At 37.8% G+C, this 57671-nt stretch carries 45 protein-coding genes, 2 rRNA genes and 3 riboswitches (2 of these 50 running past the window's edge); of the genes, 10 read left to right on the forward strand and 37 right to left on the reverse strand.

What is annotated here, in order from left to right:
- The 5 genes from QN089_RS13020 to apf form a co-directional block, all read right to left on the reverse strand.
- Positions 1 to 2167 (reverse strand): 23S ribosomal RNA (locus QN089_RS13020) (it extends 762 nt beyond the left edge of the window).
- Positions 2168 to 2527: 360 nt separating this feature from the next.
- Positions 2528 to 4074 (reverse strand): 16S ribosomal RNA (locus QN089_RS13025).
- Together the 16S and 23S rRNA genes form the textbook arrangement of a ribosomal RNA operon.
- A 430-nt stretch (positions 4075 to 4504) precedes the next feature.
- Positions 4505 to 5812: an NCS2 family permease gene (locus QN089_RS13030; RefSeq protein ID WP_285215474.1), complete on the reverse strand. Its 1308-nt coding sequence runs from the start codon at positions 5810 to 5812 to the stop codon at positions 4505 to 4507.
- Positions 5813 to 5900: 88 nt separating this feature from the next.
- Positions 5901 to 6002, reverse strand: a riboswitch (purine riboswitch).
- A gap of 141 nt (positions 6003 to 6143) precedes the next feature.
- Positions 6144 to 6770 carry a pentapeptide repeat-containing protein gene (locus QN089_RS13035; RefSeq protein WP_087680576.1) on the reverse strand — a complete coding sequence of 209 codons (627 nt, stop codon included), beginning with the start codon at positions 6768 to 6770 and terminating at the stop codon, positions 6144 to 6146.
- 88 nt (positions 6771 to 6858) lie between these two features.
- Positions 6859 to 7548, reverse strand: coding sequence for an aggregation-promoting factor (gene apf / locus QN089_RS13040; RefSeq protein WP_285215475.1), 690 nt, complete (start codon positions 7546 to 7548; stop codon positions 6859 to 6861).
- 390 nt (positions 7549 to 7938) lie between these two features.
- Between apf and QN089_RS13045 the strand changes: the two genes are divergently transcribed.
- Entirely contained in the window at positions 7939 to 9336 is a 1398-nt protein-coding gene (locus QN089_RS13045) for an aminotransferase class I/II-fold pyridoxal phosphate-dependent enzyme (protein ID WP_285215476.1), read from the forward strand.
- A 162-nt stretch (positions 9337 to 9498) separates the two neighbouring features.
- On the opposite strand, the gene QN089_RS13050 is transcribed toward QN089_RS13045, so the two are convergent.
- The 3 genes from QN089_RS13050 to QN089_RS13060 all read right to left on the reverse strand — a co-directional run bounded on the left by QN089_RS13050 (position 9499) and on the right by QN089_RS13060 (position 12314).
- On the reverse strand, positions 9499 to 10836 hold the full coding sequence (locus tag QN089_RS13050) for a radical SAM/SPASM domain-containing protein (RefSeq protein ID WP_068450716.1): 1338 nt from the start codon (positions 10834 to 10836) through the stop codon (positions 9499 to 9501).
- 273 nt (positions 10837 to 11109) lie between these two features.
- Complete coding sequence (locus QN089_RS13055; protein ID WP_165442702.1) at positions 11110 to 11247, reverse strand: hypothetical protein; 138 nt, start codon at positions 11245 to 11247, stop codon at positions 11110 to 11112.
- Between the two features lie 119 nt (positions 11248 to 11366).
- Positions 11367 to 12314 (reverse strand): arsenic resistance protein, encoded by a 948-nt coding sequence (locus tag QN089_RS13060; protein WP_285215477.1) that lies wholly within the window; start codon positions 12312 to 12314, stop codon positions 11367 to 11369.
- 174 nt (positions 12315 to 12488) lie between these two features.
- Between QN089_RS13060 and QN089_RS13065 the strand changes: the two genes are divergently transcribed.
- Entirely contained in the window at positions 12489 to 13232 is a 744-nt protein-coding gene (locus tag QN089_RS13065) for a DUF3800 domain-containing protein (RefSeq protein WP_087680581.1), read from the forward strand.
- 216 nt (positions 13233 to 13448) lie between these two features.
- Here QN089_RS13065 and QN089_RS13070 read toward each other — a convergent pair whose 3' ends face one another.
- The 13 genes from QN089_RS13070 to QN089_RS13130 all read right to left on the reverse strand — a co-directional run bounded on the left by QN089_RS13070 (position 13449) and on the right by QN089_RS13130 (position 29143).
- Positions 13449 to 14051, reverse strand: coding sequence for a DUF4166 domain-containing protein (locus QN089_RS13070; protein WP_285215478.1), 603 nt, complete (start codon positions 14049 to 14051; stop codon positions 13449 to 13451).
- A 235-nt stretch (positions 14052 to 14286) separates the two neighbouring features.
- A complete protein-coding gene (locus QN089_RS13075) occupies positions 14287 to 15405 on the reverse strand; it encodes a restriction endonuclease (RefSeq protein WP_285215479.1) in 1119 nt (372 codons plus the stop codon).
- Between the two features lie 899 nt (positions 15406 to 16304).
- Complete coding sequence (gene guaA / locus QN089_RS13080; RefSeq protein ID WP_121178177.1) at positions 16305 to 17837, reverse strand: glutamine-hydrolyzing GMP synthase; 1533 nt, start codon at positions 17835 to 17837, stop codon at positions 16305 to 16307.
- 180 nt (positions 17838 to 18017) lie between these two features.
- Positions 18018 to 18119, reverse strand: a riboswitch (purine riboswitch).
- Positions 18120 to 18153: 34 nt separating this feature from the next.
- A complete protein-coding gene (locus QN089_RS13085; RefSeq protein WP_285215480.1) occupies positions 18154 to 20361 on the reverse strand; it encodes a DUF4129 domain-containing transglutaminase family protein in 2208 nt (735 codons plus the stop codon).
- Entirely contained in the window at positions 20351 to 21568 is a 1218-nt protein-coding gene (locus QN089_RS13090) for a DUF58 domain-containing protein (RefSeq protein ID WP_285215481.1), read from the reverse strand. Before QN089_RS13090 ends, QN089_RS13085 begins: the two co-directional genes overlap by 11 nt.
- A complete protein-coding gene (locus QN089_RS13095; protein WP_068450683.1) occupies positions 21565 to 22515 on the reverse strand; it encodes an AAA family ATPase in 951 nt (316 codons plus the stop codon). Before QN089_RS13095 ends, QN089_RS13090 begins: the two co-directional genes overlap by 4 nt.
- Positions 22516 to 22703: 188 nt before the next feature.
- Complete coding sequence (locus tag QN089_RS13100) at positions 22704 to 23405, reverse strand: ABC transporter ATP-binding protein (protein WP_068450681.1); 702 nt, start codon at positions 23403 to 23405, stop codon at positions 22704 to 22706.
- The gene (locus QN089_RS13105; protein WP_068450679.1) at positions 23402 to 24211 is read right to left on the reverse strand and encodes an ABC transporter permease; all 810 of its coding nucleotides are present in this window, start codon (positions 24209 to 24211) and stop codon (positions 23402 to 23404) included. The genes QN089_RS13100 and QN089_RS13105 overlap by 4 nt, the downstream gene beginning before the upstream one ends.
- A 6-nt stretch (positions 24212 to 24217) precedes the next feature.
- The gene (locus tag QN089_RS13110) at positions 24218 to 24667 is read right to left on the reverse strand and encodes a nitrous oxide reductase accessory protein NosL (protein WP_068450678.1); all 450 of its coding nucleotides are present in this window, start codon (positions 24665 to 24667) and stop codon (positions 24218 to 24220) included.
- On the reverse strand, positions 24664 to 25941 hold the full coding sequence (locus tag QN089_RS13115; protein WP_285215482.1) for a right-handed parallel beta-helix repeat-containing protein: 1278 nt from the start codon (positions 25939 to 25941) through the stop codon (positions 24664 to 24666). Before QN089_RS13115 ends, QN089_RS13110 begins: the two co-directional genes overlap by 4 nt.
- A 68-nt stretch (positions 25942 to 26009) precedes the next feature.
- On the reverse strand, positions 26010 to 26648 hold the full coding sequence (locus QN089_RS13120) for a nitrous oxide reductase accessory protein NosL (RefSeq protein ID WP_082701339.1): 639 nt from the start codon (positions 26646 to 26648) through the stop codon (positions 26010 to 26012).
- A 186-nt stretch (positions 26649 to 26834) separates the two neighbouring features.
- Positions 26835 to 27659 (reverse strand): ammonia-dependent NAD(+) synthetase, encoded by an 825-nt coding sequence (gene nadE, locus QN089_RS13125; RefSeq protein WP_087680602.1) that lies wholly within the window; start codon positions 27657 to 27659, stop codon positions 26835 to 26837.
- Positions 27656 to 29143, reverse strand: coding sequence for a nicotinate phosphoribosyltransferase (locus QN089_RS13130; protein WP_068450674.1), 1488 nt, complete (start codon positions 29141 to 29143; stop codon positions 27656 to 27658). The genes nadE and QN089_RS13130 overlap by 4 nt, the downstream gene beginning before the upstream one ends.
- A gap of 363 nt (positions 29144 to 29506) precedes the next feature.
- Between QN089_RS13130 and QN089_RS13135 the strand changes: the two genes are divergently transcribed.
- The gene (locus QN089_RS13135; protein ID WP_068450672.1) at positions 29507 to 30070 is read left to right on the forward strand and encodes a phosphoribosyltransferase family protein; all 564 of its coding nucleotides are present in this window, start codon (positions 29507 to 29509) and stop codon (positions 30068 to 30070) included.
- 48 nt (positions 30071 to 30118) lie between these two features.
- Here QN089_RS13135 and QN089_RS13140 read toward each other — a convergent pair whose 3' ends face one another.
- On the reverse strand, positions 30119 to 30592 hold the full coding sequence (locus tag QN089_RS13140) for a methylated-DNA--[protein]-cysteine S-methyltransferase (RefSeq protein WP_285215483.1): 474 nt from the start codon (positions 30590 to 30592) through the stop codon (positions 30119 to 30121).
- A 10-nt stretch (positions 30593 to 30602) separates the two neighbouring features.
- Positions 30603 to 31160: an Ada metal-binding domain-containing protein gene (locus tag QN089_RS13145; protein ID WP_068450667.1), complete on the reverse strand. Its 558-nt coding sequence runs from the start codon at positions 31158 to 31160 to the stop codon at positions 30603 to 30605.
- 77 nt (positions 31161 to 31237) lie between these two features.
- Here QN089_RS13145 and QN089_RS13150 point away from each other — a divergent pair, with 77 nt between their 5' ends.
- The 3 genes from QN089_RS13150 (at position 31238) to QN089_RS13160 (ending at position 34066) form a co-directional block, all read left to right on the forward strand.
- Positions 31238 to 31969 (forward strand): ABC transporter ATP-binding protein, encoded by a 732-nt coding sequence (locus QN089_RS13150; protein WP_068450665.1) that lies wholly within the window; start codon positions 31238 to 31240, stop codon positions 31967 to 31969.
- Positions 31966 to 32730, forward strand: coding sequence for an ABC transporter permease (locus tag QN089_RS13155; protein ID WP_068450663.1), 765 nt, complete (start codon positions 31966 to 31968; stop codon positions 32728 to 32730). The genes QN089_RS13150 and QN089_RS13155 overlap by 4 nt, the downstream gene beginning before the upstream one ends.
- A gap of 364 nt (positions 32731 to 33094) precedes the next feature.
- Positions 33095 to 34066, forward strand: coding sequence for a proline dehydrogenase family protein (locus tag QN089_RS13160; RefSeq protein WP_068450661.1), 972 nt, complete (start codon positions 33095 to 33097; stop codon positions 34064 to 34066).
- 47 nt (positions 34067 to 34113) lie between these two features.
- Here QN089_RS13160 and QN089_RS13165 read toward each other — a convergent pair whose 3' ends face one another.
- The 6 genes from QN089_RS13165 to hemG all read right to left on the reverse strand — a co-directional run bounded on the left by QN089_RS13165 (position 34114) and on the right by hemG (position 43744).
- Positions 34114 to 34716, reverse strand: a complete 603-nt coding sequence (locus tag QN089_RS13165; RefSeq protein WP_141274086.1) for a response regulator transcription factor — start codon at positions 34714 to 34716, stop codon at positions 34114 to 34116.
- 79 nt (positions 34717 to 34795) lie between these two features.
- Positions 34796 to 35836 (reverse strand): Delta(5) desaturase DesA, encoded by a 1041-nt coding sequence (gene desA / locus QN089_RS13170; RefSeq protein ID WP_285215484.1) that lies wholly within the window; start codon positions 35834 to 35836, stop codon positions 34796 to 34798.
- 148 nt (positions 35837 to 35984) lie between these two features.
- Complete coding sequence (gene metH / locus QN089_RS13175; RefSeq protein ID WP_156422322.1) at positions 35985 to 39419, reverse strand: methionine synthase; 3435 nt, start codon at positions 39417 to 39419, stop codon at positions 35985 to 35987.
- Positions 39400 to 41256 (reverse strand): bifunctional homocysteine S-methyltransferase/methylenetetrahydrofolate reductase, encoded by a 1857-nt coding sequence (locus QN089_RS13180; protein ID WP_285215485.1) that lies wholly within the window; start codon positions 41254 to 41256, stop codon positions 39400 to 39402. The genes metH and QN089_RS13180 overlap by 20 nt, the downstream gene beginning before the upstream one ends.
- 92 nt (positions 41257 to 41348) lie before the next feature.
- Positions 41349 to 41457, reverse strand: a riboswitch (SAM riboswitch).
- 186 nt (positions 41458 to 41643) lie between these two features.
- Entirely contained in the window at positions 41644 to 42309 is a 666-nt protein-coding gene (locus tag QN089_RS13185; protein ID WP_068450654.1) for a class A sortase, read from the reverse strand.
- 22 nt (positions 42310 to 42331) lie between these two features.
- Positions 42332 to 43744 (reverse strand): protoporphyrinogen oxidase, encoded by a 1413-nt coding sequence (gene hemG / locus QN089_RS13190; RefSeq protein WP_350310896.1) that lies wholly within the window; start codon positions 43742 to 43744, stop codon positions 42332 to 42334.
- 172 nt (positions 43745 to 43916) lie between these two features.
- Here hemG and QN089_RS13195 point away from each other — a divergent pair, with 172 nt between their 5' ends.
- Positions 43917 to 45941 carry a Na+/H+ antiporter gene (locus QN089_RS13195; RefSeq protein WP_285215486.1) on the forward strand — a complete coding sequence of 675 codons (2025 nt, stop codon included), beginning with the start codon at positions 43917 to 43919 and terminating at the stop codon, positions 45939 to 45941.
- Positions 45942 to 46018: 77 nt separating this feature from the next.
- On the opposite strand, the gene QN089_RS13200 is transcribed toward QN089_RS13195, so the two are convergent.
- Positions 46019 to 47953 carry an acyltransferase family protein gene (locus QN089_RS13200; RefSeq protein ID WP_285215487.1) on the reverse strand — a complete coding sequence of 645 codons (1935 nt, stop codon included), beginning with the start codon at positions 47951 to 47953 and terminating at the stop codon, positions 46019 to 46021.
- Between the two features lie 305 nt (positions 47954 to 48258).
- Here QN089_RS13200 and QN089_RS13205 point away from each other — a divergent pair, with 305 nt between their 5' ends.
- The gene (locus tag QN089_RS13205; protein ID WP_285215488.1) at positions 48259 to 49356 is read left to right on the forward strand and encodes an N-acetylmuramoyl-L-alanine amidase family protein; all 1098 of its coding nucleotides are present in this window, start codon (positions 48259 to 48261) and stop codon (positions 49354 to 49356) included.
- Between the two features lie 96 nt (positions 49357 to 49452).
- Here the strand turns inward: QN089_RS13205 and groL are convergent, their stop codons facing one another.
- Positions 49453 to 51081, reverse strand: coding sequence for a chaperonin GroEL (groL, locus tag QN089_RS13210; RefSeq protein WP_068450641.1), 1629 nt, complete (start codon positions 51079 to 51081; stop codon positions 49453 to 49455).
- Positions 51082 to 51134: 53 nt separating this feature from the next.
- A complete protein-coding gene (gene groES / locus QN089_RS13215; RefSeq protein WP_068450638.1) occupies positions 51135 to 51419 on the reverse strand; it encodes a co-chaperone GroES in 285 nt (94 codons plus the stop codon).
- Between the two features lie 215 nt (positions 51420 to 51634).
- On the opposite strand from groES, the gene QN089_RS13220 reads away from it, so the two are divergent.
- Entirely contained in the window at positions 51635 to 52366 is a 732-nt protein-coding gene (locus QN089_RS13220) for a CPBP family intramembrane glutamic endopeptidase (RefSeq protein WP_068450636.1), read from the forward strand.
- Positions 52367 to 52442: 76 nt separating this feature from the next.
- Here QN089_RS13220 and tatC read toward each other — a convergent pair whose 3' ends face one another.
- The 3 genes from tatC to QN089_RS13235 all read right to left on the reverse strand — a co-directional run bounded on the left by tatC (position 52443) and on the right by QN089_RS13235 (position 54164).
- A complete protein-coding gene (gene tatC / locus QN089_RS13225; protein ID WP_068450634.1) occupies positions 52443 to 53195 on the reverse strand; it encodes a twin-arginine translocase subunit TatC in 753 nt (250 codons plus the stop codon).
- Between the two features lie 12 nt (positions 53196 to 53207).
- Positions 53208 to 53435, reverse strand: coding sequence for a twin-arginine translocase TatA/TatE family subunit (locus QN089_RS13230; RefSeq protein ID WP_068450632.1), 228 nt, complete (start codon positions 53433 to 53435; stop codon positions 53208 to 53210).
- Between the two features lie 93 nt (positions 53436 to 53528).
- Complete coding sequence (locus tag QN089_RS13235) at positions 53529 to 54164, reverse strand: redox-sensing transcriptional repressor Rex (RefSeq protein WP_068450630.1); 636 nt, start codon at positions 54162 to 54164, stop codon at positions 53529 to 53531.
- A 101-nt stretch (positions 54165 to 54265) separates the two neighbouring features.
- Here QN089_RS13235 and QN089_RS13240 point away from each other — a divergent pair, with 101 nt between their 5' ends.
- Positions 54266 to 56209 (forward strand): ABC-F family ATP-binding cassette domain-containing protein, encoded by a 1944-nt coding sequence (locus QN089_RS13240; RefSeq protein WP_285216437.1) that lies wholly within the window; start codon positions 54266 to 54268, stop codon positions 56207 to 56209.
- 375 nt (positions 56210 to 56584) lie between these two features.
- Here QN089_RS13240 and tsaD read toward each other — a convergent pair whose 3' ends face one another.
- Together tsaD and rimI are read right to left on the reverse strand one after the other, a co-directional pair.
- Positions 56585 to 57610: a tRNA (adenosine(37)-N6)-threonylcarbamoyltransferase complex transferase subunit TsaD gene (tsaD, locus tag QN089_RS13245; protein WP_285215489.1), complete on the reverse strand. Its 1026-nt coding sequence runs from the start codon at positions 57608 to 57610 to the stop codon at positions 56585 to 56587.
- On the reverse strand, positions 57610 to 57671 hold the 3' end of the coding sequence (rimI, locus tag QN089_RS13250; protein WP_068450623.1) for a ribosomal protein S18-alanine N-acetyltransferase. It continues 382 nt past the right edge of the window; the window shows 62 of its 444 coding nt (coding positions 383-444); its start codon lies off the right edge, out of view; the stop codon is at positions 57610 to 57612. The genes tsaD and rimI overlap by 1 nt, the downstream gene beginning before the upstream one ends.

Here is a 57671-nt window from a genome sequence, read left to right on the forward strand (position 1 = left end):
TCTCTCTGGCTCCTACCTATCCTGTACAAAATGTACCAAAATTCAATATCAAGTTACAGTAAAGCTCCACGGGGTCTTTCCGTCCTGTCGCGGGTAACCTGCATCTTCACAGGTACTATAATTTCACCGAGTCTCTCGTTGAGACAGTGCCCAGATCGTTACGCCTTTCGTGCGGGTCGGAACTTACCCGACAAGGAATTTCGCTACCTTAGGACCGTTATAGTTACGGCCGCCGTTTACTGGGGCTTCAATTCTCAGCTTCGCTTGCGCTAACCAATCCTCTTAACCTTCCAGCACCGGGCAGGCGTCAGCCCCTATACGTCATCTTACGATTTTGCAGAGACCTGTGTTTTTGCTAAACAGTCGCCTGGGCCTATTCACTGCGGCTCTCTCGGGCTTGCACCCTACTAGAGCACCCCTTCTCCCGAAGTTACGGGGTCATTTTGCCGAGTTCCTTAACGAGAGTTCTCTCGCTCACCTTAGGATTCTCTCCTCGACTACCTGTGTCGGTTTGCGGTACGGGCACCTATCTACCTCGCTAGAGGCTTTTCTTGGCAGTGTGAAATCAGGAACTTCGTCATAATTGACTCGCCATCACAGCTCAATGTTACAGGAAGCGGATTTGCCTACTTCCACACCTTACTGCTTGGACGTGCATAACCAACAGCACGCTTACCCTATCCTACTGCGTCCCCCCATCACTCAAATGGTAGATTGGTGGTACAGGAATATCAACCTGTTATCCATCGCCTACGCCTATCGGCCTCGGCTTAGGTCCCGACTAACCCTGAGCGGACGAGCCTTCCTCAGGAAACCTTAGTCATTCGGTGGACAGGATTCTCACCTGTCTTTCGCTACTCATACCGGCATTCTCACTTCTAAGCGCTCCACCAGTCCTTACGATCTGACTTCACAGCACTTAGAACGCTCTCCTACCACGGACATCTAAGATGTCCATCCACAGCTTCGGTGAATCGTTTAGCCCCGATACATTTTCGGCGCAGCGTCACTCGACCAGTGAGCTATTACGCACTCTTTAAATGGTGGCTGCTTCTAAGCCAACATCCTGGTTGTCTAAGCAACGTCACATCCTTTTCCACTTAACGATTACTTTGGGACCTTAGCTGGTGGTCTGGGCTGTTTCCCTTTTGACTACGGATCTTATCACTCGCAGTCTGACTCCCGTGTATAAATCATTGGCATTCGGAGTTTGTCTGAATTCGGTAATCCGGGATGGACCCCTAGTCCAAACAGTGCTCTACCTCCAAGATTCTTAAACACGAGGCTAGCCCTAAAGCTATTTCGGAGAGAACCAGCTATCTCCAGGTTCGATTGGAATTTCTCCGCTACCCACACCTCATCCCCGCACTTTTCAACGTACGTGGGTTCGGTCCTCCAGTAAGTGTTACCTTACCTTCAACCTGGACATGGGTAGATCACCTGGTTTCGGGTCTACAACCACATACTCATTCGCCCTATTCAGACTCGCTTTCGCTACGGCTCCGTCTTTTCAACTTAACCTTGCATGTAATCGTAACTCGCCGGTTCATTCTACAAAAGGCACGCTATCACCCATTAACAGGCTCTAACTACTTGTAGGCACATGGTTTCAGGATCTCTTTCACTCCCCTCCCGGGGTGCTTTTCACCTTTCCCTCACGGTACTGGTTCACTATCGGTCACTAGAGAGTATTTAGCCTTGGGAGATGGTCCTCCCAGATTCCGACGGAATTTCACGTGTTCCGCCGTACTCAGGATCCACTCTGGAGGGAATGAACTTTCAACTACGGGACTGTTACCCTCTATGGTAGGCCTTTCCAAGCCGCTTCATTTAACTCATTCCTTTGTAACTCCGTGTAGAGTGTCCTACAACCCCAAGAAGCAAGCTTCTTGGTTTGGGCTCTTCCCGTTTCGCTCGCCGCTACTAAGGGAATCGAATTTTCTTTCTCTTCCTTCAGGTACTTAGATGTTTCAGTTCCCTGAGTCTGCCATCAAAACGCTATGAATTCACGTTAGGATACTGTTCGATTAAAAACAGTGGGTTCCCCCATTCGGAAATCTCCGGATCAAAGCTTACTTACAGCTCCCCGAAGCATATCGGTGTTAGTGCCGTCCTTCATCGGCTTCTAGTGCCAAGGCATTCGCCATGCGCCCTTAATAACTTAACCTAATTAATTCCAATCTGCTGCGTAATACTTTGTCAGCTACACTTGTTCGAATGCTCATGTACGTATGTACACTCCGCTTCTCACTACGTTTGCTTTCGCGTCTTACTTGCATCTTGAAATAATTTTCACATAAGTTATTAAGCCTAAAAAATTAAAACTTAATAATTCAAAATCTATAAAAGAAATTTGTGTTTGTGTTACTTTCAATGTCGTTTTATCCAGTTTTCAAAGAACAAGTTTTACTCTGCGACGAGTAATCGCAGGAGCAAGTTTGAAGATCATTTGCATGAGCCTTCAAAACTAAACAGCAAGTAAGATAATCTGTAGAAGACCAAAGGTCTTTTCCGTTATATTCCTTAGAAAGGAGGTGATCCAGCCGCACCTTCCGATACGGCTACCTTGTTACGACTTCACCCCAATCATCTATCCCACCTTAGGCGGCTGGCTCCTTACGGTTACCCCACCGACTTCGGGTGTTACAAACTCTCGTGGTGTGACGGGCGGTGTGTACAAGGCCCGGGAACGTATTCACCGCGGCATGCTGATCCGCGATTACTAGCGATTCCGGCTTCATGCAGGCGAGTTGCAGCCTACAATCCGAACTGAGAACGATTTTATGAGATTAGCTTACCCTCGCGAGTTTGCGACTCTTTGTATCGTCCATTGTAGCACGTGTGTAGCCCAGGTCATAAGGGGCATGATGATTTGACGTCATCCCCACCTTCCTCCGGTTTGTCACCGGCAGTCTCCTTAGAGTGCCCAACTAAATGATGGCAACTAAGAATAAGGGTTGCGCTCGTTGCGGGACTTAACCCAACATCTCACGACACGAGCTGACGACAACCATGCACCACCTGTCACCAATGTCCCCGAAGGGAAAATCCTATCTCTAGAACGGTCATTGGGATGTCAAGACCTGGTAAGGTTCTTCGCGTTGCTTCGAATTAAACCACATGCTCCACCGCTTGTGCGGGCCCCCGTCAATTCCTTTGAGTTTCAACCTTGCGGTCGTACTCCCCAGGCGGAGTGCTTAATGCGTTAGCTGCAGCACTAAGGGGCGGAAACCCCTAACACTTAGCACTCATCGTTTACGGCGTGGACTACCAGGGTATCTAATCCTGTTTGCTCCCCACGCTTTCGCGCCTCAGTGTCAGTTACAGACCAGACAGTCGCCTTCGCCACTGGTGTTCCTCCAAATCTCTACGCATTTCACCGCTACACTTGGAATTCCACTATCCTCTTCTGCACTCAAGTTCCCCAGTTTCCAATGACCCTCCACGGTTGAGCCGTGGGCTTTCACATCAGACTTAAGAAACCACCTGCGCGCGCTTTACGCCCAATAAATCCGGACAACGCTTGCCACCTACGTATTACCGCGGCTGCTGGCACGTAGTTAGCCGTGGCTTTCTAATAAGGTACCGTCAAGGTACGTTCATTTCCTAACGTACTTGTTCTTCCCTTACAACAGAGTTTTACGATCCGAAAACCTTCATCACTCACGCGGCGTTGCTCCATCAGACTTTCGTCCATTGTGGAAGATTCCCTACTGCTGCCTCCCGTAGGAGTTTGGGCCGTGTCTCAGTCCCAATGTGGCCGATCACCCTCTCAGGTCGGCTATGCATCGTTGCCTTGGTAGGCCGTTACCCCACCAACTAGCTAATGCACCGCGGGCCCATCCTACAGTGACGCCGAAGCGCCTTTCAACTTCAAAACATGTGATTCGAAGGATTATCCGGTATTAGCCCAGGTTTCCCTGAGTTATCCCGATCTGTAGGGCAGGTTGCCCACGTGTTACTCACCCGTCCGCCGCTAAATCAGAGAAGCAAGCTTCTCGTCATTCGCTCGACTTGCATGTATTAGGCACGCCGCCAGCGTTCGTCCTGAGCCAGGATCAAACTCTCCATAAAAGTAGTTTGAAAGCTCATTTGCTTTGCTAGCGTTATCTTTTGATAACAATTGCTTATTCACTTAACGTGATAAGACTTGTTTGTGATTATCTTCTTGCTTGTTTAGTTTTCAAGGTTCATGTTGCTTCGTCGTTTTCTTGTGACGACTTAAAATATCTTACCACATCTTCATTCAAGTTGTCAACAACTTTTTTAAAAATGTTTTTTAGTTATTTAAAGCGTCTTTGTTAGCGACTCTTAATATTATAAACGGTTGTTATTTATAAGTCAACAACTTTTTTTAAAAGTGAATTTCTTAAACATTACTGTTTGAAAAGCACTTGTATTACTATACCTCTATAACGAATAACTGTCAACAATTTATTTCAAATAAAAAAAGCTATTTAATTGATTCTTTTCTAAGAAGCAACCAAATAGCTTTGTTGTTTAATTATCGTACCCAGATGAAGTAACTTAGGAAGACAAAGAATAAGATGTACATAATCCAGTGAACTTCTTTACGACGACCTGCTAATAACATTGTTAATGGATAGAAGATGAAACCAACCGCAATACCTGAGGCAATACTATAACCTAAAGGCATCATTAGCATTGTTAAGAATGCTGGTACAGCAATTTCGAATTGATCCCACTCAATATTTTTCAATGAACTTACCATTAGAATACCTACAATAACTAGTGCTGGTGCTGTTACTGCCGATGTGATTACATCGAGTACTGGGAAAAAGAATAGTGATACTGCGAATAACGCTGCTGTTACTACTGCTGCAAAACCAGAACGCGCTCCTGCTGCCACACCTGCTGTTGACTCTACATAAGCAGTTGTTGTTGATGTACCCAATACTGAACCTACTGTTGTACCTAATGCATCTGCCATTAATGCACGACCTGCACGTGGTAACTTATTATTTTTCACAAGACCTGCTTTATCTGCTACAGCCATCAATGTACCAGCTGTATCAAAGAAGTCTACAAATAAGAATGTTAAAACAACTACTAAGAATTGAATATTTAATAGTGACGAGAAGTCATGTAAAATCGGATCAAGTGCAACACCGAACGTTGGTGCGATACTTGGAATTGATGATACAACTGATTTTGGAACTTCGATTACGCCAGCAATCATACCAATGATTGTTGAAACAATAATTGTAATAAAGATTGCTCCTGGAACTTTTTTAACCATTAAGATGACTGCAATGACAATTCCAACAACTGCAAGAAGTGTGTCACCTTTTGTAAAATCACCTAATGTAACAATCGTGTCTTTGTCTGCAACGACGATTCCCGCACCTTTTAAACCAACGAATGTAATGAATAAACCAATACCAGCTGATACTGCATATTTTAATTGAACTGGAATGGCATTAATAATTGTTTCACGAATGCCTGTTAATGAAAGAAGAATAAAAATAATACCTGAGAAGAATACACCTGTTAAACCTGTTTGCCATGGAATACCATATGCTCCTACTACAGCGAAAGCAAAGAATGCATTTAATCCCATACCTGGTGCTAATGCGATTGGATACTTCGCTAAAATACCCATAATAAGCGAACCGACAATCGCTGCTAATGCTGTTGCGACGAATACAGCTCCTTTATCAATTCCAGCTGCGGCTAAAATATTTGGGTTAACCGCCAATATGTATGCCATCGCTAAGAATGTTGTAACTCCACCAATGATCTCTCGGCGATAATTCGTGCCAAGTTCTTCAAATTGGAAATACTTTTTCATGATTAAATCCTCCGAATGTCGTCAAAAATAAAAAGTGCACAACTTTTAACAGTCGTACACTTACGATTCTATGTATCCATAGTATGAATAGAATGATCTATTCAATCGTAGTCAAGTCATTTACGGTAACTTGGTAGAAACTTCTGAGCCTTATTCTCAGTTTTATACGACGACGTTATTTAATTTACATTCATAATATAGCACTGTATTTTTCAATTTGCAATACTTTTTACGAACATTTTCAATAACTAATTAATAATAGTTCGTGAATAAAGTGTTTTCTGTCACTGTAAATCTCTTTATCTATAAAACGAATATCAAATTTTGTTATCTACTCAATTCGAATACCTAATAAAGAGGCTAATATTAATGCCTGTTCCATATTGACACGACAACCTTTCAAACGTTCTAAATCAACAGTCAAATGTGTGAATTGTGAAGATCGTAAATCAAGTGTAGTTAAATCTGTTTGCTGCATCTGTAAACCTGACAAGCGACATTGTTCAAATTGTAAAAATTGATGTGTCACTGCATAGAAATCAGATTGTTCCAAATCACATTGATTAAATAATACATGCTTTAACTTTGTTTCATTAAATAACGAAAAATTCATTTTGCACGATTCAAATGTTACGTCCCCCAAACTTGACCCTTGAAAAATCGTTCCAACTAATTTGCAACGTTCAAATACAACTCGGTGAATCGAAGACTTTGAAAAATCTACATTGGATAAGTCACAATTTTCAAATCGAACATCTAAAGCATTTAATCTTTTAATGGAACTATTATTCAAACGACAATCTCGTATGATGACTTGTACAAAGCGAAGGTCGCAAGCTTCGTCTTCTTCGAAGTTAATACTCTCTATTAAACACTGCTCTGCTTCCCACTCTTCTTGCGCCAAGATACGATCCCATGTTGTCTCTGTTAAATGTTGTGGTAATTTTGGTTCATTCATCTTATCATCCTCTCCTTTCTTATCACTTTACACTAAAAAAGAGGAACCGCAATTGCAGTCCCTCTTTAATTCACTGTTTTAAAAAATCTTAGTACCAGCCGTTTGCTAACCAGAATTGTTTTGCTTTTTCCCATGAACCATAACGTTGTTTCACATAGTTATCCGCTACACGTTCTTGGTTTGCTGGTGAGTAGTCACCGTTTAGGTAAGATTTATCTAATTGGTATTTACCAATATATTTACCTGTTGCGCTTCGTGCATCATATGAGTTGCTTGATTCCTTTTGTGCAATCCAAGCTTTCGCTGAAGATGATGAACCTTGATAAGATGATGCATTACTTACTTTTTGTGTTGTTTGTGCTTTTTGTGTTGATTGGTATGATTTTGTTTGTGTTTGCGCTTGTTGTTTTTGTTGTACTGGCGCTTTGTAAGTTGTTTGTTGCTTTTGTTGAGATGGTGCTTTATATGTTGATGATTGTTGTACTTGTTGTACTTGTTGTTTTTGAACAGGTTGAGCTGTTTTTCTTACTGTTGTTGTACCATCAGGGATTACTAATGTTGTTCCTACATGGATTAAATTTGGATTTGAAATTCCATTTGCTGAAGCGATACTTGATACGAATGAATAGTCTTTACCAAATTTTTGAGAGATACCTGATAATGTATCACCCGATTGTACTTTATATGAAGTGTGCGCACTAGCATCTGCTCCTGCTGCAAAACCTGCAACACCAACTGCTACTGTTGTACCTAACACTAACGTTTTTAATGATTTCATAATATTCATTTCCACCTTTTGTTTAATTTTTATATTTGTTCTCTCTATTATGTTCTTGCTGATTTTTAATATTTTTTTGCTCCTTCTCTGAAGCTGATAATAGATTAACATGATTTTTTATTACAAAAGTTACAGAAATATCACAGCTAAATGACCAACATGTATTAAAAGTTATATAAAGAACTGAATTAATTATTAAAATAATATATCATTATTATGATATAAGACCTAAAAACATTAGAATGTTGATATGACTTTGTTTTTACAATAAATTATAGGCTATTTTATTTTTCAATTTATCTAAGCAACATAATAAGAAAAAAGATAAAAATAGATGCAGATTTTTTTGTTATAGTGGATTTAATGAATAAAAAGGAGATTTTTTAGCTTATGAATCAACAACAGACACCACTTTACACCGCACTTATTCAACACAATGCGAAGCAGCCGATTAGTTTTCATGTGCCTGGACATAAAAATGGTATGCTCTTCCCTTCTTTTGCAAAATCTATCTATGAGACACTGCTAAAAATGGATGCAACCGAAATTACAGGACTTGATGATTTACATGATGCAGAGGGATGTATTGAAGAAGCACAGTCATTACTGAGTGAATTGTACAAAACAGAAGCAAGCTATTTTTTAGTAAATGGTTCAACGGTGGGAAACTTAGCGATGATTTTAGCGACATGTCAGCAAGGCGATACCGTTCTTGTTCAGCGTAATTGCCATCAATCGATTTTGAATGGATTAGAACTTGCAGGAGCAGAACCTATCTTTTTAACTCCAGCTTTTCATGAAGATGGACAAATTCCTACCTTATTAACAAAGAAAGTTGTTGAGCGAGCGATTCAACTTTCCCCAGAAGCGAAAGCCATCATTCTGACGTATCCAAGTTATTATGGATTTTCGGATGCGATTGAAGATGTAATTCATGTTGCAAAAGAAGCAGGGCTTTTCGTTTTAGTCGATGAGGCGCATGGAGCTCACTTTCAATTAGAAGGTTTTCCAAAAAGTTCACTATCATTCGGCGCAGATATCGTTGTTCATTCAGCGCACAAAACGTTACCTGCGATGACGATGGGGTCATATCTTCACATCGGAACAGAACGTATTAACAAACAATCAGTTGAACGCTACCTTCGTATGCTCCAATCAAGTAGCCCTTCTTATCCGATTATGGCTTCACTTGATTTAGCTCGTTATTATTTAGCCAATTTACAAGATGTACAGGCAATTTTAGAAAATATCCAAGAATTCCGTCAGTCTCTACAAAAGATTGAAGGTATTCGTGTTTTAGAAGCATCTTCACTCGATCCATTAAAAGTAACGATTCAATCAACAACAGGATTAAGCGGTTATGCACTACAAGCTCTTTTTGAACAACAAGGTATTTTCTCTGAACTAGCTGATCCTTTTAATGTATTATTCGTACTTCCACTGGCAGTAACAGATTATACTGATACGTTGCAACGAATGAAAAGCTATTCATTTGAAAAAGGCAAGCCACTTCAAAAAGAAAAAAACATATATATAGAAGAAACTCAAAAATTAGCACGATCTTTTCATGAATTAAAGGGTGAAACATACTATGTAACATTTCAACATGCTGCCGGAAAAATAAGTGCTGAACTCGTTACTCCATATCCCCCTGGTATTCCACTCATTATGAAAGGTGAATGCATTACACAACAGCACATTGAAACTATTCAGCGTTACCAACAGCTAGGAAGTCGCTTTCATGGTGGTAGTAAATTAGCATCTCAACAACTACTTGTATATCAATAAAAAAGAGGAGCCGCATGTGATTGCGTCTCCTCTTTCTCATCATTAGTTTAAGTTACCAGGTACAGTTTTCATGATACGACCTGATTTTACGTTTTTCACAGGTTTTGTTGCTGGACGTAATACGCGCATTCGTCTCACCTCCTCTCAAATCCATTCGAACAATTATTGCTCTACTGTTTGTAAGCTGTTCTTCCAAACAAGATTCAATACTTTTTTAATGTTCTTTTTCTCTGAAGGACATGGACGTTCGCCTGATACGACACGGTACCATGGGCAGTGATTCCCTTGACACGCTGGACGGAAGAAGCAAGATTGACATACTGTATCTGTTTCTTCACCTGATAGTAACCAAGAAGCAATTTTATCGTAGTCTAAATCCATCGTACCGTCTGCTTGAATTTTACCTACTTTATTTACTTCTTCATCTAAAACCGTTGTACATTTATACAATTGACCGTCTGAACCGATAACCATCGCGTTCGGTTTTGCTGCATAACATACTGCTGCTGTCGGATTCAATGCACCTTCAACCATGTTACTCATCGCAAGACCTTTATCCATCGCTGTTTCTGTGAACTCCCAGATTTTCTTATTCGCTGTAATATGCGTACAAGTTGGAATTTCTTCATCGTTCGGACCACCCCAACGACCAACAGGACGGAAGAATACGCCAAAACGTGAATCATTCGCAAAGTGCTCTTTTAAGAAATCAATTAGGTGTTCTGTTTCACGTAAGTTATCTTCATCAAAGTTAATACGGATTGTCATATTGAAGTCGCCTTCTACATCACGTAATGATTGTAAGTTCTCAACGATTTTTTCAAACGTTCCTTGCCCACCAATCATATGACGACGCGCATCATGCACTGCTTGAACACCATCAATTGTCACCATGTATTGTGATACATTCCATGATAGTAACTTTTCAAATGTTTCACGATTTAAAAAGTAACCGTTCGTTACCACGTCTGCTGAATAATCAATATTATGTTGCTCTGCTTGTGCCATGAATTCTTTCGATAACTCTTCGATAATTCCTAACTCTAATAGCGGCTCTCCACCGAACCAACTAATGTGTAAGTTATCTAGTGTACCCGCGCGCTCTTTTACTAAAGCTTTCACACCTGCTTTTGTTTCGTCTGTCATCTTACCTTTTGCAAATGACTCATAGCAATAACGGCAACGGAAATTACATTGCTCTGTTGTCATTAAGATTAAGTGCAGCATATCTGTACGGTGCATCGTTTGGTGTAATAAATCAGCACGTTTTAACTCATCTACTGTATCTTTTACGATAAAACCATTGTCGAATAAAGCTTGCTTTACTTCTGTATCAAGCGCTGGTGATCCTTGACGCTTTAGTGCTGTTAATACTTCTTCACGTTCTTTTTCGTCAAAATTAACGATGGCGCCTGTGTAACTGTTGTAGACAATTACGCCGCCGTCTTCTGTTTTTGTTAATGCATTAAATTTCGATGGAATGTATTTTACTTGTTCCATGTCTGTTCCCCCTCAAAAATCAATCTTTGTACATCCGATAGATGTCATCTTCTCAAACCTTTTTGAAACAGAAAAAAAGGATTGTCCCTTCTATAAACGCGCAGTATTCGCCTTACTGCGTGTTTATACGAAAGACAGTCCTTTAAGTAGAAATAATCGTCATGCTTTTGAATATGGACTTCTGCCCACAAGCAGAAAGACCTGTCCTACCTATTTTGTTCACGACAAAATAGAAGGTAGCAACAGTTGTCTGCTCAATTCTCCCTCATGCGATTATTTCGATTCTGTTGTTGGTGGCTTAGAAGTAACATCTTCTTGTACACGTAATGCGCATTCGACTTCGCCAGAAATACGTGTCATAACAAATGCAATGGTTGTACCGATTGTTTTCGTGTTCGCATTATTTCGCATACAGCTTCCCTCACAACTTTTTTTATCAATCATTCGTCCGTTTAGCTAGCCCATACATGTATGCGCTAGTGATTGAGTTTATTTTACAAGGGATTTCCGCTTTATGTCAATGTTCTATTTTATGTCCATTTCGGAACAAGTCGAATATAAATTAATTCAAAGACCAATTCACAAACCGTTTGCGTCAGAATAATCGTCATTGCTAAACTTTGCATCACAGGTGGCAAAGCAAATGTTAATGGTAAGACAGCTAATGAATTACGTGTAAAACCACTAAAAATTAATGCTCGTTCTGCTGGCTTTTTCAAACGATATAACCGTGCAATCATGACAGATAAGATTGGCATAATCACTATGAATGCAATATAAATCGGAATCACTGCGAAAATTTCTTCCTTCATATTTGCCATGCGTTGTACTTGGGGCGCGACAATCACAAAAATTGTCAAAGCCATCGTCGGCACAGGTAACCATGCAGAGGCTTGTTGAATCTTACGAATGGGTGAATCGAATCGCAAACAATATTGGATGGTTACTGCCACAAATAGTGGTAATACGAAAATCCATAAGAATGATGTGAGGAACGGTTTCCACTGCATGAGCGCAAGAGCTTCACTTCCAACAAAGAACCATAATTCAAACGGCAAAATGATGAGCTGAAGAATAAGTAAAAAAGGTGTCGCAAATAACATCTGTTTAGCATCACCCTGACCAAGTGCCGTAAATACGATGACATAGTCTACACATGGCGCAAGTAATACGAGATAAACAGCTAGTCGTAAAGTAGGTTCAGTCGGTAAGAACGTAACGAGCCCGTAGACCACAAGCGGTACAACGATAAAATTCACCGCAAAAAGTGCAAAGAAAAAACGTAAATTCACACGGAAATCATACTTCGTAAAGAATGGAATTTGTGAAAACATACTGTACAGTAAGATAGCTAAAACAAATGGAATCCACTGCTCTAATAAGCTACTACTCGTTTGAAAAAAGTAACCATAGATGAATGCAACTCCTAATACAATAAAATAAAAAGTAGCTTGTCTCTCTTCTAATCTTTCACGCATCGAATTCTCTCCTTTCTTCATGTTATAGTGAACACATACTTATTCATTGTGACGGAGGGATGCAAAGTGCGCAACCTCCAACTTCAGTACATTCTTTAGCACAGACCATTATTTTCTTTTTCCAAACAGATGATTTACAATAAAGAAAAGTAGCTTGGTTTCGGGGGTGGGACGATGTTTTATTTAGATGAGTCAGGCACAATTTCAAAGAATAAGCCACACGCTAGTAATATGCGTGATGTGTATTTCATCATTTGCTTCGTGCATACTCACGACCCTGAACAATTGAAAAAAGTATATCGTCGCACGATGAAAAAATTACGTCGTACATTTGCTGACTATTTTGCAACGCATGTACGCAATCCACGCGAACCAAAAGGCTCTGAACTCACACCGATTATGAAACACTATTTCATTTCGGAACTCATTCAAAAAACGGATATTACTGTATCCTATGTTGTGATTGATAATCGCCATGTAAAAGATGTCTTTCGAGAAAATGATGCACGTACATTTAATTTTTTCGTGAAGTATTTACTTCAATTAAAAGAGTTAGACGCACGCGATCAAGAACACTTACATCTAAATATTGATAACCGAAATGTGTCACTCATGAATATGCATCAATTAGAGGAATATCTTGCGACGGAACTTGTTTTAACAGAAAAAGTAAGACATGTGCAAGTCGAGTATTTAGACTCACGTGATAGCTACGGAGTTCGTACAGCCGACCTGTTTGCGAACTTACTCTATCAACGACTACGCTATCGTCGTAATCAGTTTCCAGACTATCACTTACAAGATCGCATACGAAAAAAATCACCCATTCATCCCGATTCACTCGAATGGGTATTCCAACAATTTAAAGCGAGCGGACGACTTCAGAATTATTTTTACATCCCTACGCAAAAAAATTGACGCTTACTTTTCGCGGTGCTACTATAGATTTAGGCGTACAAGTAAATCCTGAATTTACGCAATTATGTCGAAAGACGACTGTAAGCTGTCTCTGTTTGGCAGCCGTACTCAGGTCAGTATGCCTTGAATTAAATACACGCGACATTTTGTCGTCACATAGAAGAACCCCTGATTTTAAAAAAATCAGGGGTTTTGTTTTATATAAAAAGCTAATCTTTATTCTGTTATTTCTTCGAATTCACCCGCATACATCATAATCGTACCGAGTAAATCATTAAAAACTGTCGCATGAACGGTATACACACCACGTTCATCATCATAACCATCTTCAACAATCGCTTGTCCTTTGAAAAAAGAAGGAAGTGGCACGAGTCCAAATAAGTGCTGGGCATTCGTACGTGTAATGAGTTTGCCCTCTTTTGAAACATTCAATAATAAATTCGAACGCATCATCGCAGGTTTTCCGAGTAAATCGTAAGCTGTATTCGTATTCAAATCAATACGTGTTGTCGAGTTGAACGCACGTGTTTTCTTTGGAAAATAAAAATTACGCGACCAATTCATATCGACAATACCATTCCCCTGATCCACCGTTTCGTACATCATATCAAATGGCACATTCGACCCCTGCTCTGGAAATAAAAAATCCATCAACGGCGCTGCATAGTAAAAAGGCAACAGTAACGGACTCCCATGTTTCACCGTCGACATCACCCCTTTTGCGCGGAATGTTTCACCAGGAGCTGTATGGTAGCGGTGTTGTAACATCGGATGCAATCGTTCAAAATCCTCACTGAGTAATTGTTTATAGACAGACATAGATTAGCCTCCTTTCTATAATGATTCCCGATTTAGTTGAAAACATACTATGAGAGTATACGCTCAACTAAATCTCTGGAATGAGATGAATCGCTAAAATATGACGCTGTACAATATGAAGCTTTACACTGTTATTATAATATGAATGGAGGGGGAAATATAGTTTGGGCGGTTGCTAACTACACATAGTATTATTTAAAATAAATTGAAAAAAATTTCAAATATAAAAAGAAGTCTATTCATATTCAAAATATGAAAAATCTACTTCTTTAATTACTATTTTCTTTTTTACAGTTACTCCTACACTATATTCAATCATATATTTTGCTAATTGTTGCCCATCTATTAAGATTATTTTTTTATAAGGAATTGTTTGTAAATACTTCTTTGCACCCTCAGAAAAAGAAGAAGTAGTTATCATAACACCTTTAGAACCTTTTCCTTCTAATGCCCCAACAAACCCCATTACATCTGGTCTACATACATTTTTTGTCCATCTTTTCGCTTGAACGTATATATTTTCTAGTCCTAATTTATCTTCTTTAATAATTCCATCTAAACCTTCATCGTTAGTTCCTCTAGTTACTTTACCTGCTCCATAACCCATTGCAACTAATAATTCAACAACTATATTTTCAAAATGTACCCAAGTCACTTTTGTTAATTTTTCTAATACTTCCATAACTAATTCATCATCATAGTCTAGCAAATGTTCTTCAATAACCTGAATATGATTTACGACTTGTTCTAATTCTTCAAGTTCTTCTTCTTGTTCAGGAATACTTTCATTAAGAAGTTCAATACCCTCATCTGTTATTTGATATGTAAATTTTTTCACTTCTTCAATATAACCTTGTTTTTGTAATGTAAATCTAGTATGTCTCATTCTGCTAACAAAAATTGTTTCCTTACTATCAGGATAAGAAAAATCTTTTTGTATTTCACTTAAAGAAAAATACTCTGCAACCCCTTTATTTAACGTGGATGCAATATATAAGTCATTATCTGACATAACTTTTAAAATAGGTATAGCTAACTCTTTTGAAGTGGGCAAAGTCGATAAAATACTCTCATCTAATGTGCGTACACTACTTATTTCTTCTAATAATTTTTCAAATTCCATATCACTTGTTGGTAAACCATGAGAATAAAATAAAGCTGAGATTTCTTTACTTGAAAGCCCATTGTCACTTAAACCTTTTACATACTGCATTGTTTTTAAAGATTGTTTATGGTATAACTTTTTCTTTCCTTTAAATTCATAAGGAAAGTATTCTTGTAGTTCTTTTATTTTCCTTCTTCCATTTGATTCAGACCATCCAACACTAAAAGATAACTCAGTTTGATTCATCATACTGCTATCCCCTTTTCATATTTATTCCTATGTTATTAAGGATTGTATAATAGATAAATTTAATATTATCCATACTATATTATAGCATTATAAAAGCTTTAATTACCTTAATATTACATTAATATAAATTATTATAATTTCTCATAACTTCAATTTTTCTTCTCCTCCCACATCATAAAAAGCCTACACCTCTTGCGAGGTATAGGCTTTATTGAAGTTTTTGTGCTCCTGCGGTGCTTACGCATCCTCGTCGCAAACATCAACTTCGCTTACGCGAAAAATTTCTGCGGGGCTTCGCTTTTACTTCTTCTCTCGCATCATAAAAAGCCTACACCTCTTGCGAGGTATAGGCTTTATTGAAGTTTTTGTGCTCCTGCGGTGCTTACGCATCCTCGTCGCAAACATCAACTTCGCTTACGCGAAAAATTTCTGCGGGGCTTCGCTCTTACTTCTTCTCTCGCATCATAAAAAGCCTACACCTCTTGCGAGGTATAGGCTTTACTCGAGTTTTTGTGCTCCTGCGGTGCTTACGCATCCTCGTCGCAAACATCAACTTCGCTTGCGCGAAAAATTTCTGCGGGGCTTCGCTCTTACTTCTTCTCTCGCATCATAAAAAGCCTACACCTCTTGCGAGGTATAGGCTTTACTCGAGTTTTTGTGCTCCTGCGGTGCTTACGCATCCTCGTCGCAAACATCAACTTCGCTTGCGCGAAAAATTTCTGCGGGGCTTCGCTCTTACTTCTTCTCTCGCATCATAAAAAGCCTACACCTCTTGCGAGGTATAGGCTTTACTCGAGTTTTTGTGCTCCTGCGGTGCTTACGCATCCTCGTCGCAAACATCAACTTCGCTTGCGCGAAAAATTTCTGCGGGGCTTCGCTCCTCGAAATCTAGTTGATGTTTACTCCCACTCAATAGTTGCTGGTGGTTTAGATGTAATGTCATACACGCAGCGATTGATGTGGTCTACTTCGTTTATGATACGTACTGAGATTTTTTCTAATACGTCCCAAGGGATACGTGCCCAGTCAGATGTCATACCGTCGATTGATGTTACAGCGCGGATACCGATTGTGTAATCGTATGTGCGTTGGTCACCCATTACGCCGACAGAGCGAATGTCAGGTAATACAGTGAAGTATTGCCAGATGTCGCGGTCAAGACCAGCTTTTGCGATTTCTTCACGTAGGATGAAGTCAGATTCGCGAACGATTTCTAATTTTTCTTCTGTTACTTCGCCAAGTACACGGATTCCAAGACCAGGGCCTGGGAATGGTTGACGCCATACTACTTTTTCATCAAGACCTAATTCAAGACCTAATTGACGTACTTCGTCTTTGAATAGTGTGTTTAATGGCTCGATTAATTCGAATTGCATGTCTTCTGGAAGACCACCAACGTTATGGTGTGATTTAATTGTTTGAGCTGTAGCTGTACCAGATTCAATAATGTCTGTGTATAGTGTTCCTTGTGCTAGGAAGTCCATACCTTCTAATTTTGAAGCTTCTTCGTCAAATACGTAAACGAATTCGTTACCGATGATTTTACGTTTTTTCTCTGGGTCAGAAACACCTTTTAATTTGTTCATGAAGCGTTCGCGTGCATCAATTTTGATCACGTTCATGTCGAAGTCTTCAGTGAAAGTTTTCATTACTTGTTCAACTTCACCTTTACGGTTTAAGTTGTGGTCTACGAACATACAAGTTAATTGGTCGCCGATTGCTTTGTGGATTAATACCGCTACAACTGATGAGTCAACGCCACCTGAAAGTGCGCAAAGTACTTTTTTGTCGCCAACTTGTTCACGAATTTTCTCGATTTCTACTTCGATGAAGTTCGCCATTGACCAGTCGCCTTTTGATTGGCAAATGTCTAATGCGAAGTGACGTAGTAAGTCGTTTCCATAAACAGAGTGACGTACTTCTGGGTGGAACTGTACTGCATAGAATTTGCGGCTTTCGTCTGCCATTGCAGAGATTGGGCAAGATTCGCTTGTTGCGATTGTAGTGAAGCCTTCTGGTGTTTCTGTTACAAGGTCACCGTGGCTCATCCATACAACTTGTTCTGTTGGAAGGTCTGCAAATAATGCATTCTCTTGTAAAATTTTAATTTCAGCTTTACCGTATTCACTGTTACCTGCTTTTTCAACTTTACCACCTAGTGTATGTGCCATTAATTGCATACCATAGCAAATACCTAAGATTGGTAAACCTAATTCGAAAATAGCTGGGTCAATGCTGAATGCACCTTCACCATAAACTGAGTTTGGGCCGCCTGAGAAAATAATCCCTGTAGCGTGCATGCCTTTGATGTCTTCAGCTGTAATTGTGTGTGGGTGTAATTCACTGTATACACCGAATTCACGAATACGACGTGTAATTAATTGATTATATTGGCTACCGAAATCAAGAACAACAATCTTCTCTTGATTCATTAAATTTGTACTTGCTGACAAAAGTTCCACCTCTTCATTAATAGTTAAATTGATTACGTACTCATACGGTAGGACGGATGTAGTTCATCTCAATTGATTCGAAAAGAACGCGTATGAAAATATCACTATTTTCCACGCGTCCTCACTTCACATAAAAGATGATTTACTAAGCCTCTATATATACCGTTCATCCACCTTCATAGTCAAGTTATTTACGGCAACTCGGTAGAGACATTCGAACCATATTATCGAACATATATGAGGGTAATTCAATTATTATACTTTGCACTTAGTTTAACTGTAGTAAGGCTTAAAATCAACCTCTTGTTTCATTAATTAAATTTTTCCAACATTCTTTAAATTCATCCCATCTAGCCGAATCAGCATTCGGATCATATAAGCGTCGTTCCATTAAATTTGTCAATTTCGACATATCTTCTGTACGGAGCTGTTGATCCACTCGTTTTGCGAATGTTGCTAGTGTTTCACCGTCTTCTCTCACAAGTAGATTATGACGCGCTAGTCGGCGAAGTAGTACACGATAAGCTTGTTCAATTGGTGGTTTTTTCTGATTGTAATACCAGATGAACAAGTTCACATACCAGCGATGACGTGTAAAGAATAAGACAATTGCTAGTACTATGACACTAATACTGAATGCGATTGGTAACCAATTATTCGTATTCGTTGTTGTTGCTTTTTGTTCTTTTGGTTGTTGTTCTTTTTTCGTTTCTTGCTCTTTCTTTGGTTGTTCCTTCTTTTGCTCTTCTTGCTTTTTCTGTTCTTCCTGCTTCTTTTCTTCTTCTTTTTTCGCAGGTGCTTCGTTTTGTGTCGTTTCTTCTTCGACTTGTTCATCGAATCCTTCAAAACCGATTGTCGGTTCAAATGGCATCCAACCAACTTCTGGAATGTAGACTTCTACCCATGAGTGTGCGTTATTGTTCGTTACACTATATTGGCTCATACCATCCTTTAATACTTCCGTTGAAGCGGTTTTATCGCCTGGTGAGAATCCTTTCACCCAGCGAGTTGGCACACCAATTGAGCGCATCATCATGACCATCGAAGTCGAGAAGTTATCACAATACCCTACTTTTGTGTCGAATAAGAAGCGATCAACGTAATCTTCATCACCTGTTGGATAACCGACATTTATATTTGAATAGCGATACCCCGATGTTTTAAAGTAATCGACCACTGCGTTTGCTTTATCATATACACTTTTTTCGTCTTTTGTAATATCTGTTGCTAAGTCGCGTACTCGTTTTGGCAAGGTTGCAGGAACTTGTAAATTTTCTTTTTTCTCTTTCGGTGTAATACCTGTGTCTTTTGCAATCATTTGCATGCGTGATGCATCCAATTCTTTTTGTTTATAGATTGGTTTCGTATAAACATATTCATAGCTTAATAAATCAACGACTTTACGATCTTTACCTTTTGTTGCACGAATCTTACCTGAATCTAACTCGATATAAAATTGATTGTTCTTTTCATTACTGCGTAAGATTTCTTTAATTCCATACGGTTGTACAAGGAAGCTATATTTCTTATCCATCTTCACTCGCATATCTAATTCATTCTTTTTCTTACCGCCTGGAATTGATGTTTTAATCGCTTCACCATAGTCAAATGTAGAGACGAGAATTTCGTCCTGTGCATTCTTCCAACCTCGTCCTGTATAGTAAGACTTCGATTCTACACGCATGTACTGCGGTTCTTTTGCAGTGTATTGAAAGACCGGTGTACTATCGCGTTCAAAGTCTCCCCCTAGTTGGTCGTCATTTTCAACATAACCAATTTTACCAACTGTATTAATATTAGCATTCGTCCACTTTACTAAATTTTCAATTGGCTCTGGTAAGTTTGTTGCTGCTTTTTGTTTTGGCATTGCATAAGCAAATGCCGCACTCACACCAATCAATAAAAATAACGGAACCAGTAGTTTTAAATAGTTCCCAATCGTTTGCTTCATTTTATTTTCACTCATCAGTCGCTCTGTGAATAATAAGCCCGTCAATAAGAAACCTAAAATCATCGTGCGTATAATACTTGCATCCGCATTATATTTTGTAAATGTATCAATGAGTGCTAAAAAAAGTACAGTTAAAATGAAGAAAAATAGAATAGAACGTCGAATCGTCAACCAATGGTGAATTAAATAAATGGTCATCCATAATAAAATTAAGAAGAGCATCGTTTTAAATCCATCTGACATATCTGTCCAGTTACCTGTAACAAGTGCACGCATACTTTCTGTTATACTCTGGATAAATGGTCCGTCTTGTGGCTTTTGTATGTATAACATAAACCAAATAATATAGGCGACTTTAATTCCAACAGAGATACCTGTATGTACGTGCGCAATATTTGTTACTAAGCAAATAACGATAAATAACATTAATAAACCGTAATGACCTGTATTCGTCAATTCCATAACGGGTAGTAACCATTCTCGTAACATAAAGAAAATAAGTACATATAAAAAGAGCAGCTTACTCCACTTCAACAAATCTTTATTCTCCATATCTACCCTCCTGACCCACTAAAGAAAAGCGTCCGCGTTCTACATAGACAACTTGAATACCTGCTTTTTCAGCATGATACTCAACAACTGGATCAGCTTTCCATGTTGTTTTATCATTTGGTTTTACGACATAGATGATTGGTTTACTACCGCGCGTGGCATTCATCTTTAATAAATCAATCCAATCCACATCTAACTGTGATGTAACGAGCATGAGTGCGTTTGAACTACGAACTAATTCATCATGTCCATAGATTTTCTTCGGCTCATAAATTGATGGTTCAATTGTCGCCAAATAATACATCAATTGCTCCAAATCATTCTCTGAACGAAACTCAGCTAATGAGAAGCGGTGTTCTCCTGCTCCTAAAAAACAAACAGGCTCCTTTTGGCGATGTGCCGCTTGCATAAGTGAAGCAACAAACGAAATCTGCCCTTCAAAATTCGCACCTTTTGATGTATCTAACACAACACATACATCATCTGATTGTTGATATTCAAATTCTTTCGTATAGAGCATGCCAGTTTTTGCAAAGCTCGACCAGTGAAGCCATGTCATACGATCTCCTGGGGCATAATCTCGAATACTTGCAACCATTGTCGACTGCTGCGGTTGTTTTTGTGATGTATAACCTAGCATTCCCTGTTCTTGTGAGAATCGTCTAGTGAAGGACATGTTCTCGACTTTCGGATAGACAATCAACGTCTTTTTCGCTTCAATGTATTTCGTCTTTTGAATCCACCCTAATACATCGGCTACTTGTACTTGAATACCTTCTAATTCATGGCGACCACGCGCTAGTTTTGGAACGGTATAGCTCCAACTTACTTGTCGCTTAAAGCCCATCGGTAATAACTTGTGTAAATCACGTGTTTGTAAATCCGCAAAGGCTCCTTTTGGTTCCATTTCTTGTACAACAATGAATAGAATGGGTAGCCATGATCGTCTTTTTAATGTGACTTGAACTTTTAGTGCGTCACCTTCTACAAAACGCTTATTTAAAACTTTTCGTTCGACTGTCATATGACCAATCGGCGTTAAAAATACAAGGAAGGAATACAGTGCAAATGGAATGACCATAAAGAACACAAACCATAACACGAATCCTCCTTGAATCGTTGCAAATAATAAACTGCCTAGCACAAGTAATAGGACGAGTAACATACGTGTGACAGACGATGTAATTCGTCTTAACCTCGATTTCATCGTGCTTCCGTCTTTCCAACAGGTACAGGAACACTTGCTAACACGCGTGCTACAATATCCTCTGCTGTTAAGTTTTCATAACGAATCTCTGGTTTTAAAAGAAGACGATGGGAGAATACGAATGGTGCTAAATATTGTACATCGTCTGGTGTCACATAGTTTCTTCCTTTTAAAAGCGCATAAGCTTGTGAAGCTTTCATTAAAGCAATCGAAGCACGAGGGCTTGCTCCTAAATAGATGGCTGTATGTTCACGTGTCGCTTGTGCAATCGATACAATATACTCTTTTAATAAGTCTGATACAGCTACTTCATCCACTTGTTTTTGAAGACCAATCAATTCTTCAATCGTAATCACTGCTTGTAGATTTTTAAGTGGACTTTCTCCCTCTGCTCGTCTTAACACTTCAATCTCATCTACTTTTGTTGGATAACCCATTTTCATTTTTAATAGGAAACGATCGAGTTGTGCTTCTGGTAATGGATACGTCCCTTCATACTCCACAGGATTCTGTGTCGCCATGACAAAGAACGGTTGACCAATATCGACTGTTTCACCATCAATTGTGACAGAAGCTTCTTCCATCGCTTCTAATAAAGCAGATTGTGTTTTAGGTGATGTTCGGTTAATTTCATCGGCAAGTACGATATTCCCCATGATTGGACCAGGACGGAAGTGGAATTCCATCTCTTTCGGATTATAAATTGAAACACCGACAACATCAGAAGGAAGTAAATCGGGTGTAAATTGAATACGCTTAAATTCCGCACTAAGTGACTTCGCTAAAGCACGAACCATGACTGTCTTACCTACCCCTGGCACGTCCTCTAGTAATACATGCCCTTTGGCTAGTAAAGAAACGAGGCTTAATTCGGCAATATGTTTTTTACCAATCATCACTTTCTCGATGTTTTCAATGACTGCTTGTAATTTATGTTGTGCTTCCATCCATATTCCTCCTAATATTACTGATTACTTCTATTTTGAAGTTATTTTCATTTTTCGTCAATCTAAGCGCAAGAAAACGAATTAAAATATACTTTTGATGTCTTTATTCTATAAAAAAGAGAAGATGCGCTCCAAATGTCACATCTTCCCTCTTTCCACCTAGAACATTCATCCTGTGTGAAACAAACTTAGTATTTTTTGTTTTGCGCACGAATAAGACCGATTTTACGCATGAAAAGTTCCTCCAAGTGTTCAGCTTCACCTTGAGCTAATACCTCTTCTAAAGGACCATTCATTAACACTTCACCATCATGTAGTAGAAGTACATCGTCTGCCAATTCTTCTGCGAATGATAGTAAGTGTGTAGAGAATAAAACCGTCTTACCTAAATCTTTTTGTTCTTGTAAGATTTGTTTTAACTCTGCAATCCATAATAGATCCAGTCCGTTCGTTGGTTCATCTAAGATGAGTAATTTTTCATCACCTAGTAAACTTTGTGCTAAGTTCAGGCGTTGACGCATCCCTTTAGAGAACTGACGCACATGCTGTTTTCTAAATTCCCATAGACCAACGCGCTTTAATACTTGTTCTACATCAGACTTTGGTAATTTTTTCAGATGCGCAAGTAGTTGTAGAATTTCATACGCTGTTAACGTTTGTGGGAAGTTTACGTCATCTGGCATGTACTTAATCGATACGCCATCTTCCCATTGTAATTCACCTGACTCTAAATCTTCTTGACCGATTAATAAGCGAATTAGCGTACTTTTACCCGCACCGTTACCACCTGCTAAAGCAATAATTCTTCCGCTATTTAATTCAAAGTTAATGCCATGTAAACCATTATTAGAGGAATAGACTTTTTTGACATCAATACCTTTTACAATCATTCTGCTTTCCCCTTTCTAGATAGAATCCACTGTGCAAACAGTAGGGGACCTAAAATCCAAGCAACACAAACAACCATATAGATTAGATAACCAAAAACAGAATTATAGAATTCTGTGAAGTCAAAGAAAGCAGGTCCTAAAGCAGTTGTTTGTCCAGAGAATAGGAAATAACCGAAGCGAATCCATTCTGCAGGGTTTAAATGCATCATAATAATCGTTAATGTTAACGTTAATTTACCTGATACGAATGTACCGATTGCCATTAATAAATATGAAATTAATAGCAGTGCAGCTGCCCAGACAACGAGTGAGAGAGACAGTGCGTGTAGTCGGTTTTTTGCAATGACACCGCATAGTACGGCAATTGCTGCAAAAATTAAGACGAGTAGGATTGAGAGTGTAACGAATACTAAAGGTAATTGCACAGAACCTGCAATACCACTCATAATTAATACGACTGCAAACGATAGGATTAAGATTAAGAAGAACGATAAAACAATGGAGATGTATTTACCGAAAATGTAACTTCCAAGTGACAGAGGATATGTTTTTAAGAGTGAGTACCATCCTGACTCCACATCGCTCGCCACACTCATACTACCGATTGTTAAGATGAATAGTGGTAGTAAGAAAAGTAATAGATTTAAAAAGCTTGCTGTTTGTCTCGTAAAACCATCAACAGGTAATGCGAGTTGTTGAATCAATGCAATTGCTGCAAAGACTAGAATGAACAGAACACCGACAAGTTGCATCCAGCGACTGCGGAGCATCTGCTTCCATTCTAGTTTAATAAAAAGTTGGTTCATGATGGATTACGCTCCCCAATTAAAGCTTTTTAGTTCGTCAAAGCTCATTACTTTTCCAGAGCCATTCTTTTCAACATATTTTTTTGCTGCTGCTTCATCTTTGAATGCAATGACACCATAACTCATTGGTGTTGGTACTTTTTTATCGTAAACGAATGTTGATTTTTCAACGTCTAACCATTCGTCACTGTCATTATCTTTAATGAATGCTTCACCAATATCATCTTTGTTCATTGTTTTATAGTAATCCATTAAACAACCGAGATCATCGAACATTTCATAATCGCCATTTTTCAAAGCGATTTGTCCAGCGTATTTTTCATTCGCTAAACTCATGTTACAGATTTTGCAAATGTCTGTTTGTTTATTAATTTCTTTTGCTTCATATTCTTTATTACCACAAGCAGTTAATAAGAGACTTGTCGCTAAAAGTGCGCCTAACCATTTTTTCTTCATATTTTAACACTCCTTCTCCAGCCATAAAGACTACCAATAAATAAAATACCACCTAAAATAATGAGCCAAATTTTCATTGGGCGTTCTGTTTCAAATTCTGTAATGGATTTCATACGTGGTTTTTCATCCACTAATTGACTTGTTTCTGTCTTATTTGTTTGTTGGTCCATCTGATTCAGTAGTACAACACTTGGTGATTCAATGTAGTATTGGTAAGCAGGTTCACGTACCATCCACTGTCCAAAACTTTGAAGTGCTACATATTTTGAGTCGCCAATACCATCATCTTCTATGTCAAAACCAGAATAATCATCATAGTAGTTTCCGACAATATTACTCGCTGTACCATCTGAACGAATGTTCACGATATTCCCCAGGAAATCATTATGCTCTACTTCGTTCTCTTTATAAGACCCTGTGAATTCAACTGCTGTTTGATTCGTTAAAAATGTATTATCAAGAATCGTTGATTTTTTCATATTTTGACTTGAAATCGCTGTTCGATTCCCGATTAATTCATTATTTTTCGTCACGATATTCTCTGCATTATAAAGTGTAAAACCTGAACTATTCCAATCACTTTGATATTGGATTTTGTTCTTTTCTAATAATGCATTTTTTGCAATCATGAGCATAATTCCTGTCACATTATTTTCAAGTGTATTTCCTGTTGCATAAATATCTTTTCCGTACATATAGTGAAGACCATAGCGACTAAATGTAGCAATATTATTAATGATTCGTGATCCTGTTACACGTTCTAAATAATAAGCATCTAGCACTTCTGTAATGTCACTATCGGAGATATTAATGCGCTTACTATCATATGCCGCAATCCCTGTCCCCTTATCTGCATACTGTCCATCAATACCACGCATCTTAAAGTTTTTTACGTGGACATCCGATGAGTTTCGAATGTTTACACCGCTGAACATATAGACCATCTTCAGGTTCTCAATATGTATTTGTGAAGATTTCTTCACATCTATGGCAGACTGAGAACGTGAAAAATTCAAATTTTTAAGGGTGACATCTTTTGTGTTTTCGATTGTTAATACTGTCTTATCATAGCCAGCTTTCAGCAGTGTTTTTTCACCACCGACAATCGTAATCGGCTTACGAATCGTTGCCTGTTCTCGGTACACACGATCAAATAGTTTTAACGTGCCTCCGCTTGGCGTTTTGTCGATTTGTTTTTGTAGTGATTCAGCATGGGCTTGTGCTGAAAAGCCAATTAGGCTAATGAAAAAAACGAGTAAAAAACGCCATTTCATATTGGTGCCTCCATTAACTACAAAGGGGAATTGCCCAAAAGGACAACTCCACTTCATGTATTATTTACTTAATGACCGCTGTTATCTGAATGTTCTTCGCTGTCTTTATGGTCTTCTTTACTATCACCGTGGTGACCGCCACCATTTGCTGCTTTGTACTTTTCGTGTGCTACATCATCAATGTCACTTACTTTTACGATTTTTGCACCTTTATGTTTGTCTGTGAAAGCTTTTGCACTTGCATCGTCTTTGAAGTAAGCAAAACCATAATGCATTGGTGTTTTAATGTCGCCTTTGACAACAACTGCATCATCAAGTTTCATCCAACTCTTATCATCGTAGTTTCTCACATATTTATCAAGTGTTACGTCGTGCTTTCTTTCATAGTTTAACATACAACCTGCATCATCAAAGAATAAATTCTTCCCGTCTTTGTCGACAGCTTGAGCTGTAAATGCGCCCATTTCATCCGACTTTTGATAAACAGTCATATTACAAAATGCACACACTTCATCTTTCGCTGGCTCTTTTAATGTGATGCCATCCACTACAGTTGTACCATTTGAATCTTTTGTTTGATTTTCAGTTTGTGTTGTTGAAGCAGTTGTCTTTGGTGATTCCTCTTTCTTCGCTTCATCTTCTGTATTTCCGCAAGCCGTTAATAATGACATAGCAATTAATGCACTAATTCCTAAACGATATTTCATATATTTTCCACTCCTTTTTTTCATTCACTTTATACTCTAACGGTCAATTGTGAAATAAGATGAAAGTTCATGTGACTTTTTTTCGTCAAAAATGAAATCTATTAGAAAAAAATCATCGAAACTTTTCACATAAAAAAAAGAACCGTACTTAATTTTGTACGGTCTCTTTCATTCTACACGAACATACTATTTCCAAAAATCATCGTACACGGTAATTGGTAGATGACGTTTATGTTGTGAGCGTAAATAATGCTTTTCAAGTGTTTCTTGTGCTGCTTTTGGAATTTCCTTACCTTCCAAGTAATCATCAATTTCATCATATGTGATGCCAAGCGCTACCTCATCTGGCAGAGAAGGACGATTTTCCTCAAGATCGGCAGTTGGTGTTTTTTCATATAGATGTTTTGGACATCCGAGTTCCGCTAACATCGCGCGACCTTGACGCTTATTCAAACGCCATAAAGGTGTTAAATCTGCACCACCGTCACCGTACTTTGTATAGAAACCTGTTACTGCCTCTGCCGCATGGTCTGTGCCAATGACAACTGCTTGTTTCGCAGCCGCAATCGCAAACTGGACTTTCATGCGTTCACGTGCTTTTTCATTTCCTTTGATAAAGTCAGATAATGTAATACCTGCGTCTGCTAAAGCTTGAACACCTGCATCTACTGCTGGTTTTACATTCACTGTATAAACCTGTGTTGGATTCATAAAAGCAAGCGCATCATTACAATCTGATTCATCTGCTTGTACACCGTAAGGAAGGCGTACTGCATAAAACGTATAGCGCTGTTCACCTGCTTCATCATTCAATTCATCCACAGCCATTTGTGTTAGTTTGCCTGCCAATGTTGAATCTTGTCCACCTGAAATACCTAATACGAAGCCTTTTACGAACGAGTGCTTGTATGCATATTCCTTTAAAAAATCAATTGTACGACGAATTTCTTCATGTACATTAATCGTTGGTTGTACATGTAATTCTTTTATAATCTGTTGTTGAAGTGTCATTTTTCAAAGCCCCCAATTCGATCATTTACCACCTTAATCATTTCTTGCACTTCTGCGATATTACGCATTTTGTTATCCCAACATTTTTGGCTTAAATCAACAGGATATTCTTCTGGATTCAGTGAACGCTTATATTCATCCCATAGTAATTGTAAGTTGTCTTTTGCATATTGCTTCATCTCATGCACTGTTGGGCTTGTGTAGATGACTTCCCCTTGTTCAATCACTTTTGTGTGTAAGTTCTTCGCTTCAAAGTTTGTGACAAATTTTGAGATGAATGTGTGAACAGGATGGAACATCTTAATTTTCTCTTCTGATTGTGGGTCTTCATCATACATCGTAATGTAATCACCCTCAGCCTTACCATTTTCACGATCGATAATGCGATATAGCTTTTTGCGTCCTGGTGTCGTTACTTTTTCTGCGTTTGCAGAAATCTTAATTGTATCGACCATCTCACCATGTTCGTCCTCAATTGATACAATTTTATAGACTGCGCCTAATGCTGGTTGGTCATAGGCTGTAATAATCTTTGTACCGATTCCCCACATATCCACTTTTGCATCTTGTGCTTTTAAGTTCAACATCGTGTATTCATCTAAATCATTTGAAACAACGATTTTTGCGTCTTTGAATCCTGCTTCGTCTAACATTTTTCGAGCAGCTTTTGATAGAAAAGCAATATCACCGCTATCTAAACGAATACCGATAAAGTTAATTTTGTCACCTAATTCTTTTGCAACTTGAATCGCTGAAGGAACACCGGATTTTAACGTATCGAATGTATCAACTAAGAATACGCAGTCTCGGTGACGACGTGCGTATGCATGGAACGCTTCATAATCACTACGATAAGATTGAACAAGTGAATGTGCATGTGTTCCAGCGACAGGGAGGTCAAATAGTTTTCCTGCGCGCACATTACTTGTTGATTCAAATCCACCAATAATAGCAGCACGTGTACCCCAAATCGCTGCATCCATCTCTTGCGCGCGACGTGTACCGAACTCCATTACAATCTCATTTTCTGCTACATGTTTAATACGACTTGCTTTTGTTGCGATTAATGTTTGGTAGTTCACAATATTTAAGAGAGCTGTTTCGATTAATTGCGCTTCTACAAGAGGCGCTTCAATGCGTACAATTGGTTCATTGCCAAAGACAATCTCACCTTCTACCATTGAATAAACATCACCTGTAAAACGTAGATCTTTCAAATACTCAATAAAATCTTCTTGATAACCTACTTCATCACGTAAATAGGCAATATCAGATTCACTGAATTTAAAATCTCGTAAATACTCAAGCATACGTTCCAAACCGGCAAATATAGCGTATCCATTGCCAAATGGAAGTTTTCTAAAATAAAGTTCAAACACTGATTTTCGATTATGAATCCCATCCGCCCAATAAGATTCTGCCATATTAATTTGATATAAGTCTGTGTGTAACGCTAAGCTGTCGTCAGGGTAAGTTGCTTTCATCTTTATACTCCTTCTTCCACTGTTTCATTTAGTCATTTAATACTTCATTTAGCGAATTACTCCGTATACTACCCGAATGGCTCCATTTCAAGTCATTTCTCATATATTTCAACGCTAAAATAAATATGTATGTCTATTATCATAGCAAAAAATAAGAGGTAAGTCGTCTATCTTGTCATAACTTTGACACATACACATTTTGTAAGTGCTATTATACCATGTAAAAAGTAAACTACTTACAAAAATCATTTGAAGTATTCGACTATAGCGATTAAACTAAATAGGCACCATATTTTCCTATTCCTTACATATGCTTTTTTGACGTTGTGTTTGGAATTTAAAAGAGGAGAGGAAGAAGTTCACATGAAGACCTATACGGTTCAAATTGCTGGATTTACACGTCATTTACCCATCGTTCAAATCGAAGAAAACTTATCAATTGCAAGTTTTGATTTACTTGGGGATGTAGAACTTGTTGAAGTAGCTGCACAAAAACTGGCTGAAAAATTACCACATGTTGATGTACTTATCACAGCAGAAGCAAAAGGTATACCACTTGTTTATGAACTATCGAAGAAGTTACAGTTACCACGCTATGTTGTCGCACGCAAACAAATAAAAAGTTATATGAACCAACCCATGATTCATGAAGTAAACTCAATTACAACGTCGACACCTCAGATTTTAGCAATTGGCTATGAGGATGCTGCTTTTTTAAATTATAAACGTGTTGCCATTGTTGATGATGTTATTAGCTCAGGTTCTTCTCTTGAAGCATTAGAAGCTCTTGTACAAAAAGCTGGCGGTGAAATTGTTGCAAAAGCTTGTATCTTAGTAGAAGGCGACTCCATTGGTCGTTGCGATGTGATTCATTTAGACAAGCTACCACTTTTCACTAATCACATACCAAATCCATCACATACATAACAAAAAGAGGACAGAATGATTTTATAATCATCTGTCCTCCTTCATCATTTATATTTGAATTTTTTCATGTTGTAGCAAACGCTCTTTCAGTGGTAAACCGCTACGAAATCCTGTTAGTTTACCATTCTTTCCAATAACACGATGACATGGAATGACGATGAGTAAAGGATTTTTTCCAATTGCAGATGCTACAGCACGTATCGCAGTTGGCTTACCAATCGCTTCTGCTATTTGTGCATAATAACGGGTCTCACCATACGGAATGTTTACGAGCTCTTGCCAAACTTTTTTTTGAAAATCTGTTCCCTGTAAATCCATTGTTATCTGATCCAATTTGAATACTTGCTCTTTTGCATATGCTTCAAAATGGTTTATGAATGGCGCTAACTTCAAATCATCTCGAATCAGATGATCTGCGTATTCATTCAATTCATCCCAATCATTCGTTACAAAAGACAGCCCTTCTTCTGTACAAGCAACATAAAATTTCGTTTCTAGCGCTTGCCATTCCGTATAGTACATAACATCACACTCAACTTTCTAACGTTTTTTTATATTGTTTAGGTGTTGTACCAACCAAATTTTTAAATAATGTTATAAAATAAGACGTGTTATGTAATCCCACTTGATGTCCAATTTCTTCAACTGATAAATACGTGTGTTTTAATAACTCCACTGCACGCTGAATGCGTACTTTTTGTAAGTATTCTGTTGGTGTATAACCCTTTACACTTTTATATACACGTTGTAAATGATAGGGGCTACTATGAAATTCATCTGCTAAGACACGTAATGTAATATGTTCTTGATAATATTGATCCATATAAGCATTCATCTGATTGGTCCAGTCTTGATTACTTAGTTTTAAGCCACCTGGTTTACAACGTTTACATGGATAATAACCTGATTCCATTGCTAAGTCACTATTTTTATAGATGCGTACATGTTCTACATCTGGCTTACAAGATGGACATGACGGCTTACAAAAAATCTTTGTTGTCGTAATTGCGTAAACAAATTCACGGTCTACACTTGAAGTTCTCATTTGAATTGCTTGCCATTCAAATTCTGTTGGCGTACGTCCTAACATATAATCATCACCTAATTTCTTTTTTCTTTCTAATTAAACATCTATTTTATCGAACTGATTTTAAAGGAGTGGTTTTTTTGAATTCAATTTATCAACCTGCTATACATTTTCAAGATGTTCATCTAACAATTGATGGACAAACGATTTTAAATGGCATTACAGGATCTATTCCAGATGGGAAAATCACCACATTCGTTGGTCCTTCTGGTGCTGGTAAAACAACTTTACTCAAGATGTGTAATCGTCTCATCTCCCCAACAAGCGGAGAGATTCAAATCTATAATAAAAATGCACAGGATTATAACCCTGTTGATTTACGCAGAGAAGTCGGAATTGCCCTTCAATCTGCTCCTATGATTAAAGGAACAGTCTATGATAACTTGAATCTTCCACGTACACTTCAAAACCAACAATTATCACGAGAAGATGCCATCTCTATCTTACAGGACGTCGGACTAGACGAAACGTTTCTTAAAAAGGATGCATTGGACTTATCTGGCGGGCAAAAACAACGTGTATCCATTGCACGTACACTCGTCAATCGCAATAAAATTTTATTATTAGACGAGATTACTTCTGCACTCGATCGTATTTCTGTACGTGAAGTTGAGGAGCTTATTCAAAAGATTAATAAAAAATACCATGTAACAATTATTTGGATTACACATAATTTAGAGCAAGCGATTCATTTAGGTGATTATGTATGGGTATTGATGGATGGCCAATTGATAGAAGCAGGCGAGAGTTCCATTCTAAAGTCACCGAAGAATGAGCGAGTTAAACAATTTATTGAGGGGGTAGATGCATGAGTTATACAGCACTTGCGATTACTTTATTATTCGTTTTAATTCCTTTAATTCTTTCAAAAACGCTACACTTACAATTAGAAAAAGACACAATCATCGCAACGATTCGTTCGATTGTTCAACTACTCATTGTCGGGTATATTCTAAAATTTGTTTTTACAAGTGATGGTTATCTTTATACAGGACTGATGATTGGTTTAATGGTTTTAGCCGCTACATTAAATGCGCGAAAAAAAGGTTCACATATTGATGGGATCACGTGGAAACTTGTCGTCACATTTTTAACAGTTGAAGTGATTACAATGTCTATTTTAATTGGTCTAAACGTAGTACCAGCTACACCTCAATATATGATTCCCCTAAGTGGTATGGCAATTGGAAATGCGATGGTTCTCTCTATTCTATTTTTAAATCGCTTCTCTTCTGAAATTGAAGCCTATGAAGACCAGATTGAATTAATCTTGTCATTAGGTGGTACACCAAAACAAGCGATTCATAGACAGTTGATCTCTTCGATTAAAGCGAGTATGATTCCAACGATTGAAAGCCAAAAAACAATCGGATTGGTTCAACTCCCTGGTATGATGAGTGGTCAAATTATTGCAGGAGCTGACCCTATTCAAGCGGTACAATTCCAGTTACTCGTTCTTTTCATGCTACTATCTACAGCTGCATTATCGAGTGTTATTTTAGGATTTTTATCGTATCCAACACTGTTCAATAAACAAATGCAAATGATTCATGAGAAATTTTCTGGTGAATGAAAAAATCGTCTTCCCATTCCATGTGAGAAGACGACTTTTTTGTCATAATATTAATTTTGTACCTAGTAACAAGTTACAGATTTTGAGACTCAATTGCAACTCGTTTGTCATAAAACAGTGTAAATTCTGTAACAAAATAGTCCAAAAAGGTTTAAAATCATTAGTTTTCAGCTACAAGTCTATCTTATAATGGATAGAATTCGTTCTCAATTTTTATGCTCACATTTGCTTTTATATAAAATATAAATTCTTTCTATTCAAAAGATTCTCTACATCTACCATAAAATTTATGTTTTTCTAAGAATTTTATGTTTTAATTAAAGAACGGTAAACTTTTAAATTCATTAGCGAAGGGGTCTGCTATATGGCACTTAAAGATTTTTTCATCGCATTATCTGAAAATCAATTTTTAAATGACAACGCAAAAAAATATGGTTTAAAGCTTGGCGCACAAACTGTTGTTGCAGGAACAAATTTAGATGAAGTCATTATAAGTATTCAGAAACTAAACGCACAGGGGATTTCTTGTACAGTCGACCATTTAGGGGAATTTGTTCAAAATGAAGCAGAAGCGATCGCTGCAAAAGAAGAAATTCTACGCATGATTGAAGTGATACATGAGCATCAACTCGATGCGCACATCTCACTTAAGCCTTCACAGCTTGGTCTCGACTTAAATGTTGATTTTTGCTATCAAAACATTGAGGAAATCGTAAGTTGTGCGCAACAATACAAACTATTCGTGAATTTCGATATGGAGAACTATGAACGTTTACAAGTGACACTTGATTTCGTTTTACAGCTTTCAAAAACGTATGACAATGTGGGAACTGTTATTCAATCCTATCTTCATCGCGCTATGGATGATTTAGAAACATTGAAGAACACGCGTGTCAGAATTGTAAAGGGTGCTTATAAAGAGCCTGAGACGGTTGCTTTTCAAACAAAAGGTGAAATTGATGCCAACTTTATCCGTTTAGCTGAATACCATCTATTAAATGGAAAATTCACATCGATTGCAACACATGATCATCGTATCATCGCGCATCTTCAAACTTTTATTCGAGAACAAGCGATTGCAAAAGAAAAATATGAATTCCAAATGCTCTATGGTTTCCGAACAGATTTACAAAAGTCACTTGCAGATGAGGGTTATCCATTCTGCACGTATATTCCATATGGCGAAGATTGGTATGGATACTTTATGCGTCGTTTAGCAGAACGCCCGCAAAATATAAATCTTGTTGCTAAACAAGTGTTCAATAAAAAAACAAATACATTGATTGGCATTGGTGCAGCCGCATTTTTATTGGGCCGCCTCACCAAGAAAAAATAGTCGATACAAAAAAGAGAGGTAGGGTTCTTATTCCCATCCTCTCTTTACTATTTGTTCCAACCTTTTTCTTTAAAACGCGCAATCGCCTCAATGCGATTACTTACATCTAACTTATCCAGAATTGTTGAGATATAATTTCTTACTGTTCCTGGCGATAAAAACAATTCTTTTGCAATTTCTTTCGTTGTTTTTCCTTCGGCAACAAGACCAAGTACTTCAGATTCACGCTCTGTTAAAGGGTTCGAATCATCTTCATATACGATGTCAATTAATTCAGGCGCGTAAATACGACGACCATCCACAATCACGCGAATTGAGTTGACAAGTTCCTCAATTGGACTGTCTTTTAATAAATACCCACGTACTCCTGCTTTTTTCGCTCGTTCAAAGTATCCTGGTCGTGCAAATGTCGTTAAAATAATAATCTTATATTCTTGATCTTTTAATTGCTCTGCTACATCTAGCCCTGTTTTACCCGGCATTTCAATATCCATGATGATGATGTCTGGTTGATGTTCTGCAATTTTCTCAAGTGCTTCTTCACCGTTTTGAGCGATTGCCACAACTTCCATATCATCTTCCATATTAATTAATGCCTTCATAGCGCCTAGTAACATGCCCTGATCTTCTGCAATGACAATTTTAATCATGCTGCTCACACCTCTCGTCTCATTCTCCATATTATAACAAAAAGCGAGGAATATAAAAGTATTCATCCTCGCCCCCGTACTATACAATTTTTTTAATTGGTAAAATTGGTTTTACTGATGTTTTACGGATATGTTGTGGCAACTGCTTAAATGTAATAAATTGATATGTCTCTGGATCATATAATTTGAACTTAAGTGATGCCAAACTTAATTTTAATGTAATCGTCGTTGCATGTTGTAATGGTGGTGTTTTTTCATGCGCTTCTTCTAGTGCATAGTTTGGAATACGTGGCGCTAAATGATGTACATGGTGGAAACCGATATTTCCTGTTAACCATTGTAAAACAGCTGGTAATTTATAATATGAACTACCTTCTACTGCTGCTTTCACATAACTCCATTCACTCTTCTCTTCGAAGTATGAATCTTCAAATGTATGTTGAATGTAGAATAACCATACACCTAGCATCGCTGCGATATACATTGATAATCCGGTTACAAGCAAGAATGGTACAAGACCTAAGAAATAAATGACTGCACCATATAGCACGACTAATACGATATTTGTAAAATACGTATTCATACGTTCTGGCATACGCGCATCACGACGATTTTTACGGTTTACTACTAATAGTAAGAATAGTGGCCCTAGCCCAAACATAACAAGTGGGTTTCGGTATAAACGATAGCCGATTTTCTTCATTTTTGATGCTTGTTGATATTCTTCTACTGTCATCATCCAAATATCGCCTACACCGCGTGCATCTAAATTTGAGCTTGATGCATGGTGTAAAAGATGTTCATGACGCCATTGTGAATAGCCAAACATCGTTAAAATCCCTGTAATTGTTCCCCATACTGCGTTTGCTTTTTTGTTTTTAAAGAACGACCCATGTGTACAATCATGGAAAATAATAAAGGTACGAATTGCGAAGAATGCTGCACCAATACTCAATGCAATCGCTCCTACAACTGTCTGGTCAATAATCATATATGCAATTACCCACATAGCTACTAGTGGAATAATAGTGTTCATCAATTGGAAAATACTTTTGGTGCGATCTGATTTTGCAAACGGTTGAACCGCTTTGTGTAACTCTTTTGTTCTTTCACGTTCCATTCTTTTGCCCCCATCCCTATTTCCTTAATCTTAAAGGGGTATGGACTATTCACATAGGTGTGATTGTCATAGATGTCATATGACAAATGTCACTTAAAATGACCCATTGGAAAAAGCGTTCAATATCTCATATCGAACGCTTTTCATTTTATACGTTAAAGTAACGAGCATCTGGGTGGTTAAATACCATCGCAGAAACAGATGCTTCTGGTTGCATCATAAAGCCTTCTGTTAACTCTACCCCAATATCCTCTGGTCGTAACAATTTAAATAACTTTTCTTGATCTTCTAAATTCGGACATGCTGGATAGCCGAATGAGAAGCGCTGACCTTGATACTTCGCTGCAAAACGGTCGCGCATTGTAAAGTCTGTCGCATCTGGATAACCTGCATGGTCACGCATTTCTTGGTGAATACGCTCTGCAAATCCTTCCGCAAGTTCAAGCGCTGTTGCTTGGAACGCATGACTTTCTAAAAACTTCCCTTGCTCTTTTAATCGTTGTGCATATTCTCTTACACCATGCCCTGCTGTCACTTGCATAAAACCTACATAATCCATCTCTCCACTATCTTTAGACTTTAAGAAGTCTGCTAAACATAGGAATGGTGCTTTTTCTTGACGTGGGAATGTAAAACGCTCAATCTCTGTTTTCTCATCTTGTGGATCATAAATGACAACATCATCTCCATCAGATTGCGCTGGGAAGAATTGATACATACCTGAAGCCGATAATAAATCTGACTGTAAGTATTCTGTCACTAAATCATATAACTCATTCGCACGTTTGTCGCCGCTAAGACGTAAGTCCTCACTATAACCTCTCAGTCCTAAATGGTGACCGATTAGTGTACGCATATTCACATATGGATATAAGTGCTTTACAGAATAGTCACGAATAACACGACGTTCTGTATCATGCGGTTTATATACTTTAAAGTCACTGCTTACTGTTTTAACAGGACGTGTTGCTACGGCTACAGCTGTACCTCCTGCTGGTTTATTCGCTTCTTTTTCAGCACGTTTTTGTTGTGCTGTAGCGATTTCAGCGAGTAATTCTTCTCGTTCCTCACCTTGTAATCGGTTGATAATTTCAAGCCCTGCCATTGCATCTTTTGCATACATCACAGGTCCATCATAGTTTGCTGCAATTTTCGTATCAGTGAAGCGACGCGATAATGCTGCTCCTCCAACGATAATCGGTGTATCGATTCCGGCTTCTTTGAAGTCCTGTGCTGTTATAACCATTTGTTGTGCTGATTTTACAAGTAGTCCTGATAACCCGACAATATCTGGCTTCTCTTTACGTACGGCTTCAATTAATGTTTGCGGTGCAACTTTAATACCTAAATCTACAACCGTATAACCATTATTACTCATAATAATCTCTACTAAGTTTTTACCGATATCATGTACATCACCTTTTACGGTTGCAAGTAACATCTTACCCTTACCGACATCATCTACTTGTTTCTCCATGAACTGTTCTAGATGGGCAACCGCTGCTTTCATTACGCCGGCTGATTGTAATACTTCTGCTACAATCAATTGGTTTTCATTGAATAGCTTGCCGACTTTCGCCATCCCTTCCATTAACGGTCCATTAATAATATCAAGTGGTGTATCGTACATCTCACGCGCTAATTCTAAATCTTCAATTAGCCCCTCTTTTGTACCTTCTAAAATATAGTAAGCTAAACGTTCTGGTACAGTTTTCGGAATATCATCTTCTGATTTTTCTTTTTTCTTATCTCGGTAAAAATCAGTGAATACAGCTAATGTTTCGTCTGTTGTGTTGAATAATAAATCATTCGCTAAATTGATTTCTTCTTCTGGAATCGATGCATAACGCTCTAATTTTTCAGTATTCACAATCGCATAATCAAGACCAGCTTGTGTACAGTTATATAAATATACTGCATTTAACACTTCACGTCCTACAGGTGGTAAACCGAACGATACATTCGATACACCTAGAATCGTTAAAGCACGTGGCAGCTCCTGCTTAATTAAGCGAATTCCTTCGATTGTTTCAACAGCTGAACCAATATACTGTTCATCACCTGTTCCAACAGGGAATACAAGTGGATCAAAAATAATATCTTCTGGTTCAATGCCCCATTTATTCACAAGTAAGTCGTATTCACGCTTGGCAATCTCAAGTTTGCGATGACGGTCAACAGCCATCCCCTTCTCATCAATTGTTCCAACAACAATTGACGCACCATATTTTTTCACGATTGGAATAACAGCATCAAAGCGTTCTTCGCCGTCTTCTAAGTTAATGGAGTTAATAATCGCTTTACCTTGTGAATACTTTAAAGCTTCCTCAATTACTTTTTCATCTGTTGAGTCAATAACGAATGGTACTTTTACTTTTTGTCCGACTTCTTTCATGAAGTTAACCATATCTTCTAATTCTTCTCGGTCAGGATTCGCTAAACAGATATCAATAACATGCGCACCGTTTTTCACTTGAGCACGTGCAATTTCAGCTGCTTCTTCAAACTTCCCTTCGATAATTAGACGCTTAAATTTACGTGAACCGATTACGTTTGTACGTTCCCCTACAAATAGTGGTCGCATAGAGTCATCATATACAAGTGCTTCAATTCCTGAAACTGTATGATGCGGTTCTTTTTCTTCTAATGGTCGTGGCGGTGCATTTTCTACCACTTTACGAATCGCACGAATATGGTCCGGTGTCGTTCCACAACAACCACCTACGACATTTAACCAACCTTTTTCAACGAAACCAGCAAGCTTTTTCGATAAGCTGTCAGGTGTTTCGTGGTAATGCCCTTCTTCATCTGGTAAACCCGCATTCGGATAACAACTAACATAACTTGTTGCTAGTTCAGATAATGAACGTAAGTAGTCAGTCATAAACTCTGGACCCGTCGCACAGTTCAAACCAACTGATAGTGGTTTAATATGTTCAATTGAAATATAGAAGGCTTCAATACTTTGACCAGCAAGTGTTGTTCCCATCGGTTCAATCGTACCTGAAATCATAATTGGAATTTCTTTACCGAGTTCTTCAAAAGCTTGCTTAACACCAAGTGTACCTGCTTTTACATTCAACATATCTTGTGATGTTTCAAGGAGTAGTACATCTGCGCCGCCTTCAATCAAAGCTTTCGCCTGTACATAGAAGTCATGCTTTAACGCGTCAAATGTAATACCACCTGTTACAGATAATGTCTTCGTCGTTGGGCCCATCGCACCTGCAACAAAACGTGGCCACTCAGGTGTCGATAATTCCTCTGCTACTTCTTTGGCAATTTCGACAGCACGTTTATTAATTTCAACTGCTTGATGACCTAAATCATATTCATTTAATACGAGTGGTGTACCACCAAATGTATTCGTTGAGACAATATCCGCTCCTGCTTCAAAATAAGCACGATGAATTCCTGCAATAACATCCGGTCGTGTTAAATTCAAGTTCTCGTTACAACCATCATATTCATCGCCCCCAAAGTCATCTGGCGTTAAATTCGCATTTTGTAACATGGTACCCATCGCACCATCTAATACGAGAATATGATCTTTAATTCTTTCTTCAATGAGATGTTTCGACAATGTGACTTCCTCCCTTAACCTTTTCATCTAATTCCTTAATGTAGTGAATTAATTCAACAGACATATCGTAGCGCATGAACGGTGTAATCAGATAAATACCGTTAAAGAGTGATGCAGCTGTGTCAATTAATTCTTTCGCAATTTGGACACCCTCTGCCTGTGCGCGTTCTTTATCGCCATCTGCTGCTTTCATACGTTCAAGTACTTCATCTGACAACTTAATGCCTGGCACTTCATGGTGTAAAAACTCAGAATTTCGTAAACTTGTTAGTGGCATGATTCCGATGTAAATCGGTGTATCTAAATGTTTTGTTGCTTCATAAATTTCAATAATTTTCTCTTTTGAGTAAACAGGCTGTGTAATGAAATAATCCGCACCTGCTTCAATCTTTTTCTCTAAACGTGGAATGGCACGTTCGACGACACGTACATTCGGATTGAATGCTGCCGCTACAGAGAAGTTTGCCTTTTTACGTAGTGGTTTTCCCGAGAAAGAAATACCTTCGTTTAATTTTTTAATTAATTGTAGTAATTCAATGCTCGATACATCATAGACGCTTGTAGCACCTGGGAAATCCCCTACCTTTGTTGGATCACCTGTCACAGCTAAAATATCGTGAATACCTAATGCATCTAAGCCCATCAAATGAGATTGTAGCCCGATTAAATTACGGTCACGACATGTAATATGTGCTAATGCTCGTACATTCTTTTCATATTTTAAAATCGATCCCATCGCCACATTCGATACACGCGGTGAAGCAAGTGAATTATCTGCCATTGTGACAATATCGGCGCCCGCTTTTTGTAAAATCGCTGCTCCCTCTAAAAACTTTTCCGTTTCTAAATGGCGCGGTGTATCAAGTTCAACGATAATGGAACGCCCTTTTTTTACTTTCTCGTGAAGTGGTTCAAATTTAGACACATTAGCTTCACGAATCACTTCTTCTTTAGTTGTGATAACTTCTTTATTTTCCATTGGTAAAACATCTGATAAATGTTTCTTCACTTCGTGAATATGTTCAGGTGTTGTTCCACAGCATCCACCAATTAAGCGAACCCCTTCATCACGTAATTCAACTGCAGCGCGCCCAAAATATTCTGCTTCTGATTCATATACCACTTTTCCTTCTTCTACATCGAGTAGACTTGCATTCGGATACGCAGATAAGAACGAGTTCTTTGGTAGCTCAACATTTTCAAGCGCCTTCACTGTATGGTACGGGCCTAACCGACAGTTCACACCGACAACATCAGCTCCAGCTCTTTCTAAATGTTGCAGTGCATCATTCAACTTCATTCCATTTAATAAAACCCCTGGGTCATGCATCGAAACTTGCGCTACAATCGGTCCATCTGAGAATATGCGAATTGTTTTCACTAATGTTTCAAGCTCTTCTAAGTCGTAAAATGTTTCGAGTAGTAAACCATCTACACCTGCATCAAGTAATACTTTTGCTTGTAAAACAAGTGATTCAATAATCTCATCTAGTGAATGTTCATCCTTACGAATACCTCGAATTCCACCAATTGTTCCAAGTACGTACTCGCCATTCTTTGCAGCTCTTTTCGCTACCTCTACACCCGCACGATTCAGTGCTTCATATTCATCTTGAATACCGTAGCGAGCTAACTTAATCGTATTCGCTGTGTACGTATTCGTCTGAATGACATCAGCGCCCGCTTCAATATATAGTTTATGAATATTCTCAATTACTTCCGGCTTTCGAACATTCAGTTCTTCATAACAAAAATCAATCCCATATGAATAGAGCAGTGTCCCCATTGCGCCATCTGCTGTTAATACCTTTGTCTTTAAATCTTCTAGTAACCCCATACACTCCCCATCCTTCCTTCATTTCAAAAAAGCTATAAAAAAACCTTCTTACATTGCATAAGAAGGTTTGAACTGACACTTGAAAATAAGCCTTCTTATCTTTTAAGAACCATACGTCCTTCTGGAATTAGCACCTGACCATCTAAATGGCTGGTTGCTGAAGCGTCGTCGGGCCAGTCCCTCGGCTTCTCTTGATAAGAAATTATTGAATTTTTAAAATATTAAAAGAATCATACCTCTTAAATAGAGTACCGTCAATAGCTTCTACCACTTTCAGCTAAATATTGTACGAAAAAGCGCTTACTTTATCACAATATTTCGTAAATTCAGTAATAGGTATTAAAAAAAAGCGTATGAGGTTTTTTCACATCTCATACGCTTCATATTTTATTTTTTTATCGTAAATGCATCGCCAGCATTTGAATCAAAGTCACGCGCATTGACATACTCACCTTGTACAATTAATCGTTTCGAACCATCATAATTACATGTAACGAGCGTCAGTAGTCTTTTTTTAGCTTGATTTTCGATAACTTGAACGTCAGTTGCTTCTGTAATAAAGATTTTTGTAATTTTATACGTATACACACGCTTATAGTCCGTTGTGTACATAAGCATTCCTTTTTTTGCTTTCGTTAAAGGGCTAAATAATGTTTTATCATTATTCATATTATGACCTGCTAATGCATAATTACCTTGCCCCATCTTCATATCCTTCTTTAATGTACCTGCGCCAATTGCTAGATTTGTATTTGAAATTCCGTATAAAATAGGCAATTGTAAAGATACATCGGGAACACTTAATGCACCAATTGAATGTACATCACCTTGATTCATTTGTGCCTTTAATACATCTTGTAAGCTAATATTTTCCACATTACCAAAATCAAAGCTTACGTCATCCGCATTTTGTGCTTTTTGTTCATCAAACTGCTCAATTGCTTGATTACTCATATGTGACACGATGAACCCCATAATTTGTTTATTGAAAATTAGTGCAACACCTAAAACAAACAAAACAATGCCAATCGTTAAACTTAATTTCCTGTTCATTATGGAATCCTCCTTTCACACTTTATACGAATTCTCGTTGTCTTTGAATAAATTGATTCATAACTCGCGTAGCCACTTCTTCACCATTTTGAATACATAAACCAATCCCCACACCATAATACGAACAACCAGCTAAATGTACATGTGGATGATATTTCACCATTTGTTTTTCAATACGTTCAACTGCTTGTTTATGTTGTAAATTATAAATTGGCATCGCATCAAACCATTTTTTTACATCAATCCATGTTGGTTCATCTATTATTTTTAAGCTTTTTTCGATGTCTTGACGTGCTATTTGTGCTAATTCATCATTTGTCATCTGACAAAATTCTTCAAAACGAGGATTATTCTTTTTATAAAACATACGGATAAGTAACTTATCGTCTTTAGAAGTATGACGCCATTTGCGACTTGTCCATGTACATGCATTACAATCTACATCATTACCTGATGATACAATATATCCTGTACCATCTGCTGGTAGCACATCATTCGGTAAATCATAAGCCAAGTAAACTGTAATAATAGAACCCGTTTGTAGTTCTTCAAAATCACGTTGGAAAGGCTCTTCCTTCAATAGTTTTTGTGCGACTTGGTGCGGTACAGCTAATACGACTTCATCTGCATCTAACCATTCACCCGTATCTATTTGAATCTTATACCCATTCGTGTCTTGTTTTAACAATTCCACCGATGTATTTTTTAAAATCGTCGCGTTCTCTAGTGTTTCTTCGATTCGTTCAAATAATTCTACTAGGCCATTTTTAAACGAGATGAATTTCTTTTTGGCATTCTCTTGGTAGAACGCTTTATTTGCTTCAAATCCACGCATGATACTTCCAAATTCATTTTTATATTCAAATAAATAGGGTAAAGTAGAAGCAATTGTTAATTTATTCAAATCACCTGAATAGACACCAGATAAAACAGGTGCGACTTGTTTTTGAACAATTTCTTCACCTAAATAATATGTTAAAAATTCTCCGACCGAATGATTTGTTGTAAAAGGGAGTTCGGTTTTTTCTAAGTCTTGTAAAACAGCTTTTTTTCCTTCTTCTGAAATAAGCGTACTTTTATTTAATGCTTGTTCATTCATAGGAATTCCAAACACGCTATCTTCTGGAATTGCATGTAACTGATTTTCCGTTAAAATATATGAAACGCCTGTGTCATTATAAACAACTCGATCTTCTAATTGTAATTCTTCGATTAATTTTCGAACACTCGCATGGCGCGACACGATGGAATCTGCACCAACTTCCATTAAGTAACCATCACGTTGTTTTGTGACCATCTTACCACCGATTTGTGCGTCTTTTTCAATCAATGTCAAAGCGAGGTCCAACCCTTGTTCTTTGGCTTGTTTTTGCAAGTAATGCATCGTACTCATTCCGGTAATACCGCCACCAATTACGACTACTTTTCTCAACATCTGTCATCTCCGTTCATTCATGTTCTTCCTTAGTATAAATCAAATTGACTCGGAACCACATTGTTTTATCTTACAAACTCTTGAACACTTTTCAAATACGCAAGCGTTTAATTTAGCTTTTTGTTCCATTTACGGTAACCTTAAATTAATCCTATTTTGAAAGGGTCTTGCTATGAATTTATTAATGATTACACTCTTTTTATTAATCGGTTTACTAGCGTCTAATATTATTAGCCACTATGTAAAATTTTTACCGACTGCTTTAATTCAAATTGGTCTCGGTGTTATTTTAGCACTTTTCGTTCCAAGCTTAGACTTAGAACTCGATACCGAATGGTTTTTATTACTTTTTGTTGCGCCGTTATTATACAATGATGGACGCTATTTTCCACGCAAAGAATTATGGAGTATGAGACTACCTATTTTAGGGAATGCCATCGTACTGGTACTCATCACAACAATCGGCGGTGGGTATTTTATTCACTGGCTTGTGCCAACAATTCCACTCCCTGCTGCCTTTGCACTTGCTGCCATCCTATCTCCTACTGATCCTGTTGCAGTAAATGGCATTGCAAAACGTATTCGAATACCTGAAAAGATTTTAAGTGTTGTACGCGGGGAATCACTTATCAATGACGCTTCAGGGTTAGTAGCTTTTAAATATGCAGTTGCTGCAGCTGTATCAGGGTATTTTTCATTCCAAAGTGCCATTTTAAATTTCTCTTATACGTTTTTAGCAGGAGGGATTTTAGGTTTAGTTCTTGGATTTGTTCTAATTGAATTACGATTTGCTTTTAGACGTGCTGGCATACGAGATGCTGTTTTCCACACACTTTATCAAATTTTAACGCCCTTTATCATTTATCTCATTGTGGAAAATATTTTTCATGCTTCTGGCGTTATCGCCGTTGTCATTGCGGGGATTATTCAAGCTATTTTCAAAGAACAAACCGAAACTGTCCTTGCAGAAGAACAAGTGCTAACAGAGAGTGCTTGGGAAATCGTTTTATTCGTTTTAAATGGCGTTGTTTTCTTATTACTTGGTTTAAATATTCCATTATCTATGGAGCAATCGATTTTAGATACACAAATCGATAATTGGATTTTAATTCTTTATGCATCTGCAATTGGTGCAATCATTCTTCTTATACGCTTCGTTTGGTCACATTTATTTGCACTGTGGCAATTCAAGCGAAAAAGAGATGAAAAACCAACGCTGAAAATGAGTCTAATTAGTAGTTTGGTTGGTGTACGTGGTGCTGTCACAATGGCGGGGATTTTATCATTACCTTTCTTCCTCGATACAGGAGAACCATTTCCAGAACGATCTTTAATCTTATTTTTAGCTTCTGGTGTTATTCTTTTCACACTGATTATTGCTACAGCCTTCTTACCGTTACTAACGGATAAAGAAGAAATGACGGTTGTAAAAGAAGGTCAGCTGTCATTCCATGAGGCGAAAAGTTTTGTGTTAGTGCAAACTGTAAAAAAGATGCAATCAAAAATTAACGAGGAAAATCGTTATATTATTTATGATTTAATTGATAATTTACAACATCTATTCAGACAAACACAATTAGAAGCCAATGCAGATGATTCAGGTAGTTCAAAACATGCACCAAAATTAGAACGTATTCGCTTGAATGCATTACAAGTTGAACGTGACTATATCAATGGATTGTATAAAGATCATAAACTTGATGAACATATGTACCAGTCATTATTACATTCTATATCTGATCGCGAAAAAATGCTGTCGATTAGCACTTGGAAACGTGGATTGTTTACATTACGAAAAGTTTTACGCGAGTTATCTATTGCTAAAAAGCATTATAATAACGAAAAAGAAAAATATCTATCGTATGTTCTCATGCGTCAAGATGTTCGTCGACACGCTTATAAAAAAGCAATCGATTATTTAAAAGAAAAACGAAAAAAATCAGATCACCCTGAGCTATACACCGTTATTCTTTTTGAATATCAAAAAGCATACGAACGCCTACGAAAAAAAGTCACAATGGACTCTGTACGCGAAGAAGAACTAAAAGAAGAATTAAATTTAGTGATGCTCGAAACAGAACGTCAAGAAATTCACTTATTATATGAAGAAGGCAAAATTACACGCGATCAAGAAAAAGACTTACGTCGCCTTGTAAACTACATGGAAAATATCGCATTATACGAACATGTGGAATAAATAGCAAAAGAGCTTCGGCATTTTCATATGCTGAAGCTCTTTTGCTTTTAGCTAGAATTTTGTTCTAGTCTCTTGTATTATTTTTTCTTTTTGTACTTTGCAATTTCATGAACTACTAAATTCGAATAGAATTTACCACCTTCAGGGTTCGGGTGGATATGGTCATTATAAAAGATTTGTGGTTTATTTTTAGATGCTTCATACCAATCAATCTCATGTACATTATCATATTCTTTCGCTGCATTTCGAATCGTCTTATTCACACTATCTTGCCAACTACGACTCACGCGTACATTCATTAAGAATATTTGACGTTTTGATCCAAGTAATTCATAAATCTCTTCCCACTGCGTTTTTGTAAATGTACCATTCGAGCCTAAACCAATTAGTACCGTATTCGATACCTGTCCTTGATTCACCTTTGTACGCAATTTATCAATCGCTGCATCAACTTGTAATGCCACTGTCGCATCGACATCAATACGCGGTAAATCTGCTTGTAAAGCACTAGCAGCACTCAGCATAACAGAGTCACCCAATGCGGTAATCGGTGTATTAGCTAATGCAATCTTACCATTGGCGACATCCTTTTTATATTGCGCTTCTTTTTTCGTCTTTTCATCAGCTTTTGCTTTTTTCTCAGCTGCAGCTGCTTCTTTTGCTTCTTTTTTAGCTTTTGCAATGGCTTCTTCTTTTGCTTTTTTACGTTCTTCAGCGGTTTGCTCTTTTTTCGCTTTTTGCTGCTCTTCTTTTAGATGTTGCTCCAGTTCATTCTCTTTAGAAGCTTGTGGAGCAGGTTCGACAATCATACCGTACGTGAAAACAATCGCAATCGCTGAAATAGCAAGCATTGTAAAGCGCTGTTTCATGTTTTGCTGTTTCCACTTCCACGACCATGTACCGTTTCTAAAGACAGCCAACCAATTACGCCATTCCCCACGACGAATTGGATTTTCCACAAAACGATACGACAATGCTGATAAAATAAATGTTAAAACCAATGCTAATAGAATTTTCATACCGCTAATCTCATCTGTTTTAACTGCAATTCCTAATAATACAATGATTGGGAAGTGCCAAATATAAATACCATAAGAGCGTTCACCAATCCATAGTAACGGCTTAATACTAAAAATCTTCGCAATGGAATTAGCTGGATGTACAATAACAGCTATTAATACTGCCGTTACTGCCGAAGCCAAGTACATACCACCATAATATAAGAAGCTACCGTCTTCTTGTGTGAAAATCATTAAAATGATTAAAATCCCTAAACTGACCAAACCTGCGATATTCAATACTTTTTTCAAATCAGGTGTTACATTCGGACTCAATTTTGCACTTGGCCATACGAATGCTAATGCCGCACCTAGTAAAATTGAAAAGGCACGTGTATCCGTCCCGAAATAAACACGACTTGGATCAGCATCAGGACTATACATGAATGCCATTGCCTCTGCTGAAATAAACGACAGTAGGACAATAAATATTGCAAGCTTTCCTTTTGAACGAATAAATGTTAACGCTAGTAACATTAAAATCGGCCATATAATATAGAATTGTTCTTCTACCGCAAGTGACCACATATGTTGCAGTGGTGAAGGCGGCGCAAACTTTGTAAAATATGAGTGATCTTGAAGTATGTAATACCAGTTACTCACATAGAAAAAAGCCGCAGCAACTTCTTCACGTAGTCCTTCTAAGAAAGAACGATGGAATAATGTAATCCACGTCACTAATGCAACTAACATTAATACAAGTGCTGGAATGAGCCTTCTAAATCGCTTAATCCAGAAACTCTTAAAATCTATTCTCCCATTCTTTTCGAATTCATTAATTAATAAATCTGTAATAAGATAACCTGACAATACGAAAAATACGGTTACACCAAGAAATCCACCATCAATTCCATCAATATGTAGATGATATAAAATAACAGCTAATACTGAAATAGCTCGTAATCCGTCCAATCCGCTAATATATCTGCGTTTTTGCTTTCCAGGACGCGGCATTGAAATACCTCCTAAATAATTGTTTCATCTCTCTATTTAATAAGACGTTTTATTTCTACATTAAGTTTTCTTTTTCATATTTTTATTGTAATTTCTATTCTAATAATAGCTTAAATTTATACATGCGTTAAGTTTTTTCATTCTTTGAATTAGCTATAAGATACGTTTTTTCAAAAATTAAAATCAATTATGCATCAACCGACTATTTCATATATGTTACAAATAATACAACTTTATCACAATTCCCTTTTTTATACTATTTTATACATCATTAATATTATGATTAAGGAAATAGGAGGGAAATTATGCAATTTAAAAAGAAACACACCATGTCATTCTTGCTCAGTATTTGTTTAGTCTTTACGATGTTCTTCTTACCTACTGAACAAGCTTCAGCAGCATCTATTCAATTAAAAGTCGCAAATACAAATTCATTAAATCTTCGTACAGGTCCTAGTACAAAATATAAAGTTATAAAAGTACTTAAAAAAAATACAGTTGTCACACAAACTGCAAAAAAAGGTACGTGGTCGAAAGTAAAAGTAGGTAAGACAACTGGTTATGTATCTTCCAAGTACTTAACAAAAATTATACTCTCTACTAGTAGCACAAAGGTTGGCAAGTACTACTCCATCACTGCCGCTACACTTAATGTCAGAAAGACAAGTAGTGTTACGTCACAAAAATTGGCTACTGTTCGCTTTGGCGATCAATTTAAAATTAAAGCCCAAGCTAAAAATGGTTGGTTTAAAATCGAATACGCAAAAGGCAAAACAGGTTATGTCTCACATAAGTACGGTATTATTTCTACTTCCAAAGAGAACGCATATCCAGAAGGCACGATTTTTGGTCCATTAAGTGGTCGAACATTCGTCGTAGATGCAGGACATGGTGGCGCGCAAAAAGGTGCTTATTATTATGGTATCGCTGAAAAAGATTTAAACTTAAAAGCTGCTAAAACTTTGCAACAACAACTTAAAAAAGATGGTGCGAAAGTCATTATGACACGCACAACGGATAAAACATTATCACTCGAAAAACGCGTACAAATTTCAAAATCTGCTAAACCAGATGCCTTTATTAGTGTTCATCACAATGTATATAACAAAAAAAGTGAGGAAGGCTATCTAGCTCTTTATACAAAAAAAGCTGAAAAGACATTTACAAAATACTTATTTAACGCATTAGATCGACCCGTTTCAGCTGTTTCAGACGTACCTGCAGAAGAATATCGCTATCAAAACTTACACGTTCTACGCGAAAACCCATACATCGGTACACTGTTAGAATACGGTTATATGAACCGAAAATCTGAACTAAAAAAGATTAATACAGATAGTTATCGTAAAGCAATGGCACAAGGTATTTCAACTGGTCTAATTAACTACTTTAAAAAATATTAATAGTTAAAAAGACTTTAATTGTTTTCAAATACAAAAAAGGAATCGCACATATTTTGGCGATTCCTTTTATTTGTGTAGTAATCGATTAAATTCCGATTACATCATTCCTGGCATGCCACCCATATCTGGCATTGCTGGTGCTGATGAGTTATCTGGAAGGTCTGCTACTACTGCTTCTGTTGTTAGGAATAGTGAAGCTACAGATGCAGCATTTTGAAGTGCTGAACGTGTAACTTTTGCTGGGTCTACGATACCTGCTTCAATCATGTTCACCCATTCACCATTCGCTGCGTTGAAGCCTGTTCCAACTTCTTCACGTTTTAGACGATCTACGATGACAGACCCTTCTAAACCTGCATTATTTGCAATTTGACGTACTGGTTCTTCTAATGCACGTAATACGATGCGTGCGCCTGTTGCTACGTCGCCTTCTGTACTATTCGCTACAGCTTCTACTGCTGCATGGATACTTACTAATGCAACACCACCACCAGCTACAATACCCTCTTCTACTGCTGCGCGTGTAGAGTTAAGAGCATCTTCAATACGTAGTTTACGTTCTTTTAGTTCGATTTCAGTTGCTGCACCGACACGAATTACGGCAACACCGCCAGCTAATTTTGCTAAGCGTTCTTGTAATTTTTCTTTATCGAATTCAGAAGTTGCATCTTCGTATTGGTTACGAATGTTGGCAATGCGATATTCGATTGCTTCTTGTTGACCAGCACCTTCAACAATTGTTGTATTGTCTTTTGTTACAACTACTTTTGCTGTGCGTCCAAGTTGGTCTACAGTTGTCTCTTTTAAATCTAAACCAATTTCTTCTGTAATCACTTGTGCGCCTGTTAAGATCGCAATATCTTCTAACATCGCTTTACGACGATCACCGAAGCCTGGTGCTTTGACAGCCACTACGTTGAATGTACCGCGTAATTTGTTTAATACAAGTGTCGCAAGTGCTTCACCTTCAACATCTTCTGCGATGATTAACATTGGACGACCTTGTTGTACAACTTGTTCAAGCACAGGTAAGATTTCTTGGATGTTTGAGATTTTTTTATCTGTAATTAAGATATATGGATTATCTAATACTGCTTCCATTTTATCTGTATCCGTTACCATGTAGTGAGATAGGTAACCGCGATCAAATTGCATACCTTCTACAACTTCTAGTTCTGTATTGAAACCTTTTGATTCTTCTAATGTAATAACACCATCATTACCTACGCGTTCCATTGCTTCTGCGATTAATGAACCTACTTCGTCATCTGCAGCTGAGATAGAAGCTACTTGTGCAATTGCTTCTTTGTTTTCAACTGGTTTTGAAATCGATTTTAGTTCTTTGATTGCTGCTTCAACTGCTAAGTCAATCCCTTTACGGATACCGACAGGGTTTGCACCAGCTGTTACGTTTTTTAAACCTTCTGTAATCATTGATTGTGCGAGTACTGTTGCAGTTGTTGTACCGTCACCAGCGATTTCATTTGTTTTTGAAGCTACTTCAGAAACTAATTTTGCGCCCATGTTTTCATATGGATCTTCTAGTTCGATTTCTTTTGCAATTGTAACACCGTCATTTGTAATAAGTGGCGCACCGAATGCTTTTTGTAATACCACATTACGTCCTTTTGGTCCTAATGTTACTTTTACTGTATTCGCTAATTTATCCACACCTGCTAACATTAAACTACGTGCATCTTCGCTAAATTTAATTTCTTTTGCCATTGTATAATTCCCTCCTAGAAAATCAATCCGTTCGTTTATTTGTATATGTTAGATTACTCTACGATTGCTAAAACGTCGCTCTCACGTAGAATTAAATAGTCTTTACCTTCGTATTTTACTTCCGTACCTGCGTATTGAGCATAAATTACTTGGTCGCCTGCTTTTACGCTTAACGGCACCACTGTACCACTATTTGTTACGATTCCAGAACCCACTGCTACAACTTTACCTTGCTGTGGTTTTTCTTTTGCAGAGTCGGGTAGTACGATACCGAATGCTGTTTTTTCTTCTACTTCTACTACCTCAATAATAATACGGTCACCTAATGGCTTTAACATGTTCTAATAACCTCCTAATTTCTATGCGTCAATATTTTTTGTTGGCACTCTTATACAATGAGTGCTAACTTATAGTCTTAATAATAAGCACTCTCGATTTTTTTTGCAAGTCATAACATTTATTTTTTTATAAAAAGATGACCGATTTACATTTTCTTTTTGCTTCAACTTATTGGTAGAATAGAGATACGAATATTTCCGGAAAGGATTTGCTTATGAAAACTAAAAAAACACCACTCTATATATTAATTACATATATACTCATGCAACTATCACCTATCATCTTTTTAAAGCCGATTGCTTCTATTATCCAATGGCTAGAACCAGGTATCACTAATGATGAACTGTCCGCACAAGCACGCGGTTGGACCATCTTCTTCACGTTCTTTCTCGGTACACTTGTAACGATTTTCTTCATCTTACGTGACAAAAACTTTTTCAAAAATGCTTTTGTCGGTGGCAAGCGCTATTCTACTATGGGAGCGATTGGCTGGGGCGTTTTAGGATTCTTCATGATTTTAATTGGCCAATCACTTGCTGGTTTAATCGAAACGTCACTTGGTATTACACCTGGTTCTGAAAATACAGCACAACTTTCTGCAATGGCTAAAGCAGCCCCTATTGCAATCATCAGTATTGTATTCTTTGGACCATTCCTTGAAGAAGTCGTATTCCGTCGCGTCATCTTCGCATCGTTAAACCAAACAACGAACTTTTTCATCGCAGCGAGTGTCAGCGCCGTTGTATTCGCAATCGTGCATATGGATTTTTCACATATCATCATCTACGCAACTGTTGGGTTCATCACTGCTTTTCTGTATAACAAAACAAAACGACTGCTCACAACGATTATTGCACATACGATGTTGAATGGTTTTGTTATCATCATGAATCTCAATTTAGACAAAATACAAAAATACCTCGAAACGCTACAATCTATGCAATAAAAAGAGCCTCTTTTTTTAGCGTTCGCAACAAAAAACTGGAATCGCACAACAGTACGATTCCAGTTTTTCTTTTATATTATGCAGCTAGCTCCATTTCTCGCTGCTGCTCTGCTTTCAAATAACTTCTATAACCTATACGCGAAATCATGATACTGATTTCGTATAAAATGCATAATGGTAATGTGACAATCATATGTGACACGATATCTGGAGGTGCGATGACTGCTGCTACACAGAGTAGCGCAAAGTATGCGTACTTCCTTACTTTTGACATGCCCATTGGCGTAATGATTCCGAGACGCGTCAAAAATAACATAATGATTGGCAACTGAAAAATCAATCCAAATGGCAATGTAATTTGCATTAAAAATTGGAAGTATTCATAGATTCCAATGGTCTGTTCAACATCCATTTCTCCTGCTAACCCCATCATCCACTTCAACATATACGGACGTAACACTAAATACGAAAATACAACCCCTACAATGAACAATAGGAATGCGTACGGAATATAGCGTAATGTCGCTTTGCGCTCTTTTTCATAAAGTCCTGGGCTCACAAAACCCCATAACTGAAATAGAATAATCGGTGATGTCATAACAAGCGATAAAATAAAGATAACTTGTATGTAAACCTTCACTGGATCGGTAACACGAAAAGCATGCAATTGAAGCGATTTTGCTTCTTCAGTATGTTGTAAAAATTGTATGAGTGGTTGTGCTAAAAAGAAACTTCCAATAATCGCTAAAACAAAGAATCCTGCAACAATTAATAGCCTCTTTCGAAGTTCCTCTATATGTTCAACGACTGTTAGTTCTTCTTGTTCCATCAGATGAACACCCTACTTCGTCTCTTCGATTTTTTCGACAGCTTTTACTTCATTTGCGCTGTTTGTTTCAACTGTTTTTTGTTTTGTACTTTCAAAATCTTCGTCTGTTAAACCTTTTGTTGCAGATTTAAACTCACGGAGTGTAGAACCCATCGCTCTTCCTAGTTCAGGAAGTTTTTTGGGACCAAAAATAATGACAGCAACACCTGCAATAATCGCAATACTAGCTGGACCTACCATTACACACACCTCCTCAATTTGATAACTACATTCTACTCCACACTTCGTCATTTGTATATTATTCTTTCGGTCTACAAAACTGAATATTTAAGACTATTCTTCCACATTTCGAATAAAGTAACTAAGCGTTTGCAATTCAATCGATAAATCAATTGTATGAACGCGGAATGTCTCAGGTACTTGCAGACGAACCGGTGTAAAATTCAACACACCTTTCGCACCCATCTGAATTAATCGGTCTGTCATAAACTGTGCTGAACGTGCTGGTACAGTTAAAATAGGTAGTTCTGCTTTGAATTCTTCAAACTTCTCTTCCATCACATCTGGATGGAAAACAGGTACACCATTTACAAGCTGCCCTTCCATTGGATAGTTCGTATCGAATGCTACAACAATTTTCATATTATGGTTCTTTTGAAAATTATACTTCAGTAAGGCATGACCTAAGTTACCAATACCGATTACTGCTACATTCATACGTTGATCTTGATCAAGGACGCCTCTAAAGAACACAAGTAATTTTTGTACATCATATCCGTACCCTTTTTTACCGAGTGGTCCGAAATATGAAAAGTCACGACGAATCGTCGCTGAATCAATTTGCATGGCCTCACTTAACTCTTTTGATGAAATTCTATTCTTTCCTGCATCCGCAAAATTTTGGATGAAGCGATAATACAGCGGAAGTCTTTTCGTTGTGGCCTGCGGTATCCTATAATTCTCTTTCAAACATGTTTCCTCCTACGAATCTGGTTATACAATTTAGATAGATGACCATTGCACCAATGACAGCATTTCGTTACACTTAAGATTGAACTGAGGTGTCGAAAGTGATTGTATTACAAGTCAATCAATTATATAAATCATATATTGCAGATGAAATTTTAAGTGGCGTTAAACTCGAAGTTCAACATCGGGATCGCGTCGCACTTGTTGGCCGAAACGGCGCAGGTAAATCTACTCTTTTAAAAATTATAGCAGGTCAACTCTCATATGACTCTGGTGAGATTATTATGCCAAAAGGAATTAAACTTGGCTACTTAGACCAACATGCTGGTCTAGAATCTGATTTATCCATTTGGGATGAGATGATGACCGTATTTGAACCATTAAAACAACTTGAACAACAAATTCGTTCACTTGAGTTGCAGATGGCTGAACCTACGATTTATGAAAATGCAGAACGTTATCAAAAAATCACAGCTGAATATGACCAGCTACAACATGATTTTAAAGAACGTGGCGGCTTCCAATACGAAGCGGATACACGCTCTGTTCTACATGGTATGCAGTTTTATCCTGATTCCTATGAACAGTCTATATCTTCATTATCTGGTGGTCAACGTACAAGACTGGCTCTAGCAAAATTACTTTTAACAAAACCTGAATTACTCATTCTGGATGAGCCGACCAACCACCTGGATATCGAGACATTAAACTGGCTTGAAAACTACCTGAAAAACTACGACGGCGCTATCCTTATCGTATCACATGACCGCTATTTCTTGGACCAAGTTGTGTCTATTGTTTATGAAGTTTCTCGTCATCATGTCACAAAGTTCACAGGTAACTATTCAAGTTACTTAGATCAAAAAGCAAAGAACTATGAACGCGACCTAAAACTTTATGAAAAACAAATGGACGAAAAGGCAAAACTCGAAACATTCGTCCAAAAGAACTTAGCGCGTGCATCGACTACGAAGATGGCACAATCTCGTCGAAAAGTTTTAGAGAAAACCGAGTGGATGGATTCTCCTGATGGCGATGAAAAATCAGCTACTTTTACATTCGATATCGAAAAGCAAAGTGGTAATGACGTGTTATCCATTGATGACCTCACAATCGGTTATGGACAAACGCCAATTTCTGAACATATTAACATGCGTGCCTATCGAAAAGACCGTATCGCCCTTGTTGGTCCAAACGGTGTCGGAAAATCTACACTATTAAAAACAATTATAAAAGATTTACCTGCTCTGTCAGGTGATATTCGTTATGGTACGAATGTGCAACTCGGTTATTACGATCAGGATTTAGCAAAACTTTCTACGAATCGTACCGTACTACGTGAGATTTGGGATGAGTGGCCACTAATGAATGAAAAAGATGTTCGTACTGTTCTTGGTCGTTTCCTTTTCTCAGGAGAAGACGTCGATAAAATCGTACACGATCTATCAGGTGGCGAAAAAGCACGTTTAACGCTCGCGAAACTCATGCTTGAGAAAAATAATGTACTGATTTTAGATGAGCCGACCAACCATCTTGATTTAGATAGTAAAGAGGTGTTGGAAAATGCACTAATTGATTTCCCGGGCACGCTCATCTTCGTATCACATGACCGTTACTTCATCAATCGCATTGCAACAAAAGTTGTCGAGCTATCGAATGAGGGTTCTTTTGAATACTTAGGTGATTATGATTACTATGTAGAGAAAAAAGAAGAGTTAGCTGAAATCGCAGCTGAAAAAGAAGCTGCTCTTATAAAAACAAAGCCAATCATTCAAAAGGAAGTACCTACATCGAATCAAGCCATCGACAAAGAAACGAAGAAAAAAGAACGTAAAATTCAACGTCAAATTGAAGATATTGAACAGATTATGAGCGACCTTGAAACAACCATTGCAAAACTAGAAGAAGAACTATGTAATCCTGATGTATTTTCAAATCATGAAAAAGCATTAATCATTCAAACACAATTAGATGAAGAAAAAGTAAAGCATGAAGAATATGAATTACAGTGGCTCGCTTTACAAGAAGAATTAGAGCAATTATAAATAAAAAGAAGGTGTCTTTTCCAAATGGAAACTTGATACCTTCTTTATTTTTTATTACAATAATATCTTGTGACGAATCTAGATTTTTGCGCTGATTGCTTTTCTAACAAAGCAACTACATACTACCTACAATTTCCATTTATCCACTGAAATTGTGTATAACTTGTAAAAATCTCCACAAAGTTATACACAGGTAAGGTGCTTATATAATCGGAATCCACAGCACTTGTCCACATTACCCACAGAATTTTCTGAATTTATCCACAAATAACTGTGTAAAACTCAAGTGATTTACAAATTCTTCTTCTCACATTTACACACCATTAAAAAAGCGATTTTCCCATTTCTCATGAGAAAACCGCTACTATTTCATCATTATTTACGATTCCACGATACTAATTCCATACCTGGACGACCATTTAGGCTCCAGTCACTGCGGACACCGCTTTTAAACATTTCTGTACCTGCTGCTGCAATCATTGCGGCGTTATCTGTACATAATGGTAGTGGTGGTACATAGAATGGAATTCCTTCTTCTTTAAATACTTTTTCTAAAGAAGCACGTAACCCTTTATTCGCTGCGACACCACCTGCTGCAATGACTTGTTTGACTTGATATTCTTTTGCAGCACGCAACGTTTTAGCTGTTAATACCTCTACCACACTATCTTGGAAGCCTTTCGCCACATGATGTGGATTAACTTCTTCACCACGCTGAATTGCATTATGTTGATAGTTAATCACTGCTGATTTTAAACCACTAAAACTAAAATCATATGAGTCTGCTTCTAACCACACGCGCGGAAAATTAACAGCTCCATCACTTTCATGCGCCATCTGATCAATTTTCGGTCCACCTGGATATGAAATATTCAATACACGCGCTACCTTATCATAAGCTTCACCTGCTGCATCATCACGTGTTTCACCGATTAATTCGAATGAGCCATGTTCTTTCATCAATACAAGCTCAGTATGACCACCTGATACAACTAAAGCTAGTAATGGGAATTCCATCGGCTGTACAAGGTGATTCGCATAGATATGACCTGCGATATGATGTGTACCGATTAATGGCAACTGATGTGCAAACGCAAAAGCTTTCGCTGCATTAATGCCAATGAGTAATGCGCCTACAAGCCCTGGACCTTCTGTTACACATACCGCATCTAAGTCTGATGGCTGTACACCTGCTTTGGTTAATGCTTCTTCAATCACTAGCGTCACATTTTCAACATGGTGACGAGAAGCAATCTCTGGTACAACACCGCCAAAACGTTTATGACTTTCAATTTGAGATGCCACAACATTCGAAACAATCTCTGTTCCGTTCTTAATAATGGCTGCGGCTGTTTCATCACAACTACTTTCAATACCTAATACATAAAAATCTTTTTCCATTATAAATTCACCCACATGACAAGAGCATCCTCTTGATTATCTGTATAGTATCCTTTACGAA

It is taken from the genome of Kurthia sp. YJT4 (assembly GCF_030219945.1).
Classification (GTDB): domain Bacteria; phylum Bacillota; class Bacilli; order Bacillales_A; family Planococcaceae; genus Kurthia; species Kurthia gibsonii.

Coding starts and splice junctions, on each gene's coding strand:
- QN089_RS13030 (WP_285215474.1), bottom strand. CDS start 5,812: ATGAAAAAGTATTTCCAATTTGAAGAACTTGGCACGAATTATCGCCGA.
- QN089_RS13035 (WP_087680576.1), bottom strand. CDS start 6,770: ATGAATGAACCAAAATTACCACAACATTTAACAGAGACAACATGGGAT.
- apf (WP_285215475.1), bottom strand. CDS start 7,548: ATGAAATCATTAAAAACGTTAGTGTTAGGTACAACAGTAGCAGTTGGT.
- QN089_RS13045 (WP_285215476.1), top strand. CDS start 7,939: ATGAATCAACAACAGACACCACTTTACACCGCACTTATTCAACACAAT.
- QN089_RS13050 (WP_068450716.1), bottom strand. CDS start 10,836: ATGGAACAAGTAAAATACATTCCATCGAAATTTAATGCATTAACAAAA.
- QN089_RS13055 (WP_165442702.1), bottom strand. CDS start 11,247: ATGCGAAATAATGCGAACACGAAAACAATCGGTACAACCATTGCATTT.
- QN089_RS13060 (WP_285215477.1), bottom strand. CDS start 12,314: ATGCGTGAAAGATTAGAAGAGAGACAAGCTACTTTTTATTTTATTGTA.
- QN089_RS13065 (WP_087680581.1), top strand. CDS start 12,489: ATGTTTTATTTAGATGAGTCAGGCACAATTTCAAAGAATAAGCCACAC.
- QN089_RS13070 (WP_285215478.1), bottom strand. CDS start 14,051: ATGTCTGTCTATAAACAATTACTCAGTGAGGATTTTGAACGATTGCAT.
- QN089_RS13075 (WP_285215479.1), bottom strand. CDS start 15,405: ATGATGAATCAAACTGAGTTATCTTTTAGTGTTGGATGGTCTGAATCA.
- guaA (WP_121178177.1), bottom strand. CDS start 17,837: ATGAATCAAGAGAAGATTGTTGTTCTTGATTTCGGTAGCCAATATAAT.
- QN089_RS13085 (WP_285215480.1), bottom strand. CDS start 20,361: ATGGAGAATAAAGATTTGTTGAAGTGGAGTAAGCTGCTCTTTTTATAT.
- QN089_RS13090 (WP_285215481.1), bottom strand. CDS start 21,568: ATGAAATCGAGGTTAAGACGAATTACATCGTCTGTCACACGTATGTTA.
- QN089_RS13095 (WP_068450683.1), bottom strand. CDS start 22,515: ATGGAAGCACAACATAAATTACAAGCAGTCATTGAAAACATCGAGAAA.
- QN089_RS13100 (WP_068450681.1), bottom strand. CDS start 23,405: ATGATTGTAAAAGGTATTGATGTCAAAAAAGTCTATTCCTCTAATAAT.
- QN089_RS13105 (WP_068450679.1), bottom strand. CDS start 24,211: ATGAACCAACTTTTTATTAAACTAGAATGGAAGCAGATGCTCCGCAGT.
- QN089_RS13110 (WP_068450678.1), bottom strand. CDS start 24,667: ATGAAGAAAAAATGGTTAGGCGCACTTTTAGCGACAAGTCTCTTATTA.
- QN089_RS13115 (WP_285215482.1), bottom strand. CDS start 25,941: ATGAAATGGCGTTTTTTACTCGTTTTTTTCATTAGCCTAATTGGCTTT.
- QN089_RS13120 (WP_082701339.1), bottom strand. CDS start 26,648: ATGAAATATCGTTTAGGAATTAGTGCATTAATTGCTATGTCATTATTA.
- nadE (WP_087680602.1), bottom strand. CDS start 27,659: ATGACACTTCAACAACAGATTATAAAAGAATTACATGTACAACCAACG.
- QN089_RS13130 (WP_068450674.1), bottom strand. CDS start 29,143: ATGAAAGCAACTTACCCTGACGACAGCTTAGCGTTACACACAGACTTA.
- QN089_RS13135 (WP_068450672.1), top strand. CDS start 29,507: ATGAAGACCTATACGGTTCAAATTGCTGGATTTACACGTCATTTACCC.
- QN089_RS13140 (WP_285215483.1), bottom strand. CDS start 30,592: ATGTACTATACGGAATGGCAAGCGCTAGAAACGAAATTTTATGTTGCT.
- QN089_RS13145 (WP_068450667.1), bottom strand. CDS start 31,160: ATGTTAGGACGTACGCCAACAGAATTTGAATGGCAAGCAATTCAAATG.
- QN089_RS13155 (WP_068450663.1), top strand. CDS start 31,966: ATGAGTTATACAGCACTTGCGATTACTTTATTATTCGTTTTAATTCCT.
- QN089_RS13160 (WP_068450661.1), top strand. CDS start 33,095: ATGGCACTTAAAGATTTTTTCATCGCATTATCTGAAAATCAATTTTTA.
- QN089_RS13165 (WP_141274086.1), bottom strand. CDS start 34,716: ATGATTAAAATTGTCATTGCAGAAGATCAGGGCATGTTACTAGGCGCT.
- desA (WP_285215484.1), bottom strand. CDS start 35,836: ATGGAACGTGAAAGAACAAAAGAGTTACACAAAGCGGTTCAACCGTTT.
- QN089_RS13180 (WP_285215485.1), bottom strand. CDS start 41,256: ATGGGGTTACTAGAAGATTTAAAGACAAAGGTATTAACAGCAGATGGC.
- QN089_RS13185 (WP_068450654.1), bottom strand. CDS start 42,309: ATGAACAGGAAATTAAGTTTAACGATTGGCATTGTTTTGTTTGTTTTA.
- hemG (WP_350310896.1), bottom strand. CDS start 43,744: ATGTTGAGAAAAGTAGTCGTAATTGGTGGCGGTATTACCGGAATGAGT.
- QN089_RS13195 (WP_285215486.1), top strand. CDS start 43,917: ATGAATTTATTAATGATTACACTCTTTTTATTAATCGGTTTACTAGCG.
- QN089_RS13200 (WP_285215487.1), bottom strand. CDS start 47,953: ATGCCGCGTCCTGGAAAGCAAAAACGCAGATATATTAGCGGATTGGAC.
- QN089_RS13205 (WP_285215488.1), top strand. CDS start 48,259: ATGCAATTTAAAAAGAAACACACCATGTCATTCTTGCTCAGTATTTGT.
- groL (WP_068450641.1), bottom strand. CDS start 51,081: ATGGCAAAAGAAATTAAATTTAGCGAAGATGCACGTAGTTTAATGTTA.
- groES (WP_068450638.1), bottom strand. CDS start 51,419: ATGTTAAAGCCATTAGGTGACCGTATTATTATTGAGGTAGTAGAAGTA.
- QN089_RS13220 (WP_068450636.1), top strand. CDS start 51,635: ATGAAAACTAAAAAAACACCACTCTATATATTAATTACATATATACTC.
- tatC (WP_068450634.1), bottom strand. CDS start 53,195: ATGGAACAAGAAGAACTAACAGTCGTTGAACATATAGAGGAACTTCGA.
- QN089_RS13230 (WP_068450632.1), bottom strand. CDS start 53,435: ATGGTAGGTCCAGCTAGTATTGCGATTATTGCAGGTGTTGCTGTCATT.
- tsaD (WP_285215489.1), bottom strand. CDS start 57,610: ATGGAAAAAGATTTTTATGTATTAGGTATTGAAAGTAGTTGTGATGAA.